General features: G+C 72.0%; 53 protein-coding genes and 2 riboswitches (2 of these 55 cut by a window edge). Of the genes, 15 read left to right on the top strand and 38 right to left on the bottom strand.

Features of this window, described 5'->3' with window-relative positions:
- On the top strand, positions 1 to 1047 hold the 3' portion of the coding sequence (locus ACGWYL_RS07835; RefSeq protein WP_395486873.1) for a glycosyltransferase. 660 nt of this gene lie to the left of the window's left edge; the window shows 1047 of its 1707 coding nt (coding positions 661-1707); the start codon falls outside the window, past its left edge; its stop codon occupies positions 1045 to 1047.
- Positions 1048 to 1142: 95 nt separating this feature from the next.
- Here the strand turns inward: ACGWYL_RS07835 and ACGWYL_RS07830 are convergent, their stop codons facing one another.
- From ACGWYL_RS07830 to dacB, 12 genes are all read right to left on the bottom strand, one after another.
- The gene (locus ACGWYL_RS07830) at positions 1143 to 1631 is read right to left on the bottom strand and encodes a DUF3180 domain-containing protein (protein WP_179426613.1); all 489 of its coding nucleotides are present in this window, start codon (positions 1629 to 1631) and stop codon (positions 1143 to 1145) included.
- Positions 1632 to 1638: 7 nt separating this feature from the next.
- Positions 1639 to 2202: a 2-amino-4-hydroxy-6-hydroxymethyldihydropteridine diphosphokinase gene (gene folK / locus ACGWYL_RS07825; protein WP_179426615.1), complete on the bottom strand. Its 564-nt coding sequence runs from the start codon at positions 2200 to 2202 to the stop codon at positions 1639 to 1641.
- Positions 2199 to 2573: a dihydroneopterin aldolase gene (folB, locus tag ACGWYL_RS07820; RefSeq protein ID WP_179426617.1), complete on the bottom strand. Its 375-nt coding sequence runs from the start codon at positions 2571 to 2573 to the stop codon at positions 2199 to 2201. The genes folK and folB overlap by 4 nt, the downstream gene beginning before the upstream one ends.
- A complete protein-coding gene (locus ACGWYL_RS07815; protein ID WP_179426619.1) occupies positions 2570 to 2977 on the bottom strand; it encodes a nuclear transport factor 2 family protein in 408 nt (135 codons plus the stop codon). The genes folB and ACGWYL_RS07815 overlap by 4 nt, the downstream gene beginning before the upstream one ends.
- Positions 2970 to 3821 carry a dihydropteroate synthase gene (folP, locus tag ACGWYL_RS07810; RefSeq protein WP_395486872.1) on the bottom strand — a complete coding sequence of 284 codons (852 nt, stop codon included), beginning with the start codon at positions 3819 to 3821 and terminating at the stop codon, positions 2970 to 2972. The genes ACGWYL_RS07815 and folP overlap by 8 nt, the downstream gene beginning before the upstream one ends.
- A gap of 7 nt (positions 3822 to 3828) precedes the next feature.
- Positions 3829 to 4392: a GTP cyclohydrolase I FolE gene (gene folE / locus ACGWYL_RS07805; RefSeq protein ID WP_269305164.1), complete on the bottom strand. Its 564-nt coding sequence runs from the start codon at positions 4390 to 4392 to the stop codon at positions 3829 to 3831.
- A 9-nt stretch (positions 4393 to 4401) separates the two neighbouring features.
- Complete coding sequence (gene ftsH, locus ACGWYL_RS07800; RefSeq protein ID WP_179426623.1) at positions 4402 to 6423, bottom strand: ATP-dependent zinc metalloprotease FtsH; 2022 nt, start codon at positions 6421 to 6423, stop codon at positions 4402 to 4404.
- Positions 6424 to 6477: 54 nt separating this feature from the next.
- Entirely contained in the window at positions 6478 to 7032 is a 555-nt protein-coding gene (gene hpt, locus ACGWYL_RS07795; RefSeq protein ID WP_269305161.1) for a hypoxanthine phosphoribosyltransferase, read from the bottom strand.
- Between the two features lie 93 nt (positions 7033 to 7125).
- The gene (tilS, locus tag ACGWYL_RS07790; RefSeq protein ID WP_395486871.1) at positions 7126 to 8097 is read right to left on the bottom strand and encodes a tRNA lysidine(34) synthetase TilS; all 972 of its coding nucleotides are present in this window, start codon (positions 8095 to 8097) and stop codon (positions 7126 to 7128) included.
- A 12-nt stretch (positions 8098 to 8109) separates the two neighbouring features.
- The gene (locus ACGWYL_RS07785; RefSeq protein WP_395486870.1) at positions 8110 to 9150 is read right to left on the bottom strand and encodes a zinc-dependent metalloprotease; all 1041 of its coding nucleotides are present in this window, start codon (positions 9148 to 9150) and stop codon (positions 8110 to 8112) included.
- 125 nt (positions 9151 to 9275) lie between these two features.
- Entirely contained in the window at positions 9276 to 11801 is a 2526-nt protein-coding gene (locus ACGWYL_RS07780; protein WP_179426629.1) for an RNA helicase, read from the bottom strand.
- Positions 11801 to 13159, bottom strand: a complete 1359-nt coding sequence (gene dacB, locus ACGWYL_RS07775; RefSeq protein WP_395486869.1) for a D-alanyl-D-alanine carboxypeptidase/D-alanyl-D-alanine-endopeptidase — start codon at positions 13157 to 13159, stop codon at positions 11801 to 11803. Before dacB ends, ACGWYL_RS07780 begins: the two co-directional genes overlap by 1 nt.
- Before the next feature lie 79 nt (positions 13160 to 13238).
- On the opposite strand from dacB, the gene ACGWYL_RS07770 reads away from it, so the two are divergent.
- Positions 13239 to 13733 (top strand): inorganic diphosphatase, encoded by a 495-nt coding sequence (locus ACGWYL_RS07770; protein ID WP_179426633.1) that lies wholly within the window; start codon positions 13239 to 13241, stop codon positions 13731 to 13733.
- Here ACGWYL_RS07770 and ACGWYL_RS07765 read toward each other — a convergent pair.
- On the bottom strand, positions 13727 to 14341 hold the full coding sequence (locus tag ACGWYL_RS07765; protein WP_269305154.1) for a TetR/AcrR family transcriptional regulator: 615 nt from the start codon (positions 14339 to 14341) through the stop codon (positions 13727 to 13729). The two genes, ACGWYL_RS07770 and ACGWYL_RS07765, sit on opposite strands and share 7 nt — an antisense overlap.
- Positions 14342 to 14436: 95 nt before the next feature.
- Here ACGWYL_RS07765 and ACGWYL_RS07760 point away from each other — a divergent pair, with 95 nt between their 5' ends.
- The 4 genes from ACGWYL_RS07760 to ACGWYL_RS07745 are packed head-to-tail and all read left to right on the top strand — an operon-like array spanning position 14437 to position 17612.
- Positions 14437 to 15261, top strand: a complete 825-nt coding sequence (locus tag ACGWYL_RS07760) for a hypothetical protein (RefSeq protein ID WP_179426635.1) — start codon at positions 14437 to 14439, stop codon at positions 15259 to 15261.
- Complete coding sequence (gene cobT, locus ACGWYL_RS07755; RefSeq protein WP_395486868.1) at positions 15218 to 16237, top strand: nicotinate-nucleotide--dimethylbenzimidazole phosphoribosyltransferase; 1020 nt, start codon at positions 15218 to 15220, stop codon at positions 16235 to 16237. The genes ACGWYL_RS07760 and cobT overlap by 44 nt, the downstream gene beginning before the upstream one ends.
- Complete coding sequence (locus ACGWYL_RS07750; RefSeq protein WP_395486867.1) at positions 16234 to 17013, top strand: adenosylcobinamide-GDP ribazoletransferase; 780 nt, start codon at positions 16234 to 16236, stop codon at positions 17011 to 17013. Before cobT ends, ACGWYL_RS07750 begins: the two co-directional genes overlap by 4 nt.
- A complete protein-coding gene (locus ACGWYL_RS07745; protein WP_395486866.1) occupies positions 17010 to 17612 on the top strand; it encodes a DNA-3-methyladenine glycosylase I in 603 nt (200 codons plus the stop codon). Before ACGWYL_RS07750 ends, ACGWYL_RS07745 begins: the two co-directional genes overlap by 4 nt.
- Positions 17613 to 17642: 30 nt before the next feature.
- Here the strand turns inward: ACGWYL_RS07745 and ACGWYL_RS07740 are convergent, their stop codons facing one another.
- The 8 genes from ACGWYL_RS07740 to ACGWYL_RS07705 form a co-directional block, all read right to left on the bottom strand.
- Positions 17643 to 18173, bottom strand: a complete 531-nt coding sequence (locus tag ACGWYL_RS07740) for a bifunctional adenosylcobinamide kinase/adenosylcobinamide-phosphate guanylyltransferase (RefSeq protein WP_179426643.1) — start codon at positions 18171 to 18173, stop codon at positions 17643 to 17645.
- Between the two features lie 34 nt (positions 18174 to 18207).
- A complete protein-coding gene (locus ACGWYL_RS07735) occupies positions 18208 to 19209 on the bottom strand; it encodes a sugar phosphate isomerase/epimerase (protein WP_269305144.1) in 1002 nt (333 codons plus the stop codon).
- Between the two features lie 17 nt (positions 19210 to 19226).
- Complete coding sequence (locus ACGWYL_RS07730; RefSeq protein WP_395486865.1) at positions 19227 to 20363, bottom strand: Gfo/Idh/MocA family protein; 1137 nt, start codon at positions 20361 to 20363, stop codon at positions 19227 to 19229.
- The gene (locus ACGWYL_RS07725) at positions 20363 to 21226 is read right to left on the bottom strand and encodes a sugar phosphate isomerase/epimerase family protein (protein WP_395486864.1); all 864 of its coding nucleotides are present in this window, start codon (positions 21224 to 21226) and stop codon (positions 20363 to 20365) included. The genes ACGWYL_RS07730 and ACGWYL_RS07725 overlap by 1 nt, the downstream gene beginning before the upstream one ends.
- A gap of 65 nt (positions 21227 to 21291) precedes the next feature.
- Entirely contained in the window at positions 21292 to 22464 is a 1173-nt protein-coding gene (locus ACGWYL_RS07720; protein WP_218845927.1) for a substrate-binding domain-containing protein, read from the bottom strand.
- Positions 22465 to 22475: 11 nt separating this feature from the next.
- Positions 22476 to 23546: an ABC transporter permease gene (locus ACGWYL_RS07715; RefSeq protein ID WP_395486863.1), complete on the bottom strand. Its 1071-nt coding sequence runs from the start codon at positions 23544 to 23546 to the stop codon at positions 22476 to 22478.
- Positions 23543 to 24553 (bottom strand): ABC transporter permease, encoded by a 1011-nt coding sequence (locus tag ACGWYL_RS07710; RefSeq protein ID WP_179426655.1) that lies wholly within the window; start codon positions 24551 to 24553, stop codon positions 23543 to 23545. Before ACGWYL_RS07710 ends, ACGWYL_RS07715 begins: the two co-directional genes overlap by 4 nt.
- Positions 24550 to 26070, bottom strand: coding sequence for a sugar ABC transporter ATP-binding protein (locus ACGWYL_RS07705; RefSeq protein ID WP_218845929.1), 1521 nt, complete (start codon positions 26068 to 26070; stop codon positions 24550 to 24552). The genes ACGWYL_RS07710 and ACGWYL_RS07705 overlap by 4 nt, the downstream gene beginning before the upstream one ends.
- Before the next feature lie 93 nt (positions 26071 to 26163).
- On the opposite strand from ACGWYL_RS07705, the gene ACGWYL_RS07700 reads away from it, so the two are divergent.
- Positions 26164 to 27330: an ROK family protein gene (locus tag ACGWYL_RS07700; RefSeq protein WP_317628272.1), complete on the top strand. Its 1167-nt coding sequence runs from the start codon at positions 26164 to 26166 to the stop codon at positions 27328 to 27330.
- Positions 27331 to 27420: 90 nt separating this feature from the next.
- Here ACGWYL_RS07700 and ACGWYL_RS07695 read toward each other — a convergent pair whose 3' ends face one another.
- The 7 genes from ACGWYL_RS07695 to ACGWYL_RS07665 form a co-directional block, all read right to left on the bottom strand.
- The gene (locus ACGWYL_RS07695; protein ID WP_395486862.1) at positions 27421 to 28071 is read right to left on the bottom strand and encodes a hypothetical protein; all 651 of its coding nucleotides are present in this window, start codon (positions 28069 to 28071) and stop codon (positions 27421 to 27423) included.
- Positions 28068 to 28880: an ECF transporter S component gene (locus tag ACGWYL_RS07690; RefSeq protein WP_269305130.1), complete on the bottom strand. Its 813-nt coding sequence runs from the start codon at positions 28878 to 28880 to the stop codon at positions 28068 to 28070. The genes ACGWYL_RS07695 and ACGWYL_RS07690 overlap by 4 nt, the downstream gene beginning before the upstream one ends.
- A complete protein-coding gene (locus tag ACGWYL_RS07685; protein ID WP_269305129.1) occupies positions 28877 to 30478 on the bottom strand; it encodes an ABC transporter ATP-binding protein in 1602 nt (533 codons plus the stop codon). Before ACGWYL_RS07685 ends, ACGWYL_RS07690 begins: the two co-directional genes overlap by 4 nt.
- A complete protein-coding gene (locus ACGWYL_RS07680; protein ID WP_179426670.1) occupies positions 30475 to 31620 on the bottom strand; it encodes an energy-coupling factor transporter transmembrane component T in 1146 nt (381 codons plus the stop codon). The genes ACGWYL_RS07685 and ACGWYL_RS07680 overlap by 4 nt, the downstream gene beginning before the upstream one ends.
- Before the next feature lie 95 nt (positions 31621 to 31715).
- A riboswitch (cobalamin riboswitch) is annotated at positions 31716 to 31792 on the bottom strand.
- Positions 31793 to 31838: 46 nt separating this feature from the next.
- A complete protein-coding gene (locus ACGWYL_RS07675; RefSeq protein WP_395486861.1) occupies positions 31839 to 32696 on the bottom strand; it encodes a hypothetical protein in 858 nt (285 codons plus the stop codon).
- The gene (locus ACGWYL_RS07670; protein ID WP_395486860.1) at positions 32693 to 34219 is read right to left on the bottom strand and encodes a hypothetical protein; all 1527 of its coding nucleotides are present in this window, start codon (positions 34217 to 34219) and stop codon (positions 32693 to 32695) included. The genes ACGWYL_RS07675 and ACGWYL_RS07670 overlap by 4 nt, the downstream gene beginning before the upstream one ends.
- 104 nt (positions 34220 to 34323) lie before the next feature.
- Positions 34324 to 34400: riboswitch (cobalamin riboswitch) on the bottom strand.
- A gap of 164 nt (positions 34401 to 34564) precedes the next feature.
- Positions 34565 to 35338, bottom strand: a complete 774-nt coding sequence (locus ACGWYL_RS07665) for an endo alpha-1,4 polygalactosaminidase (RefSeq protein WP_179426681.1) — start codon at positions 35336 to 35338, stop codon at positions 34565 to 34567.
- 61 nt (positions 35339 to 35399) lie between these two features.
- On the opposite strand from ACGWYL_RS07665, the gene ACGWYL_RS07660 reads away from it, so the two are divergent.
- Both ACGWYL_RS07660 and ACGWYL_RS07655 read left to right on the top strand, forming a co-directional pair.
- A complete protein-coding gene (locus tag ACGWYL_RS07660) occupies positions 35400 to 37292 on the top strand; it encodes an acyl-CoA dehydrogenase (RefSeq protein WP_395486859.1) in 1893 nt (630 codons plus the stop codon).
- 142 nt (positions 37293 to 37434) lie between these two features.
- Positions 37435 to 38196: a hypothetical protein gene (locus ACGWYL_RS07655; RefSeq protein WP_179426685.1), complete on the top strand. Its 762-nt coding sequence runs from the start codon at positions 37435 to 37437 to the stop codon at positions 38194 to 38196.
- A gap of 68 nt (positions 38197 to 38264) precedes the next feature.
- On the opposite strand, the gene ACGWYL_RS07650 is transcribed toward ACGWYL_RS07655, so the two are convergent.
- A complete protein-coding gene (locus ACGWYL_RS07650) occupies positions 38265 to 38753 on the bottom strand; it encodes a MarR family winged helix-turn-helix transcriptional regulator (RefSeq protein ID WP_179426687.1) in 489 nt (162 codons plus the stop codon).
- A gap of 113 nt (positions 38754 to 38866) precedes the next feature.
- Between ACGWYL_RS07650 and ACGWYL_RS07645 the strand changes: the two genes are divergently transcribed.
- From ACGWYL_RS07645 to ACGWYL_RS07630, 4 genes are read left to right on the top strand one after another with little or no spacing between them, the layout of a single operon-like run.
- Positions 38867 to 39883, top strand: a complete 1017-nt coding sequence (locus ACGWYL_RS07645) for an iron-siderophore ABC transporter substrate-binding protein (RefSeq protein ID WP_218845931.1) — start codon at positions 38867 to 38869, stop codon at positions 39881 to 39883.
- Positions 39880 to 40914, top strand: coding sequence for a FecCD family ABC transporter permease (locus ACGWYL_RS07640; RefSeq protein WP_395486858.1), 1035 nt, complete (start codon positions 39880 to 39882; stop codon positions 40912 to 40914). Before ACGWYL_RS07645 ends, ACGWYL_RS07640 begins: the two co-directional genes overlap by 4 nt.
- Positions 40911 to 41948 carry a FecCD family ABC transporter permease gene (locus ACGWYL_RS07635; RefSeq protein ID WP_395486857.1) on the top strand — a complete coding sequence of 346 codons (1038 nt, stop codon included), beginning with the start codon at positions 40911 to 40913 and terminating at the stop codon, positions 41946 to 41948. Before ACGWYL_RS07640 ends, ACGWYL_RS07635 begins: the two co-directional genes overlap by 4 nt.
- Positions 41945 to 42742, top strand: coding sequence for an ABC transporter ATP-binding protein (locus tag ACGWYL_RS07630; protein ID WP_395486856.1), 798 nt, complete (start codon positions 41945 to 41947; stop codon positions 42740 to 42742). The genes ACGWYL_RS07635 and ACGWYL_RS07630 overlap by 4 nt, the downstream gene beginning before the upstream one ends.
- 107 nt (positions 42743 to 42849) lie before the next feature.
- On the opposite strand, the gene ACGWYL_RS07625 is transcribed toward ACGWYL_RS07630, so the two are convergent.
- Positions 42850 to 46077 (bottom strand): Ig-like domain repeat protein, encoded by a 3228-nt coding sequence (locus ACGWYL_RS07625; RefSeq protein WP_395486855.1) that lies wholly within the window; start codon positions 46075 to 46077, stop codon positions 42850 to 42852.
- A gap of 175 nt (positions 46078 to 46252) precedes the next feature.
- The gene (gene menB / locus ACGWYL_RS07620) at positions 46253 to 47074 is read right to left on the bottom strand and encodes a 1,4-dihydroxy-2-naphthoyl-CoA synthase (protein ID WP_179426699.1); all 822 of its coding nucleotides are present in this window, start codon (positions 47072 to 47074) and stop codon (positions 46253 to 46255) included.
- 25 nt (positions 47075 to 47099) lie between these two features.
- On the opposite strand from menB, the gene ACGWYL_RS07615 reads away from it, so the two are divergent.
- Positions 47100 to 47849, top strand: coding sequence for a helical backbone metal receptor (locus ACGWYL_RS07615; RefSeq protein WP_395486854.1), 750 nt, complete (start codon positions 47100 to 47102; stop codon positions 47847 to 47849).
- Here ACGWYL_RS07615 and ACGWYL_RS07610 read toward each other — a convergent pair whose 3' ends face one another.
- The 7 genes from ACGWYL_RS07610 to ACGWYL_RS07580 all read right to left on the bottom strand — a co-directional run bounded on the left by ACGWYL_RS07610 (position 47850) and on the right by ACGWYL_RS07580 (position 56173).
- Positions 47850 to 49271, bottom strand: coding sequence for an NAD(P)/FAD-dependent oxidoreductase (locus ACGWYL_RS07610; protein WP_179426703.1), 1422 nt, complete (start codon positions 49269 to 49271; stop codon positions 47850 to 47852).
- A gap of 61 nt (positions 49272 to 49332) precedes the next feature.
- Positions 49333 to 50337 (bottom strand): hypothetical protein, encoded by a 1005-nt coding sequence (locus ACGWYL_RS07605; RefSeq protein WP_395486853.1) that lies wholly within the window; start codon positions 50335 to 50337, stop codon positions 49333 to 49335.
- Between the two features lie 98 nt (positions 50338 to 50435).
- Positions 50436 to 53024, bottom strand: coding sequence for an ATP-dependent chaperone ClpB (gene clpB / locus ACGWYL_RS07600; RefSeq protein ID WP_395486852.1), 2589 nt, complete (start codon positions 53022 to 53024; stop codon positions 50436 to 50438).
- Positions 53025 to 53149: 125 nt separating this feature from the next.
- Positions 53150 to 54643: a PTS ascorbate transporter subunit IIC gene (locus tag ACGWYL_RS07595; RefSeq protein ID WP_179426709.1), complete on the bottom strand. Its 1494-nt coding sequence runs from the start codon at positions 54641 to 54643 to the stop codon at positions 53150 to 53152.
- A gap of 34 nt (positions 54644 to 54677) precedes the next feature.
- Positions 54678 to 54953: a PTS sugar transporter subunit IIB gene (locus ACGWYL_RS07590; protein WP_179426711.1), complete on the bottom strand. Its 276-nt coding sequence runs from the start codon at positions 54951 to 54953 to the stop codon at positions 54678 to 54680.
- Positions 54950 to 55423, bottom strand: a complete 474-nt coding sequence (locus tag ACGWYL_RS07585; RefSeq protein ID WP_395486851.1) for a PTS sugar transporter subunit IIA — start codon at positions 55421 to 55423, stop codon at positions 54950 to 54952. Before ACGWYL_RS07585 ends, ACGWYL_RS07590 begins: the two co-directional genes overlap by 4 nt.
- Before the next feature lie 120 nt (positions 55424 to 55543).
- Complete coding sequence (locus ACGWYL_RS07580; RefSeq protein ID WP_395486850.1) at positions 55544 to 56173, bottom strand: class I SAM-dependent methyltransferase; 630 nt, start codon at positions 56171 to 56173, stop codon at positions 55544 to 55546.
- A 79-nt stretch (positions 56174 to 56252) separates the two neighbouring features.
- Between ACGWYL_RS07580 and ACGWYL_RS07575 the strand changes: the two genes are divergently transcribed.
- Positions 56253 to 56392 carry the 5' portion of a GDSL-type esterase/lipase family protein gene (locus ACGWYL_RS07575; protein ID WP_395486849.1) on the top strand. Its footprint extends 1507 nt past the window's final position, so only the first 140 of its 1647 coding nucleotides appear in the window; its start codon is at positions 56253 to 56255; its stop codon lies off the right edge, out of view.

The raw sequence follows: 56392 nt of genomic DNA, 5'->3' as shown, positions 1-56392 counted from the left end.
CCACACCTGCGCGGCGACCGGCGCTGGGACTCCCCGCTGGAGCCCTCGTACGCCTCGTCGCTGGAGCACGTCGACCGGTTCGACGCGATCAACACCCTCACCGAGCGCCAGCGCCACGACCTGCGGCTGCGCTTCGGCGACCTCCCGCAGTTCCACGTGGTGGCCAACCCGGTGGAGGCCGTGGAGCCGCCGTCGCCCGCGCCCGCCCGCGTGCCCGGGCGGATCGTCGTCATCGCGCGGCTGCACCCGCAGAAGCAGCTCGACCGCGCGATCGACGCCTTCGCGCTCGTGGCGCCGCGCCACCCCACCGCCACGCTGGAGATCTACGGCGACGGCGACGAGGAGGAGGCGCTGCGCGCCCGTGCCGCGAAGCGCGACGTGACCGACCGCGTGGTCTTCCACGGGCACGTCGCGGACGCGGCCGAGCGGCTCTGGGAGGCCGACCTCGCGTGGCTCACGAGCCGCTTCGAGGGCTACGGGCTGTTCATCCTCGAGGCGCGCATGCGCGAGTGCCCCGTGCTGGCGTTCGACGTGCCGTACGGCCCGGCCGAGCAGATCGAGTCGGGCGTCGACGGCGTGCTGGTGCCGCCGGGCGACGCCGCCCGCCTGGCCCACGCCACCCTCGACCTGCTGGCCGACCGCGAGCGGCTCGAGTCGATGCGCCCCCGCGCCCGCGCCGGGGCCATCGCGCACGGACACGAGTCGTTCCTGGCCGACTGGGCCGAGGTCGCGCGCGACGCGCTCGCCCGCAAGGACTCGCGCGTGCGCCTACGGGGTGTGACGGCCACGTTCGACGGCCGCACGGCCCGGCTCGAGGTCGACGGCGACGGCGATCTCGGTGAGGTCACGCTGCGCTGGCAGGTCTGGCAGCAGGGCGACGACGCCCCGGCCGAGCTCACCACCTCGGTGCAGCGCGACGGCGCCACCTTCACGATCAGCGCCGCACGAGCGCCCAAGGGCGCCCACGAGCGGCTCCTGCTGACCTGGCGCAACGCCACGTGGCAGCACGACGTGCCGCCGCCGCGCAGGTTCTGGCGTCGGCGGTGAGTCCTCAACCCCTCGCTCGCCTCGGCGGTGAGCACTCAACCGAATGAGGGCACCGTTCGGTTGACCAGTCACCGCTCCTCCAGACGGACGAAGGCTCAGGCGGGTGAGGGACCGACCTCGGAGGTGGTCTCCTCGTCGTCGCCCGACGGGAGGCGGCAGGCCCACTCCAGGCACAAGGCGGCGACGAGCAGCAGCAACGCTGCACCGGCGGCGGCAGCGGCACGCCAGAAGCGCAGCTCGCCGAGCTCGGTGGACGAGCCCAGGTAGGCCAGTGCGTAGCCCGCGTAGCCGCCCGTGAAGACGCCGCCGACGAGGACCGCGGCCTTGGCCAGCGCGACGAGTCGTATGGCGTGGTGGGCGGTGAAGCGGCGCTTGTCGCGGTGCAGGCGCTGCCACGTGCCCCACGCGAGGGCGCCGACGGCGATGGCCCCGCAGAGCAGGACGATCGCGGCGCCCCAGCCGGGGACGGGCGGCGACGTGCCGTCGAGGCGGACGGCCAGCGGCGGCAGCAGCCGGCCGACCACGAGACCCGACGCGACGAGCAACGCGACGTAGAGCGGCGAGCTGCGCCGGGCCTTCCTCATCGGGACGTCACAGGATGATCTCGACGTCCTCGCGCTTGGTGACGCCCGAGGTGTCGATGCCGGACAGGAGGTCGGCGACGAAGCCGTGCCCGGGGATCTCGCCCTCGGGGTCGATCTCGAGCCACGGCACGAGCACGAAGCCGCGCTCGTGGGCCCGCGGGTGCGGCAGCACGAGGGAGTCGTCGTTGGCGATGCGGTCGCCCACGACGATGATGTCGACGTCGAGGGTGCGCGGGGCGCCCGGCTCGCTGCGCTCGCGCTCGAACGCGTCCTCGATCGCCAGCGCGCGGTCGAGCAGCGTGTGGACCGTGAGGGTCGTGTCGATCAGCACCACGGCGTTGAGGAACGCTCCGGAGCCCTCGGGCGCGCCGACGGGCTCGGTCTCGTAGACCGACGAGATCGCGACGACGGTCACCTCGGGGGTGTCCTCCAGCGCCGAGACGGCGCCCTGCAGGCGGCCGGCACGATCGCCGAGGTTCGAGCCGATCGACAGGACGGCCTGACGGATGGGTCGCATGCCCCCGGTCATCGTGTCGGCGTCGAGTTCGTACGGCGTGGGTGCTTCGGTCACAGCTTGCTCCGCTCCATCGTCACGGTGACGTCAGTGAACGCCACCTCGATCGGCGCCTCGGGCTTGTGCACCGTCACGCTGACCCAGCGGACGGGCTCGTGGCCCAGACACGCCCTCACTATACGGAGGGCCAACGTCTCGATGAGATCCACGGGGTCGCCCGTGATGATCGCGTGGACCTGCTCGGCGAGTTCGCCGTAGTGCACGGTGCGCGTCAGGTCGCCGGACTCGGCGGCGGGCTGCAGGTCGACCGACAGCACGAGGTCGACCACGAAGGTCTGTCCGTCGCGTCGTTCGTGGTCGAACACGCCGTGGTGGCCGACGGCGGACAGGCCGCGCAGCTCGATGCGGTCGCCCTGGTGCTCGGTCATGCGTCCTCCGGTTCGATCAGCGGCGAGGCGTGCCGCGCGAAGAACCGCCAGCGTCCCGCATCGCGGACGAGCACGCTCGTGGCGACGGCCTTGCCGCCGTTGAACGACTCGACCGAGCCCGCGTCGGACAGGATGTTCTCGGTGCACACCACGACCGCGGTGGTGGGGTCGGTGGCCGGCAGCAGCGTGACCTCGACGTCGGTCAGGAAGAACTGGATGTACCCGACGCCCGCCATCAGGACGGTCCACGACCGCAGGATCGGGCCGGTGCCGCTCAGCGGCTGCGCGCCGGGGTGCACGCAGGTGGTGGCGACGTCGTCGACCCACAGCGAGGCCATGAGGTCGACGTCGCCCGTCTCGATCGCGTCGTAGAAGGCGCGGTGGGCCGCGAGGACGTCAGCCACGGCCGGCCTCGCTGCGCAGCCGGGCGGCCACGCGGACGGCATCGGCGCTCGGGCGGGGGTCGTGGACGCGCACGCCCCACGCGCCGGACAGCGCCGCGAGGGTGCTCAGGGCGGCCGTGGCGTCCTCGCGACCGTCGACCGGGCGCGGACCGACGGAGTCCGCCAGCAGCGCGCCGAGGAAGCCCTTGCGGCTGGCCGCGACGAGCAGGGGCCGGCCGAGGTCGGTGAAGCGGTCGAGGTGCGCGAGCAGCGTCCAGTTCTGGTCGCCGGTCTTGCTGAAGCCCAGGCCCGGGTCGAGGATCACGCGCTCGGGGTCGACGCCGGCCTCGCAGACGGCGGCGTACTGCTCGCGCAGCTCGCCCACGACGTCCTCGATCACGTCGGTGTAGTCGGTGTGCTGCTGCATGCGGTCGGAGTGGGCGCGCCAGTGCATCACGACGAACGGCACCTCGGCATCGGCCACGAGGGGCACCATCTGCGGGTCGGCGCGGCCGCCCGAGACGTCGTTGACGATCGCGGCGCCCGCCTCGATCGACTGGCGCGCGGTCTCGGCCCACATGGTGTCGACCGAGACGACGACCCCCGCGTCGGCCAGACGGCGCACGACGGGCACGACCCGGCGCAGCTCCTCGTCGCGGTCGACCGGCAGGGCGCCCGGGCGCGTGGACTCGCCGCCCACGTCGACGAGATCCGCCCCGCGGCGGACGAGGTCGAGCCCGTGCTCGACGGCGGCGCCGGGGTCGAACCACCGGCCGCCGTCGGAGAACGAGTCCGGCGTGACGTTGACGACGCCCATCACGACGCACCGGTCCTGCGGCAGGCCGGGGATCGGGGGCGTCACCATGGGGAGCTCACCGGGTGATGAGGTTCATCGCCTCGGCGCGCGTGGCGGGGTCGAGCAGCTGGCCCCGCACGGCACTGGTGATGGTGCGGGCGCCGGCCTTGGCGACGCCCCGCATCGTCATGCACAGGTGCTCGGCCTCGACGACCACGATGACGCCCTCGGGGTCGAGGACGTCGACCATCGCCTCGGCGACCTGCGTGGTGAGGCGCTCCTGCACCTGCAGGCGGCGGGCGTAGACGTCGACGAGCCGCGCCAGCTTCGACAGGCCCGTGACGTGGCCGGTCTCGCCGGGGATGTAGCCGATGTGCGCGACGCCGAAGAAGGGCACCATGTGGTGCTCGCACATACTCCACAGCTCGATGTCGCGGACGAGGACGAGCTCGCGGTGACCGACCTCGAAGACGGCCGAGAGCACCTCCTTGGCGTCCTGGTCGTACCCGCGCAGCAGCTCGGCGTACGACCGCGCGACGCGCGCGGGGGTGTCCTCGAGGCCGTCGCGGTCGGGGTCCTCTCCGATGGCCGCGAGCAGCTCGCGGACGGCTGCCTCGGCTCGGGGCTGGTCGACGGACACGGCCGCTCCTCAGTTCGTGGGTGACTCGCCCGGCTGCGGCTGGTCGGCGGGAGGCGCGTCCGAGCCGGAGTCCGGTCCGACGACGATACCGTCCTCGGGCCCGGCATCGGCGTGTGAGCCGTTGCGTGCCGGCACGACGATGGGCGGCTGCGTCGACGGCAGGCGGTTCTCGGAGCCGGTCCACGCGGGACGGATCTCGCGCATGGTGAGGGCCTCGAAGATGCGGGCGACCTGGGCCTTGTCGAGCGTCTCCTTCTCCATCAGCTCGCGCACCAGCGTGTCGAGGACCTCGCGGTTCTCCACGAGGATGTCGAACGCCTCCTGGTGGGCGTGCGCGATGAGGGCGGAGATCTCGTCGTCGATCGTCGCGGCGATCTCCTCGGAGTAGTTGCGCGAGTGGCCGATGTCGCGACCGAGGAACGGCTGGCCGTTGTCCTCGCCGAAGCGGACGGCGCCGATGCGCTCGCTCATGCCGTACTGCGTGACCATCGCGCGGGCCAGGCTGGTGGCCTTCTCGATGTCGTTGCCCGCACCCGTGGTGGGGTTGTGGAACACGAGCTCCTCGGCGGCACGGCCACCGAGCATGTAGGCCAGCTTGTCGAGCAGCTCGGCGCGGGTCTGGCTGTACTTGTCCTCGTCGGGCAGCACCATCGTGTAGCCCAGGGCGCGACCACGCGGCAGGATCGTGATCTTGTGCACGGGGTCGCTCTGCGGCAGCGCCGCGGCCACCAGGGCGTGCCCGCCCTCGTGGTAGGCGGTGACGAGCCGCTCGTGCTCGTTCATGAGGCGCGTGCGCTTCTGCGGGCCCGAGATCACGCGGTCGATCGCCTCGTCGAGGGAGGCGTCGTCGATCGTGGTGGCCGAGCTGCGCGCCGTGAGCAGCGCGGCCTCGTTGAGCACGTTGGCCAGGTCGGCGCCGCTGAAGCCGGGGGTGCGGCGGGCGACGGCCTCGAGGTCGACGCCGGGCGCGATCGGCTTGCCCCGGGCGTGGACCTTCAGGATCTGGGTGCGTCCGGCCAGGTCGGGCGCCTCGACGGCGATCTGGCGGTCGAAGCGACCGGGGCGCAGCAGCGCCGGGTCGAGCACGTCGGGACGGTTGGTGGCCGCGATGAGGATGACGCCGCCGCGCACGTCGAAGCCGTCCATCTCGACGAGCAGCTGGTTGAGGGTCTGCTCGCGCTCGTCGTGACCGCCGCCCATGCCGGTGCCGCGGTGACGGCCGACGGCGTCGATCTCGTCGATGAAGACGATCGCCGGGGCGTTGTCCTTCGCCTGCTCGAACAGGTCGCGCACGCGGCTGGCGCCGACGCCGACGAACATCTCGACGAAGTCCGAGCCGGAGATCGAGTAGAACGGCACGCCGGCCTCGCCCGCGACGGCGCGCGCCAGCAGGGTCTTGCCGGTGCCGGGAGGACCGTAGAGCAGCACGCCCTTGGGGATCTTCGCGCCGACGGCCTGGAACTTGGCGGGCTCCTGGAGGAACTCCTTGATCTCGCCGAGCTCCTCGATGGCCTCGTCGCAGCCGGCGACGTCGGCGAACGTGGTCTGCGGGGTGTCCTTGGTCATCAGCTTCGCCTTGGACTTGGCGAACTGCATGACGCGGCCTCCGCCGCCCTGCATCGAGTTCATCAGCCACAGGAAGATGAGGATGAAGATGACGAACGGCAGGAAGCTCAGCAGCACCGAGAGGAGCGTGTTCTTCGGCGGGACCTTGACGTTGTAGGAGGTCATCTTGTCGTCGTTGACGAGCTCCTGGGCCTGCGTGACGAGCTGCGAGCCCTGGTCCTGGCCGAGCCAGGTGGCCTTGACCTTGTCCTCCTTGTCACCCTTCAGGGTGGCGCGGATCTCCTGGTCACCGTCGACGAAGGTGACCTCCTTGACCTTCGCGTCGTCGAAGTAGCCCACCATCGTGGCGGTCTTGACCTCGCGGTAGCCGTCGGCCGAGCCGGAGAACGTCAGGACGCCGATGACCACGCCGGCGATCAGGATGATCCACAGCCACGGTCCCTTGAACACGCTCTTGATGTTCATGCCGCCTCGTCGTTCATGCAGGTCTGGTTCCGTCCGGTGCTCTCAGCCACGTGCTCAGGAGTACATGTGCTCAGCCAGTGTGCCGATGCTGCGCAAATTCCGGTACTTCTCGTCGTAGTCCAGTCCGTAGCCGATGACGAACGCGTTCGGGATGTCGAAGCCGACGTACTTGACGTCGACCGGCATCTCGAGGGCCTCGGGCTTGCGCAGCAACGTGGCGATCTCGACCGACGCGGGGCCGCGGGACTTCAGGTTGGCCACGAGCCACGACAGGGTGAGGCCGGTGTCGATGATGTCCTCGACGATGAGGACGTGGCGTCCCTCGAGGTCGGTGTCGAGGTCCTTGAGGATCCGCACGACGCCCGACGACTTGGTGCCGGCGTAGGACGAGACGGCCATCCAGTCGATCTCGACGTGGCGGTTCAGCTCGCGCGCGAGGTCGGCCATCACCATGACCGCGCCCTTCAGCACGCCGACGAGCAGGATCTCGCGGCCCTCGTAGTCGGTCTCGATCCGCCGGGCCAGCTCGGCCAGCCTCTCCTTGATCTGCTCCTCGGTGAAGAGCGTCTGGGTCAGGTCGAGGTCGGCTTCGACGTGCGAGGTGTCCACGGTGTCAGCGTGCCACAAGGGACGACATCGGGCGTCGCCTGGTGGCCGGGACGAACGATGAGGCATTCGGGCACCCCAGCGGGGCGAAAGGCCTCATCGTGCGTCGAGGAACCGGACCCCGCGACCGTCGCGCACGGCGGTGACGTGACCCGGGAGCTCGATGCGCGTGCCGCCGCGGGCGTCGAGCAGGCCGTCGAGGGCCCGGGTGTGCGCGTGCGAGAGCTCGCCCGCCGCGGCGCCCGCGGCCACAGCGAGGCGTCGCCAGACGCGCATCCGCACCGCCGGGTCGAGGTCGGCGAACGCCGTCACGTCGTCGATCGCGCCCGACGGCGGCGCCTCGTCGCAGGCCATCGCGTCGAGCAGGTCGGCGTCGGCGCGCACGAGGTCGGCCGTGCGGGCGAGCGCCTCGGCCACTCCCCCGCCGAGCACCTCCTCCATCAGCGGCAGCAGCTCGCGGCGCACCCGCACGCGGCGGTAGGCGGGGTCGTCGTTGTGCGGGTCGTGCCACGGCTCGACGTCGTGCAGCGCGCAGATCCGCTCGGTCTCGGCGCGACGCAGCGCGAGGAACGGGCGGCGCAGGGCTCCGCTGCCGGGCCGCATCCCGTCGATCGATCGCGGCCCCGAGCCGCGGGCGAGTCCCAGCAGGACCGACTCGGCCTGGTCGTCGAGCGTGTGGGCGAGCAGGATCGGAGCCCCGTCAGCCTCCGCGTGCAGGGCCCGATGGCGAGCCACGCGGGCGGCGTCCTCGGGTCCGCTGCCGAGGTCGCGGACCTCGACGCGGCACACCGTGGCGGACAGGCCGAGGGCCTCGCACTGCGCGGCGGCGCGGGACGCGACCTCCGCCGACCCGTCCTGGAGGCCGTGGTCGACGACCACCGCGCGCGCGTCCACCCCGCGGCGGCGCACGAAGAACCCGGCGACCGCGGCCAGCGCGAGCGAGTCGGCACCGCCCGAGACCGCGACGACCGCACCGGGCGCGAGGTGCGGCTCGACGAGCCGGCGCGCCCGCGCCACGAGCGCGTCGAGGCGGCTCGTCGGTCGGTCCTCACCTTCGGGTGGTCTCACCGACCCAGCGTCTCAGCCGTGGACGCGGGAGACCCACGATTTCGGGTCGACGATCTCGGCCCGGGTGGGCAGGTCGGCGGCGTCGGCCCACACCGCGTCGAAGCCGTCCTTGCCGACCTGGTCGGTGACGGCGCGCACGAACTTGGCGCCGTCGCTGTACTGGCGCATCTTGGCCTCGTAGCCGAGCAGGCGGCGCAGCACCTTCGACAGGGCCGAGCCCGAGCCACGGCGCTTCGTGAACTTGCGGCGGATCTCGGCGACGCTCGGCACGACCTCGGGACCGATGTCGTCCATCACCACGTCCGCGTGGCCCTCGAGCAGGGACATGAGGCCCGTGAGACCGTCGATGACCTCGCGCTGCTGCTCGTTCTGGAACAGGTCGGAGAGCGACTTGTCGGACTCGCCGCGGACGATGCGCACGAGCTCGGGCAACGCCTCGGAGAGCATGTCGGTGACGGCTCCCCCGCCCACGTCGGTGGCGTCCATGAGCCGGGCCACCTGGGCCAGCATGTGGTCGCGCATCCAGGGCACGGCCGTGAACTGCGCGCGGTGCGTCTCCTCGTGGAGGCACACCCAGCGGCGGAAGTCGGTGGGGTCGACGCCGAGCTCGCGCTCGACGTGCACGACGTTGGGAGCCACCAGCAGGAGTCGGCCGGGGCCGTGCTCGCCCTCGGCGAACGGATCGAACTGGCCGAGCACCTTGCCGCCGAGGAACGCCACGATCGCGCCGAGCTCGGCGCCGGTGACGCGTCCGCCGACCGCACGCGGGATCCCGGTGGGCATCTTGCCCGCCGCCGCCAGCTTCTCGTCGAAGGGACCCATGAGGACCTCGAACGCGGCGAGGTTCGCGTCGGCCCAGCGCGGACGGTCGACCACGAGCACGGGCGTGGGGTACGCCGGGACGAGCCCGGTGAACTCGCGCACGGGCCCCTCGGCGATGCGCGAGGCCTCGCGGAGCTCGGCGACGACGTCCTCGACCTCGGCCGGGCTCAGGTCGGGTCCGGGCCGCATGAGGCGCCGGGCCGTGGAGCGCGCGACGTTCCAGTCGATCATGGCGTCCAACCTACGGCCTGGGCCCTCGCCCGGCCCGCCCTCACTTTCGGAACGGGATCCACGTGAATCCGGCGACAGACGGTGCATCCCGCTCCAAGAGTGGGGAGGGGGTAGGGCGCGGAGGGTCAGCGGGGGCCGACGTCGAGGACGCGCACGACGGGCTCGCCCTGCTCGTCGGAGGCGTCGAGGTCGACCTCGGCGGCGATGCCCCAGTCGCGGTCGCCCTCGGGGTCCTCGAAGACCTGGCGCACCTTCCACGTGCGGGTGCTGTCGTCCTCGACCATGAACAGCTCGGGCCCGCGGGCCGACGGGCCGGTGCCGAGCTCCTCGTACTCCTCCCGGTAGCCGAGCATCGCCTCGCGCCAGGCGAGCGCGTCCCAGCCGTCCTCGGCGTCGAGCTCGCCGAGGGCCTCCCAGCGGCCGAAGGCGGCCAGCTCGACCCTGCGGAACATCGCGTTGCGGACGAGGACGCGGAACGCGCGGGCGTTGGCGGTGAGGGGGCGCGGCGTCTCGGCGCCGGTGGCCTGCGGACGCACGTCGGCCGGGTCCTCCCCGGGCGCGATGAGCTGCTCCCACTCGTCGAGCAGGCTCGAGTCGGTCTGGCGCACGAGCTCGCCGAGCCACTCGGTGAGGTCGGTCAGCTCGTCGTCGCGGACCGCCGTGGGCACGGTGCGGACCAGGGTCTTGTAGACGTCGGAGAGGTACCGCAGGACGAGGCCCTCGGACCGCGCGAGACGGTAGTCGGCGATGAGCTCGGAGAAGGTCATCGCCCGCTCCCACATCTCGCGCACGACCGACTTCGGCCGCAGCTCGTGGTCGGCGACCCACGGGTGCCCCTGGCGGTACATCTCGTAGGCGGCCTCGAGCAGGTCGCGCAGCGGCTGCGGGTGCTCGACGTCCTCGAGGAGCTCCATCCGCTCGTCGTACTCGATGCCGTCCATCTTCATCTCGGCGACGGCCTCGCCGCGGGCGCGGAAGCGCTGGGCGCTGATGATGGGGCGCGGGTCGTCGAGCGTGGACTCGACCACCGAGACGACGTCGAGCGCGTAGGTGGGCGACTCGCGGTCGAGCAGGTCGAAGGCGGCCACCGCGAACGGCGAGAGCGGCTGGTTGAGCGCGAAGTTGGCCTGCAGGTCGACGGTGAGGCGCAGCGTGCGGCCCTCGGCGTCGGGCGGGTCGATCCGCTCGACGACCTCGCCGGCCAGCAGCGCCTCGATGATGTGGTCGACCTGCGCGAGCAGCCGCTCCTGTGACTCCTCGGTCTCGCCGCTCTCGCGCACGAGGTGCTCCAGGGCGGCCCGCGCGTCACCGGGCCGGGTGATGACGTCGAGGACCATCGCGTGGCTGACCTTCATCCGCGAGTGCAGCGCCTCGGGCGTGCCGTTGACGAGGCGCTCGAACGTGCCGTGGCCCCACGAGACGAACCCCTCGGGGGGCTTCTTGCGCTGGATGCGCTTGAGCTTCTTCGGGTCGTCGCCGGCCTTGCGCACGAGCTTGGCGTTCTCGATCTCGTGCTCGGGCGCCTCGACGACCACGTGGCCGACGGTGTCGAACCCGGCCCGCCCGGCACGGCCGGCGATCTGCTGGAACTCGCGCACCTGGAGGTGGCGCTGACGGGTGCCGTCGTACTTGCTCAGCCCGCTGAACAGCACCGTGCGGATCGGCACGTTGATGCCGACGCCGAGCGTGTCGGTGCCGCACACGACCTTGAGCAGTCCCTGCTGCGTGAGGGTCTCGACGAGGCGGCGGTAGCGCGGCAGCATGCCCGCGTGGTGCACGCCGATCCCCATGCGGATCAGCCGCGAGAGCGTCTTGCCGAACGCCGAGGTGAAGCGGAAGTCGCCGAGCGCCTCGGCGATCGCGTCGCGCTCGGCGCGCGTGGCGACCTTGGCGCTGGTGAGCGCCTGCGCCCGCTCGAGCGCGGCGGCCTGTGAGAAGTGCACGACGTAGACCGGTGTCTGGTGCGTCTCGACGAGCTGCTCGAGCGTCTCGTGCACGGGCGTCGTGACGTACTCGCTGACGAGCGGGACGGGTCGCTCGACCGACGTGACCGCGACGGTCTCGCGGCCGGTGCGGCGGGCGAGGTCGGCCTCGAGGCGCGTGGTGTCGCCGAGCGTGGCGGACATCAGGAGGAACTGCGCGCGCGGCAGCTCGATGAGCGGCACCTGCCAGGCCCAGCCGCGCTCGGGGTCGGCGTAGAAGTGGAACTCGTCCATCACGACGAGGCCGATGTCGGCGTCCGCGCCCTCGCGCAGCGCCATGTTCGCGAGGATCTCGGCCGTGGCGGCGATGATCGGGGCGTCGGCGTTGACCGCGGCGTCGCCCGTGACCATGCCGACGTTCTCGGCGCCGAAGATCTCGCACAGGTCGAAGAACTTCTCGCTCACGAGCGCCTTGATCGGCGCGGTGTAGACGCTGCACTCGCCACGGGCGAGAGCGGCGCCCATCGCGGCGGTGGCGACGAGGCTCTTGCCCGAGCCGGTGGGGGTGGCGAGGACGACGTTCGAGCCGGCGACCATCTCGAGGATCGCCTCGTCCTGCGCCGGGTAGAGGGTCAGTCCGCGGTCCTCGACCCACTGCAGGATCGCCTCGTGGACGGCGTCGACGTCGTCGGTGGTGCCCGACGGGAGGCGGTCGACGAGGCGCGCCATCAGCGGGCCCCGCAGGCGCAGTCGGCCATCGCGACCGTCACGCGGTCGAGTGCGGCCTGGGTCTCGAACGGGTTGACCTGCTCGGTGTCGTCGGCCATCAGCGCGAACGCCACGGGCCGCCCGCCCGAGAGGGTGACCACCCCGGCGAGGGAGTGGACGCCCGTGAGCGTGCCGGTCTTCGCCCGGATGCGACCCCGTGCGTCGCCGGCGCGGTCGTAGCGGTTCTCGAGGGTGCCGCTGAAGCCGCCGACGGGCAGGCCGCTCAGCACCGACCCCAGGCGAGGGGTCGCCGCCACCTCGACCATCGTCTCGGCCAGGGTGCGCGCCGCGATGCGGTTCTTGCGCGACAGGCCGCTGCCGTCGTACAGCACGAGTCCCTCCGTCGTCACGCCCGCCTGCCGCAGGACCTGGCTCACCACCTTCGCACCCCCGGCGAACGAGCCGGGCTCCCCCGCCGCGATCGCGGCCTGACGCAGCAGCACCTCGGCGACCTCGTTGTCGGAGTCGGCGAGGAACTGCTCGACGATGCGCGAGAGCCGGGCGCTGCGGACGGCGGCCACGCGCGTCGCGTCCGCGGGCGCCTCGGCCTGCTGCGGCTCGCCCGTCACGTCGACCCCGCGCGCCCGCAGCAGCTCGGCGAAGCGGCGCGCGGCGTCGCCGGCCGGATCGGTGGAGCGGGCGGCGCCGACGCGGCCGCGGTCGATCCACAGCGGGCTGACCGGCGCGACGACCGCGCCGACGTAGCCGTCCTCCCACGCCGGGCTCACGGACGGGCCGGAGAACAAGGAGACGTCGTAGCCGAGGCTGACCTGCTGGTCGCCGACCTGCTTCGCCGTGGCCGCGGCCAGGGTGGCGAGGTCGGCGCGCTCGACCGGTGAGCCCTTCGTCCGGACGTCGCTCAGGTAGGGGTCGCCGCCGCCGACCAGGACGAGCCGGCTGCCGTCGCGCACGACCGAGGTGGTGAAGGTGGCGTCGGGGCCGAGCTCGGCCAGGGCGCCGACCGCCGTGAGGACCTTGGTCGTGGAGGCCGGGACGTGGGCTCCGTCGGACTCGTCGGCCAGCACCGTGCCGTCGCGCGCGTCGAGGGCGACCAGGCTGGTGCGGCCGCCGAGCGCGTCGGAGCGGAGCGGACCCGCCACCGCGGCCTCCAGCTCGCCCGCCGTGATCGGACCCGAGCCGACCGAGGCCGCCCGCGCGGGGTCCGGCGAGGCGGGCTCCAGGCCCACGGGGGCGGTCACGAATTGCGGTCCGCACGGCCCGTCGCACAAGATGGGGTTCAGGTCGCCGCGGACGTACAGCCAGGTGATCGACGCCAGCGTCACGAGCACGAGCAGCGGCAGCACCCAGGCCGCATGCACTCTCTCCCCCCTGCGGGGACCACGGGCCGTCACGTGCGTCAGACTATGTGACACCCATCAAGACCAAGCCGGAGGAACCGTGTTCTTTGACGTCACCGTGGAGATCCCCAAGGGCGAGCGGAACAAGTACGAGCTCGACCACAAGACCCACCGCATCCGGCTGGACCGCACGCTCTTCACGTCGATGCAGTACCCGGCCGACTACGGCTTCATCGACAACACCCTCGGCAACGACGGCGACCCGCTGGACGCGCTGGTCATCCTGCCCTTCCCGACCTTCCCCGGCTGCGTCATCGAGTGCCGCGCGATCGGCATGTTCAAGATGACCGACGAGGCCGGCGGCGACGACAAGATCCTGTGCGTCCCCGCGGGCGACCCGCGCCACGACCACCTGCAGGACGTCACCGACGTGTCGGACTTCGACCTGCAGGAGATCGAGCACTTCTTCACCAGCTACAAGGACCTCGAGCCCGGCAAGTCCGTCGAGGAGGGGTCCGAGTGGGTCGGCCGCGAACAGGCCGAGGCCGAGATCAAGGCCAGCCTCGAGCGGTTCACGGCCAACGGCGGCTACTGAGCCGCCGGGTCCCTCCGGGGCCTGACCAGTCCGGCGAGCACGTCACCGAACACGTCCATGTCGACCTTCGGGTCGAGCGCGCGCAGGCCGCCCAGACCCGCGCCGAGCGCCAACAGGGCCGTGGCCACGTGCTCGACCGGCACCGTCGTCTCCAGGCCGGCGTCCTCCACGGTCGCCGAGATCAGCTGGGCGATGAGCCGACGCACCTCGCGGTGACGCTTCACCAGCTCGGACGCGACCCAGGGGTTGTGCCGCGCGACGGCGGCGAACTCCACCTCGAGCGCCGTCCAGCGCGGCTCGCCCAGACCCGATCGCGACCACTCGACGAAGCTCTTGAGGCGCGTCTCGATCGACGTGTCCTCGGTGAACATCTGGTGCACGAGGCGGATCTTCTCGGCGTGGATCGTGTCGAGCGCCGCCATGCAGAGCTCTTCCTTGCCGGCGAAGTTGGAGTAGACCGCACCCTTGGAGAAGCCGGCCTCGACGGCCACCTTGTCCAGCGACGTGCCGGAGTACCCGACGTCGAGGAACATCTCGGTGGCCACCTCGATGAGGCGTTCGCGCGTCTGCTGCTGACGCTCGGCCCGGCTCACTCTCGTCTGGGACACGGCTGGCTCCTTCGGTATTCGCATACCGATGGTATCTGAAACTCGGCGTCTGTCGCCCCCGGATCCCGAATCGACGCGCCGCTAGGGTCGGGCCCATGACCTCACGAGCCCTCTGGTCGGCGATCGAGAACCTGCACGGAGGCGTCTACTTCGCGCCCGAGTCGAAGGCGCGCTACGAGGCGATCGGCCTCAAGGGCTATTGGATGGGCTACTTCGCCAGCCGCTCCGCCGCCCTCGGCACGCCGGGCCCCGAGCTGGTGATCGCGACCTTCCACGGCTTCGCGCCGCGCCTCGTCGAACGCGCGCTGCCCGACGCGTGGCGCCTCGCCGACCGCGACCGCGTGCTCGAGGCCCGGTACTCCTTGGCGCGCGACCTGCTCGCGAACGTCGCGGACCAGGCCTCGGCCCTGGCCGCGAAGACCCGCAGCGTGCTGGACGGCGTCGACTGGGCCGGCAAGCCCCTGGCCGCCGCTCACGCCGGCCTGCCCGCCTCGGACGACCCCGTCGTCGACTTCTGGCAGTCCGTCACGGCGCTGCGCGAGTACCGCGGCGACTGCCACCTCGCGGTCCTGACCTCCGCGGGGCTGGGTGGCGCGGCCTCGAACGCGCTCGCCGTCGCCACCGGGTGGTCGTGGTTCGCCGACCAGCGCACGATGCGCGGCTGGACCGAGCAGGAGTGGGCCGAGGCGATCGCCGGACTCGTGACCCGCGGCTGGCTCGCGCCCGACGGCACCGCCACCGAGACCGGAACCGCCGCGCGCGCCCAGATCGAGGACGCCACCGACCGCGTCGTGGCCGCCGGCCTCGATCGCGAGGCCACGTCCCGGCTGCTGACCCTCGAGGACGACCTGGTCGCGATGGCGGGACAATGGGCAGATGATCACCCCGCCCTCGCAGGACGCACGCACCGCAGCTCGTGACCGCCTCGCCGCCCTGGCGATCCCCACGGGGGCGCTCGGCAGGCTCGGCGAGCTGGCGGTCTGGTGGTCCTCGGTGCGCGGCGAGGCGACGCCCGCTCCCCCGTCGCACGTGAGGGCGGTCGTCTTCGCCGGCGACCACGGCGTCGCGGCGCACGGTGTCTCGGCCTACCCGTCGGCCGTCACCGGCGCGATGGTGCGCGCGTTCGCGTCCGGCGTGGCCGGCACCTCGGTCCTCGCCCGCCAGCACGACGTGCACCTGCGCGTGCTCGACCTCGGCGTCGACGGCGACTTCCCCGACCTCGACCCCGCGATCGGCGCGTACAAGATCCGCCACGGCACCGAGCCGTTCCACCTCGCCGACGCGATGACCCTCGACGAGGCGCGCCGCGCGGTCGAGGCCGGCGCGGCGATCGCCGCCGAGGAGATCGCGGCCGGCGCCGACCTGCTGATCGGCGGTGACATGGGAATCGGCGACACCACCACGGCCGCGGTCCTCACGGCCGCGGTCCTGGGTCTGCCGGCCGTCGAGGTCGTCGGCCGCGGCACCGGCATCGACGACGAGGGCCTGCGGGTCAAGACCGAGGTCATCGACACGGCGCTGCGCCGTGCGCAGGACCGCACGGGCGACCCGATCGACCTGCTGAGCGCGATCGGCAGCCCCGACATCGCCGCCCAGGCCGGCTTCATCAGCGCGGCTGCGCAGGCCGGTGTCCCCGTGCTGCTCGACGGCGCGATCGCCACGGCCGCCGCGCTCGTGGCCGAGCGGCTGACGCCGGGCGTCGCCCCGTGGCTCGCCGCTGGTCACCGCTCCACCGAGGGCGCCCAGTGGCACGCCCTGAAGGACCTCGGCCTCGAGCCACTGCTCGACCTCGGCATGCGCCTGGGCGAGGGCTCGGGCGCCGTCACCGCGGTGCCGCTCGTGCGCTCGGCCGCCCTGCTGCTCTCGGACATGGCGCTGCTCTCCGAGATCCTGTGAGCCGGCTCGGGGACGCCGTCCGGCTGTCGGTCGGCACCTTCAGTGCCCTGCCCGTGCCGCCGCCGCGGCAGGTCGACCGCCGCACCGCCGGCATCGCGGTGGCGATCGCGCCGCTCGCGGTCGTTCCCGTCGGCCTGCTCGTGGCGTTCGTGGCGTGGGGCGGTCGCGAGCTCGGCCTGGACCAGCTCGTCGTCGGCGCCCTCGCGATCGGCGCCGGGGCCTGGGCGACCCGCGGGTTCCACCTCGATGGGCTCGCCGACACGACCGACGCGCTGGCCTCCTCCTACGACCGCGAGCGGGCGCTGACCGTCGCGCGCACCGGCGACGTCGGTCCCGCGGGAGCCGCCGCCCTCGTCCTGGTGCTGCTCGCGCAGGCCGCCGCCGCGGGCACGCTGATCGTGTGCTGGGAGCGAGGCTTCGTGGCCGTCGGCGTGCTGTGGTGCCTCGCCCGCGCGGGCGCGACCGTGGGCCTGCGACACGGAGTGCCGGCAGCCCGCCAGGACGGCATGGGCGCCACCTTCGCCGGCAGCGTGCGCCCCCTCGCACTCGCGACCGTCTGGCTCCTCGTCGCTGTCGCCGGCGCGGCCGTCACGGGGCTCACCGACGCCACCGTGGCGCAGGGGCTCGTCGCCGTCGCGGCCACGCTGCTCGTGGTCCTCCTGCTGGTCGCCCACGTCGCGCGTCGCCTGGGTGGCATCATCGGCGATGCGGTGGGCGCCTCGGTCGAGGTCTCCCTCGCTGTCCTCCTGATCGGCTTCTCGGCGGTGATCGCATGACCTTCCTCGGCCCCGACGGCCAGCCACGCTGCGACTGGGCGGGCGGCGCGCCCGGCTTCGTGGAGTACCACGACACCGAGTGGGGCTTCCCCGTCGCCGACGACGTGCGGCTGTTCGAGAAGTTCTGCCTCGAGGGGTTCCAGTCCGGACTGTCGTGGCGCACGATCCTGGACAAGCGCGAGAGCTTCCGCGCGGCGTTCGCGGGCTTCGACCTCGACACCGTGGCCGGCTTCGACGAGTCCGACGTCCTGCGGATGCTGGCCGACGCCGGCATCGTGCGGCATCGCGGCAAGATCGAGGCGGCCATCAACAACGCCGCCCGCGCGCTCGAGCTGGTCGAGTCCGAGGGCTCGCTCGCGGCGTTCGTCTGGCGTCACGAGCCCGACCCCGCCGAGATCCCCGAGCCGCAGACGCTCACCACCTCGCCCACCGCGATCGCCCTGTCGAAGGACCTCAAGAAGCGCGGCTGGAAGTTCGTCGGCCCGACCACGGTCTTCTCGTTCATGCAGGCGATGGGCCTGGTGAACGACCACGCGCACGACTGCGTCGTACGGGCCAGCGTCGCCGCCGCGCGCGACGCCTTCACGCCTCCGGCCTGAGCGCGGCCTCGCGCGCCGCGCCCGCGCGGCTCAGAGGCGCAGGACGCGGCCCGAGACGACGAGGAGGACCTCGTCGCAGTCCATCGCGAAGCGCTGGTTGACCTTGCCGAGGAGGTCGCGGAAGAGGCGCCCGGAGCGGTGCTCGGGCACGACGCCCCAGCCGACCTCGTTCGTCACCACGACGACGTCCTCCCCGTGCGCGGTCATGGCCTGCGCGGCGCGCTCGACGCGCAGCCAGAACTCGGGCTCCCAGTCGTCGAGGGTCTGGTCCCAGCCGTCGAGCTCGCTGACCAGGGCGGTCACCCACGTGCCGAGGCAGTCGATGATCACCGTGTCGTCGGTCATCGCGATCGCGCGCTCGAGGTCGGCGGTCTCGACCGTCTTCCAGTGGGCGGGACGCCGGCTACGGTGCGCCTCGACCCGGGCCGCCCAGTCGGGGTCGAACTCCGGATCGGGGGCCGGACCGGGGGCGATGTACGTGACGTCGGGGGCCGCGACGACGAGCGACTCGGCATGGAACGACTTGCCCGAGCGCACGCCTCCGGTGATGAGGGTCCTCACCCTCGCAGCCTAGTCCCGTCCGGTGCCGCGACGGTCAGCCCTGATCGAACACGGAGTCGAACGAGGCGGTCGGCGGCTCGAAGTCGAAGCGCTTGAGGAACCCCAGCGCCTCCGGGGCGCCGCGGAGGCGGTCCATGCCCGCGTCCTCCCACTCCACCGAGATCGGACCGTCGTAGCCGATGCGGGCGAGTGCGCGGAACGCGTCCTCCCACGGCACGTCGCCGCGACCCGTGGAGACGAAGTCCCAGCCGCGGCGCTGGTCGCCCCACGGCAGGTGCGACGAGAGGATGCCGTTCCTGCCGCCGCCCATCCGCATCCGGATGTCCTTGCAGTCCACGTGATAGATCCGGTCGGCGAAGTCGCTGATGAACGCGACGGTGTCGATCCCCTGCCACACCATGTGGCTGGGGTCCCAGTTGAGGCCGAACGCCTCGCGGTGGCCGATCGCCTCCATCGCCCGCACCGTCGACCAGTGGTCGTAGGCGATCTCGGACGGGTGGACCTCGTGCGCGAATCGCACGCCGCACTCGTCGAAGACGTCGAGGATCGGGTTCCAGCGGTCGGCGAAGTCCTGGTAGCCGGCCGCGATGCGCTCGGCGGGGACCGGCGGGAACATCGCCACGTACTGCCAGATCGACGAGCCCGTGAAGCCCACCACGACGTCGACGCCCATCCGCTGCGCGAGGCGCGCGGTGTGCTGCATCTCCTCGGCCGCGCGCCGGCGGACGCCCTCGGGGTCACCGTCGCCCCACACGCGCGGGCCGACGATCGAGCGGTGCCGGTCGTCGATCGGGTCGTCGCAGACCGCCTGGCCCTTCAGGTGGTTCGAGATCGCCCAGCAGCCGAGCCCGTGGCGGCGCAGGATCTCCAGGCGCCCCTCGACGTACTCGTCGTCGTCCCAGCGCCACGCGTCGAGGTGCTCGCCCGACACGGCGATCTCGAGACCGTCGTACCCCCAGCGCGCCGCGAGCTCCGCGACCTCCTCGAGGGTGAGGTCGGCCCACTGGCCCGTGAAGAGGGTGAAGCGCTTGCCCATGGTGTCTCCTTCGATGATCAGGATCGCGCGAGCTCGACCGTGCCGCGGCCCGCCACGGCGCTGCGCTCGATCGCGTCGAGCACCCGCTGCACCGCGAGCCCGTCCTCGAACGACGGTGTCGGGTCGACGCCCGAGGCGATCGCGGACAGGAACCCGGCGGCCTGCGTCGTGAACGTGTGGTCCCATCCCAGCACGTGGCCCGGCGGCCACCAGGCGGCGAGGTGCGGGTGGTCGGGCTCGGTCACGAGGACGCGCGTGCGGCCCTGGCCCGTGTCGACCCACAGCTCGTTGAGGCGCTCGAGGTCGAAGGCGACCGAGCCACCGGAGCCGTAGACCTCGATCTGCAGCGCGTTCTTGCGGCCCGCGGCCATCCGGCTGACCTCGAGGCTGACGACGGCGCCACGGCTCGTGCCGAGCAGCGCCCACGCGGCGTCGTCGACGGTCACGTCCTCCGGGCCGGCGGGTCCGGGACGCGACCCGACGAAGGTCTCGAGGCGGCCCGAGACGCTCGCGATCTCGTCGTCGAGCAGGAAGCGGACCTGGTCCACGACGTGCGAGCCGAGGTCGCCGAGCACACCGGACCCGGCCTGCTCCTTGCGCAGCCGCCACGTCATCGGCGCGTCGGGGTCGACGAGCCAGTCCTGCAGGTAGGACGCCCGGACCTGGCGGACCTGGCCGATCCGGCCCTCGGCGACGATCTCGCGGGCGAGCGCCAGCGCGGGCACGCAGCGGTAGTTGAACCCCACCATCGAGCGCACCCCGCGCGAGCGCGCCTCCTGCGCCGCGGCGACGAGCTCGACGGACTGGTCGATCGTGTTGGTGAGCGGCTTCTCGACCACCACGTGCTTGCCGGCGCGCAGGGCGGCCAGCGCGATCTCGTGGTGGAGGTGGCCGGGCGTGCAGACGTCGACGACGTCCACGTCGTCGCGGGTCACCACGTCGCGCCAGTCGGTGGCCCACTCGCGCCAGCCCAGCTGGTGGGAGGGGGTGGGCGCGGCGCCGCGCACGGCGGACTCGTCGCGACCGACGAGGACCTGCTGGGTCACGGCGGGAAGGTCGGGGTGGAACGCGCCGACGTTGCGCCAGGCGTTGGAGTGGGCCCGGCCCATGAAGGAGTAGCCGATGACGGCCACCCGCAGCTCGCGCGCGCTCATCACGCCGCCTCCGTCCGGGTCAGGTCGCGCAGGAACGCGAGACCGTCGCGGGCGAGGTCGTCCTGCGTGGGCGCGAGCGGGCGCCAGATCGAGGCTGCCGTCGCGATGGAGGCGTTCTCGGCGGTGAAGCTCTCGATGACGAGTGGGCCGGTGTGCCCGACCTCGTCGAGGGCGGCGATCAGGGCCGGCCAGTCGGTCTGGTCGCCTCCGGGTGCGCCGCGGTCGCTGCCGCAGACCTGCACGTGCACGAGGTGCTCGCCGGCCGCCCGGACCGCGTCCGCGCTGGACCGCTCCTCGATGTTCAGGTGGTAGGTGTCCAGGGCGAGGCCCAGCGACGGACCGAGCAGGCCGTCGAGTCCCTCGAGCGCCTGGGCCACGGTGTTGACGAGCGAGGTCTCGTAGCGGTTGAGCGGCTCGATGCCGATCCGCACGCCGTGCTCGGCCGCGTGCTCGACGACCGGCGCGAGGTGCTCGCGCCACTGCGCGTAGGCGGAGCGCCGCTCGTCCGGGGTCATCCGCCACGTGCGGCCGGTGGCCGCGTAGAACGGTCCGCAGACCGCGGCCGCGCCGATGCCGGAGGCGAGGTCGACGCAGCCACGCAGGTAGTCCTGCGTCGCCGCGACCGCCGCGCCGTCGGCCTCCACGAGGTCGCGTCCGGGAGCCATGGCGCCCACGACGAGCGGCACCAGACCGGCGCGCTCCAGCACCGGCCCGACGACGTCGGGCGTCAGGTCGCCGAGTCCCTCGAGCGGGAGCTCGACCGCGTCGAAGCCGAGCGCGGCGACGTGCTCCAGGCGGGCCTCCACCGTGGCGTCGGTGAGCGGGGACTGCCAGACCCACGTGTTGATGCCGATGCTGCGCACAAGAGCTCCTGTCGAGAGGGACGGGGTGGGCCGGGTGGCGGCGGGTCGCCGCCACCCGGTCACGGTCAGCGGTCCTGCCAAGCCTTCGGGAAGCCCGGGAGGTCCTCGCCGCCGAACTTGGCGTAGTGCCCGTCGGGCATGCCGTCGTTCGCCTTCAGGTAGTCCGCACGGTCGTCCTCGGTGATCGGCGACTGGGGCAGCACCCACTCGGTCGGCACCTCCTCGCCCGCGAAGATCTTCTGCACCGCCAGCAGCGGGGTGCGCCACTGGAAGTTCGAGTAGACCGGCGCGAGTCCGGTCAGACCGGTCTCCTCCCACTTGCGCAGGAAGCTCATCTCGTCCTCACCGGTCATGACCGGGTAGTCCTTGCCGGCGTCCTCGAAGGCCTCGATCGCGGCGACGGCACCGTCACCGGCGTCCATCCAGACGCCCTTGATGTCGTCGGAGTTGATCGCGTCGGTGATGATCTGCTTGATCTTCGTCGGGTCGGCGTCCGTGAACTGGTCGTCGGCCTCGATGTCGTTCTCCTCGAAGATCTTCTCGGCGGCGGCCCAGCGGGTCTCCAGGACGTCGACGCCGGGCAGGATACGCAGCGCGACGACCTTGTCGCCCTTCTCGAGGTTGTCGACCAGGAACTCGGCCGTGTCGATGCCCCACGCGTAGCCACCGATCGGGTGGATGAACGACGTGGCGCAGTCGGTGTCGACGCCGCGGTCGAACACGACGACCGGCTTGCCCGTCTCACAGGCGCGCTCGACGGCCGGGGTCATCGCCGCGGTCGAGTTCGGCGAGATGATGAAGGCGTCGCAGTTGCCCTCCTTGATGAAGTAGTCGATGTCCGCGATCTGCGTGTCGTCGGAGTCCTGCGCGTCGCGGGTCTCCATCTGCGAGACGACGCCCTCGTCCTGGAGCACCTTCAGCTGCTGCTGCATCGTGATCCAGCCGGTCTGGCGCCACGGGTTGCTGATCGAGGCGTTGGCGAAGCAGACCTTCTTGGCGCCCTCGGACTTGAACTTCGAGGTGTCCGTCATGTCACCGTCGATGTACTGCAGCCACGGGGTCGCGGCGTCTCCCTCGAACGTCGCGCTGCGCTGCTCGTTCTGGCGGTCGAAGTCCGCCTGCACGAACCACTCGGTGTCCTTCGAACCCGAGTCGTCGTCGCCCGCGTCGGACACGTCGTCCGTGCTGCAGGCAGCGAGTACCAGCACGGCCGCGGCCGACACGAGTACCCCTCTCATCGATGCTCGCATCAGTTCTCTCCTGTCGTATCGCCCGTCGCGGGCTGGGGTGGGGTGGGTGGAGAAGTCACGGTGGGCCGCCGGCGGACGGCGCCCTGCCACGCGCGGCCGGCCAGGGCGACCGCGACGATGATGATGAGTCCCTGCACGGTGTCGCGCCACGTCGACTCGATGCCCAGGCTGTTCAGCAGCACGAAGAGCAGCTCCAGGGCGAACGCGCCGGCGGCCGCCGAGAGGACCCAGCCGCGCCCGCCGCCGAGGACCACGCCGCCGAGCACGACCGCGGTGATCGCGGCGAACTCGTAGCCCGAGCCGACCGACGGGTGGACGCCGGCGTAGCCGACCAGCAGGATGCCCGCGACGGTGGCGGACAGCGACGAGATCATGAAGGCGCGCGTCTTCGTCCACCACAGCGGCGTGCCCGAGAAGCGGGCGGCCTCGGGGTTGTCGCCGGCGGCGATGAGGGTGCGGCCGTACGGGCGCCGCATGAGCCACACGGCGAACGCGCCCGCGACGATCAGCACGATCAGCGGGTACGGGATCGTCCCGACGAGCGGCACGTCCTGGATGCCGCCGCGGCCGATCTCGCGGAAGCGGTCGGACGGGTTGCCCGTGGCGGCGCCGCCCGTGACGTAGCGGACGAGGCCGGTCAGCGACAGCATCATGCCGAGCGTCACGATGAAGCTCGGCACCCGCAGCAGCGTGGTGGCCAGGCCGTTGACCAGACCGATCAGCGCGCCGACGACGAACATCAGCAGCAGGCCCGGGAGGATGTTGGCCTCGTCCTGGCCGATGACGTTGCCGGCGAGCACCACCTGCGCGGCGATGACCGCGCCCATCGACAGGTCGAACTCGCCGCTGACGATGACGAAGTACTGACCCATCGCCGCGATCGCGATCGGCGCCGTGCGGCCGGCGAAGCGGATCAGCGTGTTGCCGTCGGCGAAGCTCGGGTTCGAGACCATGATCGCGAGCAGCAGGGCGATCACGAGCAGGAAGACACCGCCGCCGGGGGTGGCCAGGGCCGCCAGGGACCGGCGACCGAACGTGGTCTCGTGGACGGGCAGCACGCGCGTGGTCATCGGGCCACCTCCGTGGTCTCGGCGGGGGCGGCGGACCCGAAGCGCTCGGGCCGCCGGTCGATCTCCCGGCGCGCGTAGACGGCCACCGCGACGACGATGACGATGCCGCGCACGACGTCCTTGAGGAACGGGTTGAGCTCCATGACGCCCATGACGTTGTCGAGGACGGCGAAGATGCCGACGCCGGCGATCGTGCCGACGATGCTGCCCTTGCCTCCGGCGAGCAGCGTGCCGCCGAGCACGACGGCCGCGATCGACATGAGGTCGTAGCCGCCCTGCGAGCCGACCGTCGGCTGGCCGACGCCGAGGCGCGCGAGCAGCAGCAGGCCGGCGAGCGCCGCGGTCACCGAGCAGATGACGTGCGCCGCGATGATCGGCACCTGGGTCCGCAGGCCCGACATGCGTGCCACGTCGGCGTTGCCGCCGACGGCATAGAGGTGGTGGCCCAGGCGAGTGCGGCGCAGCATCAGGACGGCCAGGCCCGCGCACGCCAGCATGATGAGCGTGGCGACCGGCACCGGTCCGATCCGGGTCGCGTCGAGCAGCCGGAACGCGTACGGCGCCGAGCCATGGCTGCCCTGGTAGTTCGAGCCGAGGTAGCCCGAGACGACGAGGCCCGTGCCGAGCGTCGCGATGAAGCCGTGCACGTGCAGCAGGCTGACGATAAGGCCGTTCACGAGGCCGAAGACCACCGCGACGGCCAGCGCCGCGACCACGCCCAGCACGATGTTGGAGGTCTGGCCGGCCATGATCCCGCCCGCCAGCACGCTGGAGAGGCTGACCACGAACGGCACCGACAGGTCGAGCGAGCCGGCGAGGATCACCAGGGTCTGGCCGATCGCGATCAGGCCCAGGATCGTCATCGTCGTCAGGACGTTGTCGATGTTGCCGACGCTGAAGAAGTTGCGTCCCTCGATCGCCGTGATGATCGAGCCGACGACCACCGAGATCAGCAGCACGATCCAGACGATCATCGTGGAGTCGAGTGCAGCGAGCCGGGCCCTCATGAGGCCACCTCCTCGTCGAGGCCGGCGGCGAGCGACAGGATCGACTCCTCGTCGGAGCCGCCGGGTCGCTCCCCCGCCAGCCGGCCGTCGCGCATCACCAGCACGCGGTCGGACATGCCGATCACCTCGGGCAGCTCGCTGGAGACCATCAGAACCGCGACGCCGCGGGCGGCGAGGCTGCGCATGACCTCGTAGATCGCGTGCTTCGCGCCGACGTCGATGCCGCGGGTGGGCTCGTCGAGCAGGACGACGCGCGGGTCGGTGGCGAGCCACCGCGCCAGCACGACCTTCTGCTGGTTGCCGCCGGAGAGCAGCTGGGCCTCCTGGCTGAGCGCGCGCGCCGAGACCGAGAGCGAGCCGAACAGCTCGGGGACGTCGCGGCGGACCGCGTCGGTGCGGCGGGGGAAGACGGCGCGGACGACACCGAGCGCGTTGTCGAGCAGCGACTGGTGCAGCGCCAGGCCGGTGGCCTTGCGGTCCTCGGTCACCAGCGCGAGGCCCGAGCGGATCGCGCGACGCGGCGTGCCGATCGGGGTGACGACGCCGTCGATCGCGATCTCGCCGCGGGCGAGCGGCTCGATGCCGAAGATCGCCTCGAGCAACTCGGTGCGGCCCGAGCCCTGGAGGCCCGCGATGCCGACGATCTCGCCGCCGCGCAGGGTCAGGTCGATGCCGTCAACGTAGCCGTTGCCGGCGCCGCGCAGCTCCAGCCGCGGCTCGCCGACGGTGGTGCCGGGGACCGGATCGGGGAAGAACGAGTCCATGGGGCGGCCGACCATGAGGCGCACGAGCGTGGCCTCGTCGAGCTCGGACGCGGGGCGCGTGTCGACCTGACGGCCGTCCTTGAGGACGGTGACGTTGTCGCACAGGTCGAGGACCTCGCGCAGGCGGTGCGAGACGTAGACGATGGCGACGCCGCGCGAGGTCAGCTCGCGCACGATGCGGTAGAGCAGCTCGACCTCGTGGTCGGCCAGCGCGGCCGTGGGCTCGTCCATCTGGATGACGCGCGCGTCGAAGCTGACGGCCTTCGCGATCTCGACGATCTGCTGCTCGGCGACCGAGAGCGAGCGCACGCGGCGCGACGGGCGCAGGCCCTCGATGCCGAGGCCGCGCAGCAGCTCACCGGCCTGACGCTCCATCCCGCGGGTGTCCACGAGTCCGCGGCGGCGCGGCTCGCGACCGAGATAGATGTTCTCGGCGATCGTCCGCTCGGGCAGCAGGTTGAACTCCTGGAAGACGGTGGCGAGCCCGGCGCGCTGCGCCTGGACGGGGTGGGTGAACGCGACGGGCTCGCCACCGAGCTCGACCGACCCCGAGTCCGCGGGATGCACGCCCGCGAGGATCTTCATGAGGGTCGACTTGCCGGCGCCGTTCTCGCCCACGAGTCCGTGGACCTCGCCGGGGACCAGGTCGAGGTCCACGCCGTGCAGCACCGGGTTGCCGACGAAGGACTTCGTCACGCCGCGCACGCGCAGCACCGGCGGGGTCCCCCGCTCGTTCAAGACAGCGTCGTTCACGGTTGCACTGTGACACAGATCTCCACTTCTGTCGAGAAGTCGGCAGAAGTTGTGCGCTAGACGTTCAAAAGCCCGAGTGGTTGAATCACCCCCGTGAAGACCAGCGACGTGTTCGCCCTGCTCCAGCGCGAGGGTCGGCCCATGACCCGCGCGGAGCTGGCGGAGTCGACGGGCCTGGCCCGCTCCACCGTCGCGTCCCGCGTGGACCTGCTGCTGCGCCTCGGCCTCATCACCCCCTACGGCGGGCGGAGCTCCACCGGCGGGCGTCCCCCGTCACTGCTCGCGGTCAACACCGCCGCCCGCGTGGTGGCCGCGATCGACCTCGGCGCGCGTCATGCCCGCGCGGCGATCGTCGACCTGTCGGGCGCCGTGCTGGCCCAGGAGCGCCAGGACCTCGACATCGCCGACGGCCCCGTGCCCGTCCTGAACTGGGTCACCGCCACGATCGAGCGGCTGCTGCTGCAGACCGAGCGCCCGCTGGGCGACCTCGCCGGGATCGGGATCGGCCTGCCGGGACCCGTCGAGCACTCCACCGGGCGCGCCATCAACCCGCCGATCATGCCCGGCTGGGACCGGTTCGACGTGCCGCAGTTCGTGCGCGGCTCGTTCGACGTGCCCGTGCTGATCGACAACGACGTGAACATCATGGCGCTGGGAGAGCAGGACACCCAGTTCCCCGAGATCGACGACCTCATCCTCATCAAGGTGGCCACCGGCATCGGCGCGGGCATCATCGCCGGCGGCGAGCTCCAGCGCGGCGGGCAGGGCACCGCGGGCGACATCGGCCACATCCGGGTGTCGCGCAGCAGCGACGTGGTCTGCCGCTGCGGCAACGTCGGCTGCCTCGAGGCGCTCGCGGCCGGCCCGGCGATCGCACGCGAGCTGGGGCGGACCGGGGTCACCGAGGCCACCGACGTGGTCGAGCTCGTCCGCGCGGGCGACCTCGAGGCGATCCAGGCGGTGCGCCAGGCGGGCCGCGACATCGGTGACGTCCTGGCGATGATCGTGAACTTCATCAACCCGTCGGTCGTGGTGATCGGCGGCGCGCTCGCCGAGGCGGGTGAGCACCTCATCGCCGGCATCCGCGAGGAGGTCTACCGCCGGTCGCTGCCGCTGGCCACCGAGCACCTGCGGATCGTGCCGTCGGTCAGCGGCGAGCAGTCCGGCGTCCTGGGCGCCGCGGCGATGGCCATCGGCCACGCCCTCTCCCCCGAGGCGATCGAGCAGGCCAGCGCCGAGCTGCTGGCCGCCGCCGACTGAGTCCTCCGCATCCCCGAGACTTGCTCCCATGTCGACGTTTCAACCGGTCTGAAAGGTCGAGATCGGAGCACATCTCGGGACGGGGCGGGGTCAGCCGCGGCGCCGGCGGCCGACGACGAAGGCGGCGACGGCGACGAGCAGCGCGGCGGCGATGGCGATCGGCAGCGCGATGGCGGCCAGCGGGGTGTCGTCGTCCTCGATGACCGTGAGATCGCTCTGGTACGCGGAGTCATGGGTGACCTCGGCCGCGGCGCGGGTCTCGGCGCTCGCCGGGGCGGCGACCTCGACGGTCTCGCCGTCGGCCATCAGGTGGTACTTCAGCGCGATGAAGTCGCCCTCGGCGACCTCGTACTCCTGCAGGCCCACCGACGCGTAGCCCCAGTCCTGGTCCTCCTTCGCCACGAGGAACGCCCAGTAGCCGGGGCCGTTGAGGGCGTTGCCGCACTTCTCCTGCTCCGGCGTCGGCTGACCCTCGATGCGGCACACCATCGGCATCGCGGCGGTGGTCTCCTCGGTCTCCAGGTCCACGGCATCGAGGACCTCTAGGCCGGTGTCGCCCGCCGCGTCCTTCGCGCACAGCACGCGGTCCTCGCCGTCGAGCGTGCCGAACTCCAGCACCACCGGCACGTCCGAGGCCGCGTCGCAGGACCCGTGGTCCTCGGCCGACGCCGCCGTCGGCAGCGCGATCGCGCCGGTCGACAGCAGGGTGGCCGCGGCGAGGCGGGCGAGCAGGCTCTTCATGTGGACTCCTTGGAGAGGTAGCGGGCACGCCGGGCGGCGCGCCGCAGCGTGGCCAGGACGGCGGGGCCCAGGAACACGACCAGCAGCGCGTTGGTGATCGCGCGGCCGAGGTCCCAGCCCCAGAACGAGGTGAGCAGGGTGAAGACGAGGAAGCGCTGAAGGTTCTCCAGCACGGGGTCGCCGGGCACCATCGCGAGGGAGTCCTCGGCGCCGGGGATCGCGATGCCCAGCGTGAACGGCCACGACGACAGGTTCATCAGCAGCCCGTACGCGAACGCCGCGACCACCGTGTAGGCGGCCAGCACCGCGATCTCGGCCCGGCCCGTGGCGCGGCGCGGCAGCAGGCCCGCGCCCATCCCCACCCACGCGGCGCAGAGCATCTGGAACGGCAGCCACGGGCCCACTCCGGACGTCAGGAGCGCGGACGCGAACAGGCTCGTGCAGCCCAGCACGAAGCCGAAGCCCGGACCGAACACGCGCCCGCCGAGGATCAGCAGGAAGAAGATCGGCTCGACCCCGGCGACGCCCGCGCCCAGCGGACGGACGGCCGCGTTGATCGCGCTGAGGACGCCCAGCATCGCGAGCGCCTTGGAGTCCAGGCCGCCCTCCGACAGCTCGGCGACGACCACCAGGACGACCACGGGCATCAGCGCCATGAAGATGAAGGGCTGGTCGACGCGCGTCTGGCCCTCGGCCGGCGTGAAGATCAGCGGCCACAGCAGCATGAGCAGGCCGGCGACGCTGGCGGCCGCCAGCACGAGCGCGGAGCGCGGCGTGACGGGGACGGCGGTGTGCCGCGGCGAGGTCATCGGACGACCTCCGACGGCAGCGCGGCGGCGACCTCGTCCACGGTGAGCCAGTCGCGGCCGAGCACCTTGGAGACCTGCGGGGCGAACGCGGGCGACTCGGCCAGCACGGTGCGGACCGGTCCGGTGGAGACGACCTCGCCCTCGGCCATCACGACCACGGTGTCCGCGACCGAGGCGACGAACTCGACGTCGTGGCTCGACACGACCACGCCGCGTCCCTCGGCGGCGAGGTCGTGCAGGATCGCCGCCAGCGCGGCCTTGCCGGGGTAGTCGAGACCGCGCGTGGGCTCGTCGAGCGCGACCACCGCGGGCTGCGCCGTCAGGACGATCGCCAGCACCAGCGCGAGCTTCTGCCCCTCGGACAGGTCGCGCGGGTGGCGGTCGCCGGGGATGCCCGGGGCGAGGCGGTCGAGCAGCGCACGGCACGAGCCCGGCGCCACGCCGGACTGGTCGTCGGCTGCGGCGCACTCGCGGTCGACGGTCTCCAGGTAGAGCAGGTCGGCGGCGGTCTGCGGGACGAGGCCGACGAGCATGCGCGCCTCGGACGGGCGGACGTCACCCGGGTCGACGCCGTCGACGTCGACCGCGCCGTCCACCCGGTCGCCCGTGCCCTGCACGGCCCACAGCAGCGAGCTCTTGCCCGAGCCGTTGCGGCCCATCAGCGCGACGACCTCGCCGTGGCCGACCTGCAGGTCGACGTCGTCGACCGCGGTGAAGCGGCCGTACTGCACGGTGACGCCGCGCGCCCGCAGCGCCGGCGGGCGCTCGAACGGCACGTGCACCGGCGGCGGCCCGAGGCGCGCGGCGAGCGGCTTGACCCGGCGGCGGGCCTCGCGCACCGACAGCGGCAGCGGGCTCCAGTCGGCGAGCCGGCCGAGATGGACCAGCGGCGGCGCGACGGGCGCGTCGACCAGCAGGTCGGCGGTCTCGCCGATGCGGACCCGACCGTCCTCGACCACGGCCAGGCGGTCGGCGAACGGGACGACCCGCTCCATGCGGTGCTCGGCCACGACGACGGTGAGCGCCAGGTCGTCGACGAGGCGCGCGATCGTGGCGAGCACGTCCTCGGCCGCGGTGGGGTCGAGGGCCGAGGTCGGCTCGTCGAGCACGAGGACCCGCGGGTGCATCGTCAGCACCGAGCCGATCGCGACCCGCTGCTGCTGGCCTCCGGACAGCGACCGCACCGAGCGGCGGCGCAGGTCGGCGATGCCGAGCAGGTCGAGCGTCTCCTCCACGCGGCGGCGCATCGTCTGCGGGTCGAGGCCGAGGTGCTCCATCCCGTAGGCGAGCTCCTCCTCGACCACGTCGGCGACGAAGCCCGAGACCGGGTCCTGGGCGACGTAGCCGACCAGGTGCGCCAGCTCGCGCGGCGGTCGGCCCAGGATCGAGGCGCCGTCGACGTGGATGTCGCCGGCGAGCGTGCCGCCGGTGAAGTGCGGCACGAGTCCGTTGAGCATGCCGAGCAGCGTGGACTTGCCCGAGCCGGTGCGGCCCGAGACGAGGACGAGCTCGCCCTCCTCGACCTCGAGGCCGACGTCGCGCAAGGTGGGACGCCTGGCGCCCTCGTACCAGAACGAGACGTCGTCGAAGCGGATCATGCGTCGTCACCTCCGACGTGGTCGTGGGCGGAGGGGGCCTGCGGCGCGACGAACACCGGCAGGATCCCGATCGCCACGACGGCCAGCGACAGGACGCTCACGGGTGGCCAGCCCGGCACGCTCGGGTAGATCACGGCGATCTGCTCGGAGGACAGCAGCTTGAGCCCCACGGCGACGGCGAGGCCCGAGCCCGCGGTGAGGTACTCGGCCAGGTGCCAGCGCTGCGGGCGGTAGCGGGTGCGCTGCACGCGTCGGCCCGCCGACCGCAGCGCCAGCACGGCGAACACGAGGCCCAGCGCCAGCATCGGGTAGGACAGGATCCGTGGCGCGGTGCCGTCGAGGTAGCCGTAGGTGCCGACGCTCAGCCCGAACAGGCCGACCAGCATGAGCACGCCGGTGGCGAACCGGTCGCGCTGCGTGGCGGTGCCGCTGCGGCCGTAGCCGCGCGCGTCCATCCCCGCGGCCAGCGTCATCGACCGGTCGAGCGCGTCCTCCAGCACGGGGATGACGATGCGGTGCATGGCGCCGGTGCCGCGGCTGGCGTCACCGCGCAGCTTGCGGGCGCGGTTGACCCGGCGCACGCTCTCGGCCAGCTGGGGGAAGACCGAGACCGCGACGACGAGCGCCGCCCCGACCTCGTAGAGCGCCGGCGGGGCCGAGGCGAGCAGCCGCTTCGGGTTGGCCAGGGAGTTCGCCGCGCCGACGCAGATCACCAGCGTGGCCAGCCGCATGCCGTCGTACAGGCCCACGAGGACCTCGTTGACCGTGACGTCGCCGAGCAGCTGGATCCCGCGGGCCACCTCCGGCAGCGGGATCTCGGGCAGCGAGAACAGCACGGGGTCGCCGGGGGCGGAGCCGCCACCGAGCAGGATCCGGAACACGACCCGCATGACCACGATGACGAGGCCGAAGTACAGGTAGTACCGGAACGACAGCGCCCACGGCGCATCGCCGCGGCAGGCGGCCACGACGAGCGCCGCGATCGCGACCGTGACCAGCAGCAGGAACGGGTTGAGCGTGAACGAGGCACCGGCCGCGAGCCCCAGCGCCCACAGCCACCAGGCGCCGGGATGCAGCTCGCGCCGCGGCCGTCCGGTGGCCGCTGGCGGCCGGGTGGGGGTGGGGTCGACGACGGCGGTCATCCGGTCCCCTTCCCCACGGGACGGGGGCGAGGTCCACGAGGGCGGTTCGCCCACCCGTCGCTGCTCGACAACATCTGGTGGCGGCGTCCCGGCGCGGGTTCCCGGCTCGCACCGCCCGGGCGGGCAGGGCTGACGGTTGCGGCACAGCACCGGAATCGCACCGGTTTCCCCTGCGCCGGACGTTGGTCCAACGTCAGGAGTCTACTCGCACCGCGCCCTCAGCCCGCCCGGCGGCGGTACCAGACCACTCCCCCCGCGGCGGCCAGCACGACCACCACGGCGGCCGCGGTCGCGAGCGCGGCGCCCGAGGTCGCATCCGACCCCTCGGCCGCGGTCGGCTGCACGGCGGGCGCGCCAGCAACGTCGTCGTCCGTCCCGGCCGAGGCCGCGGGAGCCGACGCACTCGGGGTGGCGGTCGAGGCGCTCGCGGACGGCGTCGCCGTCGAGGGGGACGGGGTCGCCCCCGCCGACGCGCTCGCCGTGGCCGAGGGAGCCGAGGAGGCCGGGCTCGCGGCCCGCGTCGAAGGCGTCGACCGCTTCGGAGTCGACGCCTTCGACCCCTGCTCCTTCGAACCGGGCTTCGGGCTGGCGGAGGTGGGACGCGAGGGCGGAGGCGTGGGGGCGGGGGCCGCCACCGGGGGCTTGACCGAGGGCCACGTCCGCGACGAGGAGTCCTGGAACACGAACGCGACGGAGCCGCCCTGCGGCACCTTCAGCGCGGTGACGCCCAGACTCGAGTAGGTCCAGCTTCCGGTCTTGCCGTCCGACCAGAACAGGCCCCAGTAGGCGTCCACGGGCGAGGCCTCGACGCACGGGTCCGACGCGGGCGCGCCGTTCACCTGGCAGACGAAGCCGGGCGCGCGCGACGCGTACCTCAGCTGGTGCCCCGCGTCGACGAAGTTGTTCGCGGCGCGTCCACCGCCGTCGGCGTCGCAGCCGACGCTCGACCCGACGACGACCGTGACGCCCGTCCCGCTGGTGCACGCGGCCGCGTGCGCGGGGGCGCTGAGCGCCGCCGGCCCGGCGGCGACCCCGAGGAGGGTCGCCGCCAGGAGGCGATGGACGAGACGGGTCACTTCACGATCCGGAAGACCCGCACGCCGTTGCGCTCGGCATAGGCGCCGCGGACGATGACCTTCGTCCGGCCGACCTTCTTGCCGACCTTGAGGCGATACGTGTAGCTGCCGGCCTTCGACGCGACGCCGCGCTTGACGAGCTTGCCGCGGTAGTAGACGCGCACCGGCTCGCCGGCGACGAGGCCGCGGACGACGACCTTCTGCACCTTGGCGCGGCGCACCGTCGACTTCGACGAGACACGCAGCTTCTTGGCGGCCAGCACCTGCACCGAGGAGGTCGCGACGGCGCGGCCGGTGGCGTCGCCGACGACGACCGCACGCTTCGCGGTGCCCTTCGGGGCGCGCACCGTGAACGTGGCGCGACCGGCGGACGGGACGACGGCGCGGGCGGAGGTGCCACCCGAGACGCGAGCCGTGCTGCTCCAGCCGGCGGCCAGACCGCTGGCGGTGACCTTCAGGGTGCTGCCCGAGCGCACGTACTTGGGCACCGACACCGTGACCTTCGGCGCGGAGAGCAGCGCGAGCGCCGGGGCGGCCTGCGCCGAGGCGCGGATCCACTGGTCGATCGCGAACTCGTCGATGCCGTCCTCGCGGCCGGCGGCCAGCGCGGCTCCGTCGTAGGCGACCGCGCCGCGCTCGGACGCGAGCTTGCCGCCCGTGGCCTCAGTGACCTGGTGGCGCGCGACATACGCGGCGGCCTTCGCGGCCTCGGTGGTGCGGCCCGCACGGGCGAGCGCCGTCGCGGCGAGGCCCGTGGAGTTCGTGTTGGCCACGCCGTTGCCGACGAACGAGCCGTCGGCGGCCTGCGCCGCGACGATCGCGGCGACGGTGCGGTCGACGACCGCCGCGTCGACGGTGATGCCCGCGGCGCGCGCCTCGAGGAGCGTGTGCAGCGCGGCGGTCGTGGTGTCGATCTCCGGCACCTCGGGGCACGGCGCGGTGAGCACCTGGCGGAAGGTGCCGTTCTCGCACTGCTGCGCGGCCACGTAGCCGACCGACGCGGCGGCCTCGTCGCTGTCGCCCGCGATCAGGCCGCGGGTCGCGAAGGTCTGGCCGAACAGCCCGTAGGTGTCGGCGGACTCGCCGGTCTCGTCGTTCGTGGCGGCCTCGATGTCGGCCACCAGGTCACGGCCGCCGACCGAGGTCACGTCGCCGCCCGCGGCGTCGACCGCGAGGGCGAGCTTGCCGGCCGAGCCGGGGTAGAACGTCGTGACGCCCTCCCACGTGGACTCGACGTACTCGTCCACGCGCGACGTCACCGCGGTCAGGATCTGCTGCTGGGCCGCCGGCTGGACGTCGAGGGCACGCAGCGCGGCCAGCACGTCGAGCGTCAGCCCGAAGTCGTCGTAGTCCCACTGGTCGTTGTGGACGACGCCGCCGGTCAGCTGGGCGGCGAGCCACGTGCCGGCCGCGGAGGTGGAGGGCGTGGGGGCCGCCGAGGCGGTGGGGGCGACGGCGGTGGACAGCGCGACCGCGCCGCCTGCGAGCACCGCGAGGGCGCGTCGACGCAGGGGTGTTCTCATCAGGGGTCCTTCCCGCTGCATCGGACGGGAAGGGGCCTGATCGTCGTGCGACCTCGGCTCCGCCCGCTGCGTTCCTCGACAGCGTGTGGTCGGTTCCGACAGGCAGGTGCTCCGGCTCGCCGACCCGTCTCGGGCGGTCTCACGGTTGCGGGTCAGCGCCGGATTCGCACCGGCTTCCCCTGGCACTGCGGAAGGTGTGTGGTTGTGGGGAGCAGGCTAACAGGCTCCGGCCCTCCCCTTTTCCGCGTCCCGCGGACCAGATGTGCAGCGGTGTCCACCGCTTTCCGGCCGATCCGCCGCCGAAATGGTGAAGACCGCTACAGATCTCGCGCGGCGGAGCCGTGGTCAGCAGGTGCGGTAGCGGTGGCCGGGGGCGCCGCGGGGGACGACGTCGCGGTCGCGCAGGAGTACCGAGATCCGCGAGCCGCGGGCCTTGCAGGCGCGCAGGAACGCACGCCGGCCGTTGTCGGTGTACTCGACCTCGATCACGCGGCGGCCGTACAGGCGCGTGTAGCGGCCACACTCGCGGTAGACCTCGCACTCCTCGGCGATCGCGAAGTCGAAGCCGAGCCGCCGGCCGTTCAGCTGGGGCGTGTTCTTCTGCGCGATCGCGAGCCCCTCGGCGTGCGCCGCGAGGACCAGCCGCTTGGCGAACGCCTTCGCCTGCGAGCCTTTCAGCAGCCCCTTCGAGCGGGTCCACGAGTCGAGGTTGTCGGGCTCGACCGCGCGAAAGCCCCGGTCGGCGCAGTCGGCGAACCAGCGCCGCGCCACCCCCGCCGCGACCGTGCGCTTGCGCGCCGAGCGCAGGTCCAGCAGCACCTCGTCGGGCCAGCCCGGGTCGCGCACGACGCGGCCCTTCCGGTCGCGCAGCAGCAGTCCCGGGTGGTGCTTCTTCCACCACCGCAGCGAGCCCGGCTGGGTCTGGAACGCGTTGACGTAGCAGACCGAGTAGACGCCGGGGGCGGGCTGCTCGGTGCGGTCGCGCACCACGATCTCGACCTTGGCGGCCGGACGGTAGGCGCCGCCGAGCTGGTAGTCGGCCACGCCGCCCGCCGGCGGGGGCGTGACGGGCGTGATCGCGGCGACCAGCGCCAGCAGCACCGAGGACAGGAACCCCATGCCCTCAGGAGTACCAGTCCTTCACCGTGTCGTCGTGGGCGGGCGCCACTAGCCTGTGCGCATGAGTCTCGGTGAGGAACTTCGACGGTCCATCGACGGCAAGTGGCGTCACGTGCGCGAGCAGAGCCGCATCGAGCTCGCGAGGCTCGACCTGGCCTACGACCACTCGCTCACCCTCGACGAGGCCCGCGAGCGCGTGCTCGACCAGATGAAGCAGCTCGTGCCCACCGGGATCCCCGCCGCGGGCTTCCGCACGGAGAACGGCGGCACGGGGGATCCGGGCATGGCCGTCACGGGCATCGAGATGCTCGCGCAGTTCGACCTCTCGCTCATGGTGAAGGCCGGCGTGCAGTGGGGCCTGTTCGGCGGCGCGATCGAGAACCTCGGCACCGAGCGCCACCACGAGAAGTACATCCCCGCGCTGATCAACCTCGACCTGCTCGGCTGCTTCGCGATGACCGAGACGGGTCACGGCAGCGACGTGCAGAGCCTCGAGACCACGGCGACGTACGACCCCGCGACGCAGGAGTTCGTCGTGCACTCCCCCACGCCGTCGGCGCGCAAGGACTACATCGGCGGGGCCGCGAAGCACGCGCGCGTGGCCGCCGTCTTCGCCCGACTCGTCACGCTCGGCGAGGACCACGGCGTGCACTGCTTCGTCGTGCCGATCCGCGACGAGGCCGGCGACGACCTGCCCGGCGTCACCACCAGCGACTGCGGCCACAAGGGCGGCCTGGGCGGCGTCGACAACGGCCGCATCATGTTCGACCAGGTGCGGATCCCGCGCGAGAACCTGCTCAACCGCTACGGCAACGTGGACGAGGGCGGCACCTACTCCTCCCCGATCGACAGCCTCAACGCGCGCTTCTTCACGATGATCGGCACGCTCATCCGCGGCCGTGTCAGCGTGGGCGGCTCGGCCCGCGCCGCGGCGGAGGTCGCGCTGAGCATCGCCACCCGGTACGCGCTCCAGCGCCGTCAGTTCGAGGGCGTGCCGGGCGAGGAGACGGTGCTGCTCGACTACCGGATGCACCAGAGGCGCCTGCTGCCGCTGCTCGCCGAGGCCTACGCCTTCCGGTTCGCCCACAACCAGCTCGTCGCGCGCATGCACCGCCTCCAGACCGAGGCCGATCCCGACGCGCACGCCCAGCGCGAGCTCGAGGGCCGCGCCGCCGGCCTGAAGGCCGCGCTCACCTCGTTCGCCACCCGCGCGATCCAGGAGTGCCGCGAGGCCTGCGGAGGCGCGGGCTACCTCTCGGAGAACCGCCTCACCACCCTCAAGGCCGACAGCGACGTGTTCACCACGTTCGAGGGCGACAACGTGGTGCTGCTCCAGCTGGTGGCCAAGGAGCTGCTGACCTCGTACGCCAAGGAGGTCACCGGACTCGACCCCGTCGGCATGGTGAGGTTCGCCGCCGGCACCGTCGCCGAGACGGTCAAGGAGCGCACCGCCGCGGCCCAGCTGATCCAGCGCCTCATCGACGCGCGCTCGCGCGACGACGACCACAACCTGCTCGACCGCGGCACCCAGCTCGACCTGTTCGAGGACCGCGAGCAGCACGTCATCGAGACCGCGGCGCGTCGCCTGCGCCGCGCCGGCGACGACCGGGGCGCCGCGTTCGAGATGTTCAACGCCGCACAGGACCACGTGGTCAAGATCGGCCAGGTCCACATCGACCGCGTCGTGCTCGAGGCGTTCACCGCCGGCATCGCGCGGTGCGAGGACGAGGAGGCCGCCGACGTGCTGCGCGACCTGTGCTCCCTCTACGCCCTCACCGTGATCGAGCGGGACAAGGCGTGGTTCATGGAGCACAACCGCATCAGCGACACCCGCGCGAAGGCCGTCACCACCGAGATCAACGCCCTGCTGGAGAAGCTGCGGCCGCACGCGCTCGCGCTGGTCGAGGGACTCGGCGTGCCCGAGGAGACCCTCGGCGCCGCCATGCTCGACTGATGTGACCAGTGGGACTGATGTGACTTCTTCGCCCGTGCGCGGATGAACACTCGGCATCGACTTGCCGGTTGAGCAGGACCATCCGGCGGGGCCGTGGCAGACTGAGCCTGCCAATTCACACATTTTCGTCTCGGGGAGAAAAATGAACCGAACCTTCACGAAGGTCGCGCTGGCCGCTGCGACCGCCATGACGCTGTCGCTGGCAGCGCCGATCTCGGCCCACGCCGACGAGTCGGCCACCGCCAAGCGCGGCAGCGTCTCCACCGCCGTCGACGCCCCCCGCGCGGCCTCCGCCGCCACCGGCTCCGTGCGCTTCACGACCTCGGCGGTCCTGACCAGCAGCAAGCAGACCTACGCCAAGACCCGCGCCGGTGTCGCGGTCCCCGGCTCCGTCAGCTGGTCCGTCCGCGCCGACATCTACGTCAACGGCGTCGTCCGCGTGCGCGACGAGCTCGTCGGCACGAACAGCTCGCCGAACCTGAGCGCCTGGTGGCCCCGCGCCTCCGGCTACGGCAAGGCCCAGATGCGCAACGTCCGCGTCACGTCGTACGACGCGAACTACAACTCCACGGTCACGCGCCTGCCCGACAGCAACGTCATCGCGATCCGTCGCAGCACGGGCTACCTGCCCTCCGCGACCATCGTGAAGCGCGGCTCGAAGCTGACGATGAAGGCCAAGAACTGGCGCGTCTACCAGCCCAACGGCAGCACGGTCCGCGTTCCCAAGATCACGGTCAAGCGCTACTACAAGGGCAAGTGGCGCAACGTGAAGCACATCAAGCTGAACCGCAACGGCCACGGCAAGGTCAGCTGGAAGTCGAAGAAGAAGTACAAGTACCGCGTCTACCTGAAGACGACCTCCACGGTCCAGGGCACGTTCCTGTACTGGCCCCGCAAGATCTGAGGCAGTCGCCTCGCACCGGACGCCGGTCCACCCTCGGGTGGGCCGGCGTTCGCCGTTCCCGGGGCCGGTCAGCTCCAGTCGTCGCGGCGCAGCGGCGTGAGCAGCTCGTGGATCGTGCGCTGGTCCTGCGCACTGACGCCGCCGACGCCGAAGTCGAGCGCGGTGAGCGCCTCGGTGGCCGCGTCGAGCACCTTGAGGCCCGCGGGGGTCAGCGAGGCCAACACGCGGCGCCGGTCGGCGGGGTCGATGTTGCGGTCGACGAGGCCGTCCGCGACGAGCCGGTCGATGACGTTGGTGACCGAGGTCGGGTGCACCATGAGCCGTTCGCCGATCTTCGACAGCGGCAGTGAGCCCGAGGAGCTGAACGACAGCAGCCGCAGCACCTCGTAGCGCGCGAACGTGATGCCGAACGGCTTGAGGGCGCCGTCGAGCCGGGCCAGCACGATCTGGTGGACCCGCATGATCGAGGTCGCGAGGCGCATCGAGGTGGCGTCCCCGATGCGCTCCTCCCACAGCTCCCCGGCGCGCTCGAGCGGGTCGAAGTCCAGTCCTGGCATGGACCCACCGTAGCCACCCGGAGCACCCCGTGTTCGCAGGGCGGATGCCGGTGGCGTCCCAGGTGGGCGTACGGTTAGGCTTGGCTTACCTACACGTCACGAAAGGCACTCCCTTGCGTCTCGCACCCCTGCTCGCTGCTGCGGCACTCGCTCTGAGCCTCGCCGCCTGCGGCTCCTCCGACGACGATTCGAACGACGCCTCGGGTGCGTCGGGCGAGGGCTTCCCCGTCAGCGTCAAGCACACGTTCGGCACGACCGAGATCGAGTCCGAGCCGCAGCGCGTCGTCGCCGTCGCCTGGTCGAACCAGGACACCGCGCTCGCGCTGGGCGTCGTGCCGGTCGCGATGCCCAAGGTCACCTACGGCGACGACGACACCGACGGCCTGCACCCGTGGGTCAAGGACAAGATCGACGAGCTCGGCGGCGAGACGCCCGCCCTCTTCGACGAGACCGACGGCATCGACGCCGCCGCCGTCGCGAAGGCCGAGCCCGACCTCATCCTCGCGGTCCACTCGGGCCTGACGAAGGAGGAGTACGAGACCCTCAGCAAGATCGCGCCCACCGTCGCCTACCCCGACAAGGCGTGGGGCACGCCGTGGCGCGACGCCATCGAGCTCACGGGCCAGGCCCTGGGCAAGACCGACGAGGCCGACCAGCTGATCGGCGACCTCGAGCAGCAGATCTCCGACGCCGTCGCGAAGCGCCCCGAGATCCAGGGCAAGAGCGCCGTCATGAGCTGGATCGACCCGAGCGACCTGAGCAAGATCGGCTACTACACGGCGTTCGACACCCGCGCCACGTTCCTGAACGACCTCGGCCTCGAGACGCCCGAGTTCGTCGAGAAGGCCTCGGCCGACACCGACCAGTTCTTCCTCGAGATCAGCGCCGAGAAGGCCGACGAGCTCGCGGGCGCCGACATCTTCGTGGGCTACGGCGACGACGCCGCACTCAAGAAGGTCCAGGCCGACCCGCTGCTCGGCAAGGTCCCGGCCTTCGAGCGCGGCAGCGCCGCGCTGCTCGAGGACAACACGCCGCTCGCCGCGGCCGTGTCGCCCTCGGCCCTGTCGATCCCGTGGATGCTGGACGACTACGTCACCCTGCTCGCCGACGCGGCTGCGAAGGTGAAGTGACGACGACGACCGACTCCGCCGTGGGGGGTGCCGCGCAGACGCGGCGCCCCCCGTGGTGGTTCCTGGTCAGCCTCGTGGCCCTCGTGGCCGCGGTGCTCCTCTCCGTCGCGTTCGGCGCCCGCGTCGTCAGCCTCGGCGAGGTCTGGGACGCCCTCACCACGGGCGGCGGGGACGACGTCACCTCGGCCGCGATCCGGTCGCGCGTGCCGCGCACGATCCTGGCCGTGCTCGTCGGCGCCGCCCTCGCGATGGCCGGCGCGGTGCTGCAGGCGGTCACCCGCAACCCGCTCGCCGACCCGTTCATCCTGGGCATCAACTCCGGTGCCTCGCTGCTCGTGGTCATCGGCATCGCCTTCGCCGGCGCCGCCACGATGCCCGAGTACATCGCGTTCGCGCTGGCGGGCGCCGCCCTGGCGGCCGTGTTCGTCTACGTCGTGGGCTCGCTCGGACCCGGCGGTCCCACCCCGCTGAAGCTCGCCTTGGCGGGCGCCATCAGCACCGCGGCCTTCACCTCGCTGTCGAGCGCCATCCTGCTGCCGCGGATCGACGTCATGCGCGTGTTCCGGTACTGGCAGGTCGGCAGCGTCGGCCGCGCCGAGAACTCCGACACGCTGCTCGTGCTGCCGATCCTCGTGGTCGGCGCCGCGATCTGCTTCCTGTCGGCCCGCTCCCTGAACATCCTCGCCCTCGGCGACGAGGCCGCCGCCGGTCTCGGCGTCTCGGTGGTGCGCACCCGCCTGCTGGCCGCGGCCGGCGCGATCGTCCTGTGCGGCGCCGCCACGGCGCTCGCCGGGCCGATCGGCTTCGTGGGCCTCATCGTGCCGCACCTGTGCCGCCTCGTCGTGGGCGCCGACCACCGCTGGCTGCTGCCCATCTGCGCCACCGTGGGCGCCATGCTGCTGACCGTCGCCGACGTCGTCGGCCGCGTGCTCGGCCGCCCCGGCGAGATCGACGTCGGCGTCATCACCGCCCTCATCGGCGGCCCCGTGTTCCTATGGGTCGTCCTGCGTCGCACCGGAGGTGCGTCATGACCCTCCTGACCGCACCCGAGCGGGTCCACGCCGCACGCACGCGCGGCGCCCGCCGCGCCACCTCCGCCATCGTCGCGCTGGCCGTCATCCTCGTCGTGCTGTTCGTCGTGTCCCTCGCCGCCGGCGACCCCGTGTACTCGCTCGGCGACGTGTGGCGCGTGCTGATCGGCGAGCAGGTCCCGGGCGCGTCCTTCATCGTCGGCGAACTGCGACTGCCGCGCGCGGTGCTGGCGATCACCGCCGGCGCCTCGTTCGGGCTCGCGGGCATCACCTTCCAGACGATGCTGCGCAACCCGCTGGCCAGCCCCGACATCATCGGCATCACCAACGGCGCGAACGCGGCCGCGCTGTTCGGCATCGTCGTGCTGGGCGCCGGCACCCTCGCCGTCTCGATGGGCGCCGTGGTCGCGGGCATCGCCACCGCCGCCCTGATCTACGGCCTCGCCGCCAGCGGCAAGGCCGTGGGCACCCGGCTGATCCTCGTGGGCATCGGCATCGCGGCGATGCTGCACAGCGTCACGTCGTACCTGCTGGTCTACGCCAACGAGCTCGACCTGCAGCGCGCCATGCGCTGGCTCAACGGCAGCCTGAACCTGGCCTCGTGGGACACCGTCCTGATCGCGGCCGTCCCGTTCGTGCTGCTCACGCCGATCCTGCTGCTGCTGGGTCCGCGCCTGTCGCTGCTGCGCCTCGGCGAGGACCTCGCGGCCGGGCTCGGCGTGCCGGTCGAGGCCACCCGGCGGATGCTCGTGCTGGTGGCCGTGGCGCTGGCCTCGTTCGCCACCGCCGCCACCGGACCGATCCTGTTCGTGGCGTTCATGTCCGGGCCGATCGCCACGCGCCTGGTCGGCCACCGCGGCTCGCTCATGGTGCCGTCGGCGCTCGTCGGCGCCACCCTCGTGCTGGCGGCCGACCTCATCGGGCAGTACGCGTTCGACACGCGCTACCCCGTCGGCGTCATCACCGGCGCGCTCGGCGCCCCGTTCCTGATCTACCTGCTCATCCGCACCCAGCGCACGGGAGGCTCCCTGTGACCACCAGCCTGACCACCGAGTCCCTGACCCTCGCGTACGGCGACCGGCCGATCGTCTCCGACCTGAGCCTGTCGCTGCCCGCCGGGAGGATCACGACGATCGTCGGCGCGAACGCGTGCGGCAAGTCCACCCTGCTGCGCGGCATGGCGCGTCTGCTGCCGGCGCAGTCCGGTCGCGTCCTGCTCGACGGCAGCGACATCCACTCGATGCCGACCAAGCAGGTGGCCCGCCGCCTCGGCCTGCTGCCCCAGTCGCCCATCGCGCCCGAGGGCATCACCGTGGCCGACCTCGTGGCACAGGGCCGCCACCCGCACCGGCGCTCGTTCGCGCGCTGGACACCGGCCGAGGACGCGATCGTCGCCGACGCGCTCGAGGCCACCGGCGTGCTCGAGCTGGCCGACCGCGTCGTCGACGAGCTCTCGGGCGGCCAGCGCCAGCGCGTGTGGATCGCCCTGGCGCTCGCCCAGCAGACCGAGGTGCTGCTGCTCGACGAGCCCACGACGTTCCTCGACGTGTGCCACCAGGTGGAGGTCCTCGACCTGCTCACCGACCTCAACCGCTCGCGCGGCACGACGATCGCGATGGTGCTGCACGACCTCAACCTCGCGGCGCGCTACGCCGACCACCTCGTCGCCGTGGACCGCGGGCTGATCCACGCCCAGGGCACTGCCGAGGAGGTCCTCACGCAGGAGACGGTGAAGATCGTCTTCGGTCTCGACGCCCGCGTCGTCGAGGACCCCACCAGCGGCCGGCCGATGATCCTGCCGCTGGGCCGCCACCACGTGCGCGCCTGAGCGGAAGCGCAGTTTCCCCGGTTAAGCGGGGAAACCGTCACTTCGCGAGGTTTGCAAACCTCGCGAAGTGACAGGAAACCCACTTAACCGGGGAAACTGTCAGCCGGTCAGCGGACGCGCACCGTGGTCGCCCGGTAGACCGGGGCGAACAGGGACGAGCCGTTGTAGCGGACCGCCACGGCGCGCTTGCCCTGGGCGGACTTCAGCGTGACCGTGGCCTTGCCGTTCTTCAGCGTGACCGTCTTGGTCGACGAGCCGACCTTGACCCGAACGGTGCCCGTGGGCGTGCCCGCCGAGGACTTCACCGTGACCGTGACCTGGACGCGACCCTTGCCGAGCGCCTTGGCCTTGATCCCGGCCCGGGTCGCCGCCTTGGCGACCTTGACCGTGGCCACCGCCGAGGTGGAGGCCGCGAAGCCCGAGTCCGCCGCGGGGACGAAGCGGGCCGTCAGGCGACGGGTGCCGGGCTTGAGACCCGAGATCCGCAGCGTCGCGGTGCCACCGGACAGGGCGCGGGTCGCGAGGACCTTGGAGCCCTCGCGCACCTCGACCGTGCCGCTCGGCTTGGTCGCGCCGGGCGCCGTGACCGACACCGAGGCGTTGATCGCCTTGCCGTAGGTCGCCGTCGCCGGGACCTTCAGGGTCGTGGTCGTCGCCACGTCGGGCGCCGGCGCCGGGACGCCCTCACCCTCGGGCGCGGCCCAGAACAGCGCGCGAGCCGCCTGGCTCTGACCGCCCTTGGTGTGCGTGCGGTAGACCGGCGAGGTGCCGAAGACGAACGCCTTCGCACCCGACGGCAGCGCGGCCGACACCGCCGCCGGCTGGCCGCCGGCGTTCAGCGGACCGTTGTTCGCGTTCGTCGCACGCCAGTGACCCGCCAGCAGCGGGTTGCCCTCGGCGTAGCGCTGCTCGACCTTCACCGACTCCGGCAGGCCCGTGAACCACGTGGCCGGGTACACGAACGCGTACTTCTGCGCGTACGGCGCGAGCACGCCGTCGCCGGCCGTGTCGATCGTGACGATGCCGTTGCCGGAGTTGTTGCCGGCCACGGCGGTGCCGCTCTCGAAGATGCCGAACGTCCGCGCCGTGTTGAAGGCACCGGCCGCGCGGCCGACGATGCTGCCGCCGGCGTTCACGAACGCCTGCACGGCGTCGCGACCCGCGGTCTGCGAGTCGTTGAACGTCAGCGCCGAGCCGAGCCACAGGACGTCCACGCCGTCGAGCAGCGCCGGGTTGGCGGTGATCGTCGCGGCCGTGAGGACCTGGAGGTCGTCGAAGCCGAGCTGCGTGAGCGAGAGCAGGTCGTCCTGGTTGCCGGTGTAGCCGATCTTCAGGTCCTTCAGCCCGCGCGTGGCCTCGTCGGACAGCTGCGCGATCTCGGCCGACGTCGCCTTGTCGACGTCGACGTCGAACTCCTGCGCGGCGTCCTCCAGGGCCTCCTGGGCGTCGGCCGCGGCGACGATCGCCGAGCCGTCCGCCAGGACCGAGACGGGGATCTCGTCCTCGAGCAGCGCGTTGAGCGTGCGGAAGTCGTTGACGCCCGCGAGCTCGAACGTGAGGTACTTCCCGGAGGCGACCTTGCCGTCGGCGTTGCCCGTGGTGACCTTGGTGCTGGCGGGCAGCGTGCCCTGGCCGGTGGTGCCGACGGAGTCGACGTCCACGCCCCACAGGTGGCCCCAGCTCCACGCGGACACGTCGTACATGCTCAGGATCCCGGGCTTGTTCGAGATGTCCGACCCGGGCGCCAGCAGCGCGTGCGCCAGGTTGCGGTTCGGCTGCGACATGTCGACGACGTACGAGCCGGCCGGGTACGAGGTCCCGTCCAGCGTCGCGGCGGCGTCGAGACGACGGACGGCGATGTTGTGCTTGATCAGGCTCGCGACCAGCGTGCGGGCGTCGGACAGCGAGCGCTGACCCTCACCCACCGGGATGACGAACGCCCGCGGGTACTGCACGGTCGTCTGGTCGTCCGAGTCGTTCCAGAGGGGCTTCCACTGGTCCGGACCGGGCACGTCGGCGATGTTCGCCTGCGTGAGCGCGACGCGCTCGGCGCCGACGTTGGCGCGACGGAAGAACTCCATCTGGTCGGCCAGCATCGCGTCGTCGTTGGACTTCACGTAGTCGACGATGCTCTTCATCGTCTGCTCCGCGACGGCCACGTTGATCGTGGCGCTCGCCGGGGTCTGCGAGCTGCCGTTGGGGCGCGTCTTCGGCAGCTCGACCGTGTTGCTGACCGAGCCGGTGAAGGCGGCGTACTGCGCCGTGAAGATCGGCGGGAAGTCGTCCCAGCCGGTCGGGGTGTCGCGGTACGGGATCTTGATGTGGTCGGTGTCGTCGCTGGTGTTCTCCGGGACGACCTGGCCGGTCACCACGTTGTAGTACGTGTTGCCGGGGATCTCCGCGTCGACGACGTCGCGCTCGACCTTCAGCGCCGCGGCGTACGCGTGCGGGATGAACAGGTCGTACTCGTAGTCGTCACCGTGCGGCGGGCCGCAGGGCTCGATCTGCAGGACGCTCGTGTAGCCGTGGAAGTCGGCGGCGTAGAGCGCCTGCACGGCGTGGGCCGTGCGGACGAACGACGCCGACTCGGGCGTCGTGTTGGTGATCATGTCGCGGTTGGCGTCGAGGTTGAGCGCCGTGGGCCGCTGGCCGATCGTGCGGCCGTCGGGGTTCAGCACCACGCTGAAGTAGAGACGGTGTCCGCGCAGCAGCGCCTTGACGTCGTTCCACGGGGCGGTGGCGAGCTCCTCGATGTAGTCCAGCGACGCGTCGGTGCCCTCCCACTCGTTGCCGTGGATGTTCGAGCTGATCCAGATGGGGGTCTTGTAGCCCGACTTGAGCGCCGTGTCCGTGGCCGCGGCCTCGGGGTTCGTGCGGATCTTCTTGCGCCACGCGGTCTGCTGCGCCGTCTGGTCCTCGTCCTCCGGAGCCGTCACGGTGACCAGGTAGAGCTGACGGCCCTGCGTGGACTCGCCGACGATCTGGGTGGAGATGCGGTCGGACGCGCGCATCAGCGACTGCAGCCGCGGCGCGATGTCGTCGTACCCGATGAGGTTGCCGGTGTCGGCCGCGTCCGGGGTGGAGTCCGGATAGACCTTCAGCTTGGGCTGGAACGGGTAGGACGAGGGCATCGGCAGCGCGCCCTCGGGGTCGTCGTCCTCGGCCGCGGCACGCGCGGCCTTCGCCGTGAGCGACCCGGCGTTCGGGGACTCGGGGGCGGAGCGGACGGTGATGCCGGGCGGTGCCGGATCGGCGGCTGACGCCGGGGGTGAGCCCAGCAGCGTGGCCAGGAGCGTGACGCTCGCGGCCGTGGCGAGCATTCGTGTGGTGCGCACGGACAGACTTCCCTTCGGACAGTCCGGCGGGCCTCGGGCGTACTCGCCGGCACAGGGGGGTGACCGCATTGTTGCGTCAGTCACCCTGATGGGGGAAGCGTAAGTTGTGCTTCAGGGCCGATTGTCACGCGAAATTGACGCGTGAAACCGTCCCGTCACACTCACTTTCGAAAGCTCAGGAACGACGCGGGAACTGGGTGAAGTCCGGCGTCCGCTTCTGCTTGTAGGCGTCGCGGCCCTCCTGCGCCTCGGCCTGCCCGTAGAACAGCAGGTTGGCGTCGTGGGCCAGCTGCTGGATGCCCGCGTAGCCGTCCTCGTGGGCGTGGAAGCTGAGCTTCGACAGGCGCAGGGCCCACGGCGACAGCGCCAGCATCTCGCGGCACCACTTCAGGGTCTCGGCCTCGAGGTCGGCTAGCGGCACGACGGTGTTGACCAGGCCCATCGAGAGGGCCTCCTGCGCGTCGTACTGACGGCACAGGAACCAGATCTCCTTGGCCTTCTTGGGGCCGACGAGGTCGGACAGGATGCTCGCGCCGTAGCCGCCGTCGAACGAGCCGACGCGCGGGCCCACCTGACCGAAGCGGGCGTTGTCGGCCGCGATGGTCAGGTCGCACACGAGGTGCAGGACGTGGCCGCCGCCGATGGCCCAGCCGGCCACGGACGCGACGATCGGCTTGGGGCAGCGACGCATCTGCACGTGCAGGTCGGTGACGTCGAAGCGGCCGGTGGCGCCCTCGTCGGACTTGTAGCCCGAGTCGCCGCGCACGCGCTGGTCGCCACCGGAGCAGAAGGCCTTCTCGCCCTCGCCGGTCAGGACGATGACGCCGACGGACTCGTCGTCGCGCGCCATGGAGAGAGCGCGAGAGATCTCCTGGATCGTCTGCGGGCGGAACGCGTTGTGGACCTCGGGGCGACAGATCGTGATCTTCGCGATCCCGTCCTGCGTCGTCTCGTACCGGATGTCCGTCCACTCGCCCGCGGCGCTCCACTCAGTCATGGAATCCACCCTAGGGTGGACTCCGATGCACGACGACCTCGGCTTCGACCTCGCACCCGCGGGCCCCGCGCGCCGCGTGGTCAGCCTCGTCCCGTCACTGACCGAGGCGGTCGCCCACACCCGGCCCGACGCGCTCGTCGGCGCCACCGACTGGTGCACCCAGCCCGCCGGGCTCGAGGTCGCCCGCGTGCGCGGCACGAAGAACCCCGACCGCGCCGCGATCCTCGACCTCTCCCCCGACCTGGTGATCGCCAACCGCGAGGAGAACCGCGAGCTCGACGTCACCCGCCTGCGCGAGGCGGGCGTGCGCGTGTGGGTCACCGACATCCGGACGGTGGCCGAGGCGTTCACGTCGATGCGGCGGCTGTTCGACACCGCACTGGCGTGGGGCGTGCCGTCGTGGCTCGACGAGGCCGAGCGCCGCTGGGCCGAGCCCGTCGTCCCCGACGGCCGCCGGGTGGCCGTGGCGATCTGGCGCGACCCGTGGATGGTGGTCGGCCGCGACACCTTCACGGGCGACCTGCTGCAGCGGCTGGGGCTCGTGCACGCGTTCGCGGACGCGCCGGAGCGCTACCCGCCCGTCGCGGTCGAGGACCTCGACGCGGCCGACCTCGACCTCGTGCTGCTGCCCGACGAGCCCTACGTGTTCACCGCGGACGACGGCCCCGAGGCGTTCGCCCGGGTGCCGACGGCGCTGTGCAGCGGCCGGGCGCTCACCTGGTACGGGCCGTCGCTGCTGACCGCGCACCGGGACCTGGCCGGCGCGCTGGCCTGATCAGGAGCGGTCGGCGCCGATCTCGTCGATCGTCTGCTGCGCGGCGGCCTTGCGGACCTGCGCCTTCTTCGAGATCGCCTTGCGGGCCGAGCGCGCGGCCTTCTTCGTCGGCACGACCTCGATCTCGCTGCCCGAGACCACCTTCGGCTCGTGCGCGATGACGTAGGGCGTCTCGCCGACGATCGCGTTGTGGCTGCGCCACAGCAGGTACTTGATCGACAGGTTCGTCATCGTGGCGAAGCGGTTGCGGTTGCCCAGCAGCAGCGCGACGTGGACGGTGACCCAGATGAACCAGGCCGGGAAGCCCTTGAGGCGCGGCAGTCCGCGGACCTCGGCGATGGCGGCGTTGCGACCGATCGTGGCCATCGTGCCCTTGTCGAAGTACTTGAACGGCTTGGGCATCTTGCCGTCGCCGAGCTTGGCCTTGATGACCTTGGCGACGTGCTTGCCGCCCTGGATCGCGGGCTGGCCCAGCTGCGGCAGCGGGGAGTCGGGGTTGACCGAGATGTCGCCGATCGCGAAGACGCCGGGCATGCCGCGCACCTGCTGGTGCTCGTCGACCTCGATGCGGCCGCCGCGGCCCTGCGGGACGCCCCAGTCCTTGACGACGCCGTGCGCGGCGACCCCCGAGGCCCACACGACGATGCCGGCGGGGAGGAACTCCTGCTGGCCGTCGTGCTCGATGAGCACGCCGTCGCGGCGGACCTCCTTCACGGCGGTCTGCAGGCGCAGGTCGATCCCGCGCTTGACGAGCTCCTTCTTGGCGTACTCGCGCAGCTTCGGGTTGAAGGGCGCGAGGACGTGCTCGCCCATCTCCACGAGCGAGATGTGGATCCGCTTGGAGTCCAGCTCGGGGTACGTGGTGGGCATGTCGAGGTTGCGCATCTCGGCCAGCGCACCGGCGGTCTCGACGCCGGTGGCGCCACCGCCGACCACGACGACGCGCAGGTCGCGGTCCTGGCCGTTGACGGCCGCGTCCTCGAGGTTGGCGAAGAGCAGGTCGCGCAGCGCGAGGGCCTGCGAGCGGCGGTAGAGCGGCATCGCGAACTCCTCGGCACCGGGGATGCCGAAGTAGTTGGCGGTGACGCCGTTCGCCAGCACGAGGTAGTCGTAGGTGACCGTGATGTTGCCGTCGAGCAGGACGGACTTCGCCTGGTGGTCCATCTCCACGACGGTGCCCTTGAGGAAGCGGACGTTGTCCTGCTTGGCGCGGACGGCGCGCAGGAACCACGTGATGTCGCCGGGATTCAGGCTGGCCGTCGCGACCTGGTAGAGCAGCGGCTGGAACGTGTTGTACGTGTGGCGGTCGATGAGGGTGATGTCGACGTCGGCACGGGCGAGCTTGCGCACCAGGGCCAGTCCTCCGAACCCACCTCCCACGACGACGACGTGTGGACGATAGGACGCGCGGACCATGGACATGACCTCCAGCCTAACGAGGCTTTTTGATCAGTTCACGTCCGGGAGCGCGGTGTGAGGACGATCATGCCCTCCGGAACCATTCCTTCGCCTCAGGACGCGAGAGCTGCACGATCACGACGACCGCGCCGAGGATCCAGAGCAGGCCCACCGGCAGCCCCAGCGCGGCGATCCCGGCGGTCAGGACGCTGATGACGATGAGCGCCCACCAGCCCATCGGACCGCCACTGGCGGCCCACGCGGTGGCGACGAGACCGAGCACCGAGACGACCAGCCAGCTGCCGAACAGCCACGTGCCGATCGTGACCATCTGCTCGGCCGAGATGCCGGCGCTGTCGAGCTGGCCGCGGAGCAGGTCGTTGTCGTCGTACTGCGCGATCACCTGGTCGCGCATGGCGACGAGGGCCAGCAGGACGAGGCCGGAGCCCAGCGCGCCGAACAGCGAGCCGAGGCCCGCGATGATCAGGGCGAGTCCCACGGGACGGGGGCGCCCGGCGGGCGCGACCGGCTGCTGCGGGAGGCCCGCGTGCTGCGCCGGGTCGTAGGGCGGCGGCTGCACCGCGGACTGGCCGGCGGACGACTGAGGTGGGGGACGGAACTCGGCCGGGGCGCCCGAGACGGACGGCTCGGTTCCCAGCGACAGCGGCGTGCGGCCGTTCACGACGGCGAACCACTGGCGGGCCGGTGCCGACCACAACAGGTAGACGATGAGGGAGCCCAGGACGGCGGGCAGGATGCCGGCGGCACCCGTGGCCAGGAACGTGACCGCGCCGAGGCCCGCGATGACGCTCAGGCCGATGCGCGACTGCTGGTGGCCGCGCGCGGCGTAGAACGAGAAGACGGTGGCCGCGATCGAGCACACGAGCAGGCCCATCACGATCCAGCGCAGCGTCGGCAGGACCGCCGACGGGTCGGCCCCCAGCGGCTCGAGGCCGGAGCGGAGCGCCTCCTGGACCTCGATCGATCCCCAGTTCGCGAGCGTCTCGTAGAGCGCGACGGTCGCCAGCACGCCACCGAGCCCGCCGTACACGCAGGCGAGCGTCACCGACCGGGGCCTGGGGGTTGACATGCCTCCGATCCTTTCAGATCCCGCCTGACACCCCCACCACCGAGTCCGGCGCCTCCCCGGGGAGATTCCGAGGAGGCGCCGGTGGGTGGCGGCGGGTGTCAGGCCCGCCGCACGACGAGCTCGTCGGCGTCGGGGACGCGGTCGACCAAGACCGTGTCGCCGTCGCGGACCTCGCCCGCCAGCAGCTCGCGGGCGAGCCGGTCGCCGATCGCCTGCTGCACGAGGCGGCGCAGCGGACGGGCGCCGTAGGCCGGGTCCCAGCCGGTGAGCGCCAGCCACTCCTTGGCCGCGTCGGTCACGTCGAGCGAGATCCGCCGGGCGGCGAGCCGCTGCTCGAGCGAGGCCAGCTGCAGGTCGACGATGTGCGTCAGGTCCTCCACGCCGAGGGCGTCGAACATGACGACCTCGTCGAGCCGGTTGAGGAACTCGGGCTTGAAGGCCATCTTGACGACGTCCATGACCTGGTCGCGCTTCTGCTGGTCGTCCAGCGCCGGATCGACGAGGAACGAGGAGCCGAGGTTCGACGTCAGGATCAGGATGACGTTGCGGAAGTCCACCGTGCGGCCCTGGCCGTCGGTGAGCCGACCGTCGTCGAGCACCTGCAGCAGGATGTCGAAGACCTCGGGGTGGGCCTTCTCGACCTCGTCGAGCAGCACCACCGAGTACGGACGGCGCCGCACGGCCTCGGTCAGCTGGCCGCCCTCGTCGTAGCCGACGTAGCCCGGAGGGGCACCGACGAGCCGCGCGACGGAGTGCTTCTCGCCGTACTCGCTCATGTCGATGCGCACGATCGCGCGCTCGTCGTCGAACAGGAAGTCCGCGAGCGACTTCGCCAGCTCGGTCTTGCCCACGCCCGTGGGGCCCAGGAACAGGAACGACCCGGTGGGACGGTCGGGATCGGAGACCCCGGCGCGCGCCCGGCGCACCGCGTCGGACACGGCACGCACCGCGTCGCGCTGGCCGACGAGCCGCTTGCCGAGCTCGTCCTCCATGTGCAGCAGCTTCTCGGTCTCGCCCTCGAGCAGGCGCCCGGTGGGAATGCCGGTCCACGACGCCACCACCTCGGCGATGTCGTCGGAGCCGACCTCCTCGTGCACCATGCGGTCGTCGGCGGCCGAGGCCTCCGCGGCCTGCGCGTCGGCGAGCTGCTGCTCCATCTGCGGGATCTCGCCGTAGAGCAGGCGGCTCGCGGTGGCCATGTCGCCCTCGCGCTGGGCCCGCTCGGCGGCGATGCGCGCCTCGTCGATGAGCTCCTTGATCTCGCCGACGGCGTTGAGGCCCTGCTTCTCGGCCTCCCACCGCTGCTCGAGCGAGCGCAGCGTCTCCTGCTTGTCCGCGAGCTCCTGACGCAGCTTCGCCAGGCGCTCCTGACTGGCCTCGTCCTTCTCGTTCTGCAGGTGCAGCTCCTCCATCTTGAGGCGGTCCACGCCGCGGCGGAGCTCGTCGATCTCGACGGGGCTGGAGTCGATCTCCATGCGCAGCCGGCTGGACGCCTCGTCGATGAGGTCGATCGCCTTGTCGGGCAGCTGACGGCCCGGGATGTACCGGTGCGACAGCGTGGCCGCGGCCACGAGGGCGGCGTCGGCGATCTCGACCTTGTGGTGGGCCTCGTACTTCTCCTTGAGGCCGCGCAGGATCGCGATCGTGTCCTCGACGCTGGGCTCGCCGACGTAGACCTGCTGGAAGCGGCGCTCCAGCGCGGGGTCCTTCTCGATCGACTCGCGGTACTCGTCGAGGGTGGTTGCGCCGATCATCCGCAGCTCGCCGCGTGCCAGCATCGGCTTGAGCATGTTGCCGGCGTCCATCGCCGAGTCGCCGGTGGCACCGGCGCCGACGACGGTGTGCAGCTCGTCGATGAAGGTGACGACCTGGCCGTTGCTCTCCTTGATCTCGGCGAGCACGGCCTTGAGGCGCTCCTCGAACTCGCCGCGGTACTTCGCGCCCGCGACCATCGCGCCGAGGTCGAGGCTGACCAGGCGGCGGCCGCGCAACGACTCGGGCACGTCGCCGTCGATGATGCGCTGGGCGAGGCCCTCGACGACGGCGGTCTTGCCGACGCCGGGCTCGCCGATCAGCACGGGGTTGTTCTTCGTGCGGCGGCTGAGCACCTGGACGACGCGCCGGATCTCGGCGTCGCGGCCGATCACGGGGTCGAGCTTGCCCTCGCGGGCGAGTGCGGTCAGGTCGATGCCGTACTTCTCCAGCGACTGGTACTGGTCCTCGGCGTCCTGGCTGGTGACGCGGGCGCCGCCGCGCACCGACTCGAACGCCGCGGTGAGCGTCTCGGGGGTGGCGCCGCGGGCGGCCAGCAGCTGCTGCGCCGGACCGCCGACCGTGGCGATGCCGACGACGAGGTGCTCGCTGGAGACGAACTCGTCGCCCAGTTCGCCGGCGAGGTCGATCGCGCGCTGCAGCGCCTCGTGGGTGGCGCGCGCGAGCTGGGGGTTGCCCACGGTGGAGCCGCTGGCACTGGGGAGCCGGCTGATCACCGCATCGGTCTCGGTCAGCACGGCATCGACGTCGGCGCCCGCTGCGGTGAGCAGCGGTGCCGCGGTACCGCCCTGCTGGGTGAGCAGGGCTCGGAGCAGGTGCGCCGGCTCCACGGTGGGGTTGCCGGCGGCAGCGGCCTGCTGCATCGAGGCAGCGAGGGCCTGCTGACTACGCGTGGTGAGGTGGTTCAGGTCCATGTCAAGGTCAACCATAACAAAGTTGAGTCCATTCCACTCAACCTTGGATCTGCGTCACATCCCGTCCCACGACGCACGACGGCCCGCCCCGGAGCCGGGACGGGCCGTCGTGGAACCGCGTGCAGCTACTCCTTCGCGGGAGTCTGCTTCTCCGCGGCGGCACGCGCCGCGGCGTCCTCCTCCGCGAGGATCTCGTCGCGCTTCGCGCCCGGCGTCCAGCCCGCGTCGACGACCTTGACCTGGTAGACCGAGGCCGCGACGACCAGCGCGATGCCGATCAGGATGCACAGGACGATGCCGATGCCCGGGCCGGCCAGCAGGCTCGAGCCGAGCAGCGTGCCGAACCAGCCGAAGTCCGCGTCGCCGAAGGTGGAGTTCGCGAAGCCGAGCTCCCCGAAGACCTCCAGCAGCAGCGCCGGCAGGATCGTGATGAGCACGCCGTTGACGAAGCCGCCGACGACCGCGCCCTTGCGACCACCCGTGGCGTTGCCGTACACGCCGGCACCACCACCGGTGAAGAAGTGCGGCACCATGCCCGGCAGGATCAGGGCCAGGCCGAACGCCGGCTCCAGCCACACGGCCAGCAGCGCCAGCGTCGCGAGGCCACCGGCGAACGAGGCCAGGAAGCCGATCAGCACGGCGTTGGCGCCGAACGGGAACACGATCGGGATGTCGAGCGCCGGCTTGGCACCGGGGACGACCTTCTCGGCGATGCCCTGGAAGGCGGGGACGAGCTCGCCCAGCACGGTGCGGACACCGTAGAGGATGATCGCGACGCCGACGCCGAACTGCAGCGCCTGGCCGAAGCCGGCCATCACGGCGGCGCCCGCATCGGCGGCGCCGAGGAGCTCCTTGGTGTTGTCCGGGCTCGCGATGAGGCCCCAGACCACGAAGACCTCGTAGATCAGGACCATCGACAGCGCGGTGGCGACCATCGAGTCGCGCAGGAACTTCAGGCCCTGCGGGAAGTTGATCTCCTCGGTGGAGCGGCTGCGCTTGCCCACGGCCTGGCCGGTGGCGCCGGCCGCGATGTAGCCCAGCGTGCCGAAGTGGCCGATCGCCAGCGAGTCGTCGCCGGTGATCTTGCGGGTCCACGGCTGCGCGAGCGCCGGCATGACGACCATGATGACGCCGAGCAGGAACGCGCCCACGAGGACGACGAGCCAGTCGTTCTTGTCGTCGAGGCCCACCGACAGCACGACGGTCAGCATGAGCGACATGAAGACCATGTGGTGGCCGGTGAGGAAGATGTAGCTCAGCGGCGTGAACCGCGCGAGCGCCAGCATCACCAGGAAGCCCAGCGTCAGCACGTACGCGCTCTGCGCGCCGTACTGCTCGGCCGCCATCGCGGTGATGACCTCGTTCGTCGGGATGACGCCCTGGGCGCCGGTGACGTCGAGGATGATCTCGCCCAGCGGGCCGAGCGAGGCGATGACCACGTTCGCGCCGGCACCGAGGATCAGGAAGCCGAGCGCGGCCTTGAGGCCACCGCCGATCACCTGTCCGCTGGAGCGCTTGAGCGCGATGAGGCCGATCGCCGTGATGATGCCGATGAGGTACGCCGGCACGTTGAGGATCTGTTGTCCGATGAAGTCGAGTACGTCGACGAACCAGTCCATGTCGTTCTCCCTTGGTTCCGTTCTTTCAGGCTCGTCAGACGAGCGGAGTCAGCTTCTCGGCGATCTCGCCGACGTCGGTGAAGTTGTTGACGATGACGACCTTGGCCGGCACGTCACCGATCTCGTCGGCCAGGTCGGCCGACGTCAGGACGATGTCGGCGGTGCGTGCGGCACCCTTGGCCGTGCCGATGTCGGCGGCCTCGACGTCGACGTCCTGGTCCTTGCCGAGGGTCCGCAGGACCTTCTCGGCGTTCATCTTGAGCAGCACCGAGGTTCCGATGCCCATACCGCACACGGCGACGATCTTCATGACGATGGTCCTTCGTTCAGGGGGTGGTGGGGGGTGAGCAGCTCCAGGACGCGGGCCGGCGAATCGGCCTCGCGGAGCCTGGCGAGCAGGTCGGTGTCGCCCAGGACGGCGGCGAGGGCGGACATCAACCCGAGGTGTCCGTCGTGGTCGAGCGCAGCCAGGGCGACGACGAGCCACACGGGGTCGTTCGTCTGGTGGCCGAACTCGACGGGCTCGGCCAGCTGCAGCCACGCGATGCCCGCGCGGTTGACGGCCGGCGAGGGGCGCGAGTGCGCCAGGGCGATGCCGGGCGCGAGCACGATGTAGGGGCCGAGCTTCTCGACCGTCTGGACCATCTCGTCGGTGTACTCGTCGGTGGTCACGCCGACGGCGGTGAGCAGTGCGCCGGCCTGGCGGACGGCGTCACGCCAGTCGGACGCCTCGGCGCGCACGGCGATCGCGTCTTCGGTGAGCTCGTCGTTGAGTGTCACGGGGCGGCCCCTTTCGTCCCACGGCGGGACGGCTGAGTGGAGCGTAGCGCGCCCCGGGTCTGTTTTGCCTAACCCTAGGCATATGTCGGAGTGTCGCCGCGGTCGACCCCGGACGGCGGATCAGGCCGGGCGTTGCAGCACGCGCAGGCTGTCGGTGTGGCCCACCTCGACGAAGCCGTCGGCCAGCGCCCGCTCGTAGATGTGGAAGGGGGCCTGGCCGCCGTCGGCCGGGTCCGGGAAGACGTCGTGGATGGCCAGCGCGCCGCCGGGACGGACCCACGGCGACCAGCCCGCGTAGTCGGCCTGCGCGGCCTCCTCGGTGTGGCCACCGTCGATGAAGACGAGGTCGGCGGGCGTGCGCCACCAGGCCGAGATCGTGGCCGAGCGACCCACCATCGGGACGACGACGTCCTCGAGCTGCGCCGCCCAGAGCGTGCGGCGCAGCACGGGGAGGGTGTCGAAGGCGCCCGTCTCGGGGTCGACGAGCGAGGCGTCGTGGTACTCCCAGCCGACCTGGTGCTCCTCGGAGCCGCGGTGGTGGTCGATCGTGACGAGCGTGGCGCCGGCCTCGCGCGCGACGTGGCCCAGGTGGACCGTGGACTTGCCGCAGTACGTGCCGATCTCGACGATCACGCCGCCCGGCGTCGCGAAGCGTGCCGCCGCGTCCCGCAGCGCCTGCGCCTCGACCTCGGGGAGGAAGCCGCGGACCTCGTCGGCGATGCGGGACAGTTCCTCGGGGAGCGCGTTCACCCGCCGCACTCTACGACCCTCGCGCGGGAGTGTGACCACAGTGGCAGGAGGGGCTCCAGATCTCGCGTACCATCATCCGGTGACTCGACGCCCCTGGAGCCTGACGGCTGCCGTCGCCGTCGCGGTGTCGATGCTCGCAGCATCCCCCGCCACGGCCGACGACGCCCCCGTCCCCGACCCCGTCGTCACCACGGCTCCCGCACCCGAGCCGACCACGGC

This window comes from Aeromicrobium sp. JJY06, from assembly GCF_044069275.1.
Classification (GTDB): Bacteria; Actinomycetota; Actinomycetes; order Propionibacteriales; family Nocardioidaceae; genus Aeromicrobium; species Aeromicrobium tamlense.
This window is presented reverse-complemented; position numbering and strand designations above follow the sequence as displayed.

Excerpts from the sequence above, each read along its gene's own strand:
- ftsH (WP_179426623.1), bottom strand. The coding sequence starts at position 6,423 with ATGAACATCAAGAGCGTGTTCAAGGGACCGTGGCTGTGGATCATCCTG.
- ACGWYL_RS07660 (WP_395486859.1), top strand. The coding sequence starts at position 35,400 with ATGAGTCTCGGTGAGGAACTTCGACGGTCCATCGACGGCAAGTGGCGT.
- ACGWYL_RS07615 (WP_395486854.1), top strand. The coding sequence starts at position 47,100 with ATGCACGACGACCTCGGCTTCGACCTCGCACCCGCGGGCCCCGCGCGC.
- ACGWYL_RS07635 (WP_395486857.1), top strand. The coding sequence starts at position 40,911 with ATGACCCTCCTGACCGCACCCGAGCGGGTCCACGCCGCACGCACGCGC.
- ACGWYL_RS07780 (WP_179426629.1), bottom strand. The coding sequence starts at position 11,801 with ATGGCGCGCCTCGTCGACCGCCTCCCGTCGGGCACCACCGACGACGTC.
- ACGWYL_RS07685 (WP_269305129.1), bottom strand. The coding sequence starts at position 30,478 with ATGATCCGCTTCGACGACGTCTCGTTCTGGTACGAGGGCGCCAGGCGT.
- menB (WP_179426699.1), bottom strand. The coding sequence starts at position 47,074 with ATGACTGAGTGGAGCGCCGCGGGCGAGTGGACGGACATCCGGTACGAG.
- clpB (WP_395486852.1), bottom strand. The coding sequence starts at position 53,024 with ATGGACCTGAACCACCTCACCACGCGTAGTCAGCAGGCCCTCGCTGCC.
- folB (WP_179426617.1), bottom strand. The coding sequence starts at position 2,573 with ATGACCGAGCACCAGGGCGACCGCATCGAGCTGCGCGGCCTGTCCGCC.
- ACGWYL_RS07650 (WP_179426687.1), bottom strand. The coding sequence starts at position 38,753 with ATGCCAGGACTGGACTTCGACCCGCTCGAGCGCGCCGGGGAGCTGTGG.
- ACGWYL_RS07710 (WP_179426655.1), bottom strand. The coding sequence starts at position 24,553 with ATGAGGGCCCGGCTCGCTGCACTCGACTCCACGATGATCGTCTGGATC.
- ACGWYL_RS07595 (WP_179426709.1), bottom strand. The coding sequence starts at position 54,643 with ATGGACTGGTTCGTCGACGTACTCGACTTCATCGGACAACAGATCCTC.
- ACGWYL_RS07605 (WP_395486853.1), bottom strand. The coding sequence starts at position 50,337 with ATGTCAACCCCCAGGCCCCGGTCGGTGACGCTCGCCTGCGTGTACGGC.
- ACGWYL_RS07785 (WP_395486870.1), bottom strand. The coding sequence starts at position 9,150 with ATGATCGACTGGAACGTCGCGCGCTCCACGGCCCGGCGCCTCATGCGG.
- ACGWYL_RS07830 (WP_179426613.1), bottom strand. The coding sequence starts at position 1,631 with ATGAGGAAGGCCCGGCGCAGCTCGCCGCTCTACGTCGCGTTGCTCGTC.
- ACGWYL_RS07695 (WP_395486862.1), bottom strand. The coding sequence starts at position 28,071 with ATGAAGAGCCTGCTCGCCCGCCTCGCCGCGGCCACCCTGCTGTCGACC.
- ACGWYL_RS07760 (WP_179426635.1), top strand. The coding sequence starts at position 14,437 with ATGACCTCACGAGCCCTCTGGTCGGCGATCGAGAACCTGCACGGAGGC.
- ACGWYL_RS07690 (WP_269305130.1), bottom strand. The coding sequence starts at position 28,880 with ATGACCTCGCCGCGGCACACCGCCGTCCCCGTCACGCCGCGCTCCGCG.
- ACGWYL_RS07665 (WP_179426681.1), bottom strand. The coding sequence starts at position 35,338 with ATGGGGTTCCTGTCCTCGGTGCTGCTGGCGCTGGTCGCCGCGATCACG.
- cobT (WP_395486868.1), top strand. The coding sequence starts at position 15,218 with ATGATCACCCCGCCCTCGCAGGACGCACGCACCGCAGCTCGTGACCGC.
- ACGWYL_RS07590 (WP_179426711.1), bottom strand. The coding sequence starts at position 54,953 with ATGAAGATCGTCGCCGTGTGCGGTATGGGCATCGGAACCTCGGTGCTG.
- ACGWYL_RS07680 (WP_179426670.1), bottom strand. The coding sequence starts at position 31,620 with ATGACCGCCGTCGTCGACCCCACCCCCACCCGGCCGCCAGCGGCCACC.
- ACGWYL_RS07715 (WP_395486863.1), bottom strand. The coding sequence starts at position 23,546 with ATGACCACGCGCGTGCTGCCCGTCCACGAGACCACGTTCGGTCGCCGG.
- ACGWYL_RS07720 (WP_218845927.1), bottom strand. The coding sequence starts at position 22,464 with ATGAGAGGGGTACTCGTGTCGGCCGCGGCCGTGCTGGTACTCGCTGCC.
- folP (WP_395486872.1), bottom strand. The coding sequence starts at position 3,821 with ATGGTGACGCCCCCGATCCCCGGCCTGCCGCAGGACCGGTGCGTCGTG.
- ACGWYL_RS07610 (WP_179426703.1), bottom strand. The coding sequence starts at position 49,271 with ATGTCCATGGTCCGCGCGTCCTATCGTCCACACGTCGTCGTCGTGGGA.
- ACGWYL_RS07730 (WP_395486865.1), bottom strand. The coding sequence starts at position 20,363 with ATGAGCGCGCGCGAGCTGCGGGTGGCCGTCATCGGCTACTCCTTCATG.
- ACGWYL_RS07655 (WP_179426685.1), top strand. The coding sequence starts at position 37,435 with ATGAACCGAACCTTCACGAAGGTCGCGCTGGCCGCTGCGACCGCCATG.
- ACGWYL_RS07670 (WP_395486860.1), bottom strand. The coding sequence starts at position 34,219 with ATGAGAACACCCCTGCGTCGACGCGCCCTCGCGGTGCTCGCAGGCGGC.
- ACGWYL_RS07745 (WP_395486866.1), top strand. The coding sequence starts at position 17,010 with ATGACCTTCCTCGGCCCCGACGGCCAGCCACGCTGCGACTGGGCGGGC.
- ACGWYL_RS07735 (WP_269305144.1), bottom strand. The coding sequence starts at position 19,209 with ATGGGCAAGCGCTTCACCCTCTTCACGGGCCAGTGGGCCGACCTCACC.